The organism is Streptomyces sp. NPDC046925 (genome assembly GCF_040644915.1).
Taxonomy (GTDB): domain Bacteria; phylum Actinomycetota; class Actinomycetes; order Streptomycetales; family Streptomycetaceae; genus Streptomyces.
Genome location: NZ_JBEYWZ010000006.1, coordinates 394309 through 449542, shown reverse-complemented (window position 1 = coordinate 449542; position 55234 = coordinate 394309). Strand labels below are relative to the sequence as shown.

56 protein-coding genes (2 of these 56 running past the window's edge) are annotated in these 55234 nt (G+C 69.2%); 25 read left to right on the top strand and 31 right to left on the bottom strand.

Translation table 11 applies throughout. The features are described from left to right. Both ABZ906_RS26470 and ABZ906_RS26465 read left to right on the top strand, forming a co-directional pair. A protein-coding gene (locus ABZ906_RS26470) for a DNA cytosine methyltransferase (protein WP_361386589.1) crosses the window boundary here: on the top strand, positions 1-876 show its 3' portion. Its footprint begins 414 nt before the window's first position; the window shows 876 of its 1290 coding nt (coding positions 415-1290); its start codon lies beyond the left edge, outside the window; it ends in the stop codon at positions 874-876. 48 nt (positions 877-924) lie between these two features. Then, entirely contained in the window at positions 925-1791 is an 867-nt protein-coding gene (locus ABZ906_RS26465) for a hypothetical protein (protein ID WP_361386586.1), read from the top strand. A gap of 23 nt (positions 1792-1814) precedes the next feature. Here the strand turns inward: ABZ906_RS26465 and ABZ906_RS26460 are convergent, their stop codons facing one another. The 3 genes from ABZ906_RS26460 to ABZ906_RS26450 all read right to left on the bottom strand — a co-directional run bounded on the left by ABZ906_RS26460 (position 1815) and on the right by ABZ906_RS26450 (position 4704). Next, positions 1815-3179, bottom strand: coding sequence for a DUF1254 domain-containing protein (locus ABZ906_RS26460; protein WP_361386583.1), 1365 nt, complete (start codon positions 3177-3179; stop codon positions 1815-1817). Between the two features lie 151 nt (positions 3180-3330). Then, complete coding sequence (locus tag ABZ906_RS26455; RefSeq protein WP_361386580.1) at positions 3331-3603, bottom strand: type B 50S ribosomal protein L31; 273 nt, start codon at positions 3601-3603, stop codon at positions 3331-3333. Positions 3604-3711: 108 nt separating this feature from the next. Beyond that, entirely contained in the window at positions 3712-4704 is a 993-nt protein-coding gene (locus ABZ906_RS26450) for a Ku protein (protein WP_361386577.1), read from the bottom strand. 69 nt (positions 4705-4773) lie between these two features. Between ABZ906_RS26450 and ligD the strand changes: the two genes are divergently transcribed. The 3 genes from ligD to ABZ906_RS26435 all read left to right on the top strand — a co-directional run bounded on the left by ligD (position 4774) and on the right by ABZ906_RS26435 (position 7102). Next, complete coding sequence (gene ligD / locus ABZ906_RS26445; protein WP_361386574.1) at positions 4774-5670, top strand: non-homologous end-joining DNA ligase; 897 nt, start codon at positions 4774-4776, stop codon at positions 5668-5670. After that, positions 5667-6548 carry an ATP-dependent DNA ligase gene (locus tag ABZ906_RS26440; RefSeq protein WP_361386571.1) on the top strand — a complete coding sequence of 294 codons (882 nt, stop codon included), beginning with the start codon at positions 5667-5669 and terminating at the stop codon, positions 6546-6548. Before ligD ends, ABZ906_RS26440 begins: the two co-directional genes overlap by 4 nt. Positions 6549-6673: 125 nt before the next feature. Continuing rightward, positions 6674-7102: a nuclear transport factor 2 family protein gene (locus tag ABZ906_RS26435; RefSeq protein ID WP_361181467.1), complete on the top strand. Its 429-nt coding sequence runs from the start codon at positions 6674-6676 to the stop codon at positions 7100-7102. Positions 7103-7124: 22 nt separating this feature from the next. Here ABZ906_RS26435 and ABZ906_RS26430 read toward each other — a convergent pair whose 3' ends face one another. Then, the gene (locus tag ABZ906_RS26430; RefSeq protein WP_361386568.1) at positions 7125-7928 is read right to left on the bottom strand and encodes a nuclease-related domain-containing protein; all 804 of its coding nucleotides are present in this window, start codon (positions 7926-7928) and stop codon (positions 7125-7127) included. 269 nt (positions 7929-8197) lie between these two features. Between ABZ906_RS26430 and ABZ906_RS26425 the strand changes: the two genes are divergently transcribed. From ABZ906_RS26425 to ABZ906_RS26400, 6 genes are all read left to right on the top strand, one after another. After that, positions 8198-8785 carry a class F sortase gene (locus ABZ906_RS26425; RefSeq protein ID WP_361386811.1) on the top strand — a complete coding sequence of 196 codons (588 nt, stop codon included), beginning with the start codon at positions 8198-8200 and terminating at the stop codon, positions 8783-8785. Between the two features lie 100 nt (positions 8786-8885). Continuing rightward, on the top strand, positions 8886-9653 hold the full coding sequence (locus ABZ906_RS26420; RefSeq protein WP_361386565.1) for a hypothetical protein: 768 nt from the start codon (positions 8886-8888) through the stop codon (positions 9651-9653). Continuing rightward, on the top strand, positions 9650-10951 hold the full coding sequence (locus tag ABZ906_RS26415) for a HAMP domain-containing sensor histidine kinase (RefSeq protein ID WP_361386562.1): 1302 nt from the start codon (positions 9650-9652) through the stop codon (positions 10949-10951). The genes ABZ906_RS26420 and ABZ906_RS26415 overlap by 4 nt, the downstream gene beginning before the upstream one ends. 128 nt (positions 10952-11079) lie before the next feature. Continuing rightward, positions 11080-11439, top strand: a complete 360-nt coding sequence (locus ABZ906_RS26410) for an SH3 domain-containing protein (RefSeq protein ID WP_361181475.1) — start codon at positions 11080-11082, stop codon at positions 11437-11439. An 82-nt stretch (positions 11440-11521) separates the two neighbouring features. Next, a complete protein-coding gene (locus ABZ906_RS26405; RefSeq protein ID WP_361181477.1) occupies positions 11522-12895 on the top strand; it encodes an FtsW/RodA/SpoVE family cell cycle protein in 1374 nt (457 codons plus the stop codon). Then, a complete protein-coding gene (locus tag ABZ906_RS26400; RefSeq protein WP_361386559.1) occupies positions 12892-14352 on the top strand; it encodes a penicillin-binding transpeptidase domain-containing protein in 1461 nt (486 codons plus the stop codon). Before ABZ906_RS26405 ends, ABZ906_RS26400 begins: the two co-directional genes overlap by 4 nt. Before the next feature lie 21 nt (positions 14353-14373). Here ABZ906_RS26400 and ABZ906_RS26395 read toward each other — a convergent pair whose 3' ends face one another. Next, the gene (locus ABZ906_RS26395) at positions 14374-15486 is read right to left on the bottom strand and encodes a ferritin-like domain-containing protein (RefSeq protein ID WP_361181481.1); all 1113 of its coding nucleotides are present in this window, start codon (positions 15484-15486) and stop codon (positions 14374-14376) included. Between the two features lie 207 nt (positions 15487-15693). Between ABZ906_RS26395 and ABZ906_RS26390 the strand changes: the two genes are divergently transcribed. The 4 genes from ABZ906_RS26390 (at position 15694) to ABZ906_RS26375 (ending at position 19056) form a co-directional block, all read left to right on the top strand. Next, the gene (locus ABZ906_RS26390; RefSeq protein WP_361386556.1) at positions 15694-16632 is read left to right on the top strand and encodes a diiron oxygenase; all 939 of its coding nucleotides are present in this window, start codon (positions 15694-15696) and stop codon (positions 16630-16632) included. 59 nt (positions 16633-16691) lie between these two features. Beyond that, complete coding sequence (locus ABZ906_RS26385) at positions 16692-17420, top strand: TetR/AcrR family transcriptional regulator (protein ID WP_361181485.1); 729 nt, start codon at positions 16692-16694, stop codon at positions 17418-17420. Positions 17421-17444: 24 nt separating this feature from the next. After that, on the top strand, positions 17445-17726 hold the full coding sequence (locus ABZ906_RS26380) for a hypothetical protein (protein WP_361181487.1): 282 nt from the start codon (positions 17445-17447) through the stop codon (positions 17724-17726). Between the two features lie 154 nt (positions 17727-17880). After that, entirely contained in the window at positions 17881-19056 is a 1176-nt protein-coding gene (locus tag ABZ906_RS26375; protein ID WP_361386553.1) for an NlpC/P60 family protein, read from the top strand. A 189-nt stretch (positions 19057-19245) separates the two neighbouring features. On the opposite strand, the gene ABZ906_RS26370 is transcribed toward ABZ906_RS26375, so the two are convergent. The 6 genes from ABZ906_RS26370 to ABZ906_RS26345 form a co-directional block, all read right to left on the bottom strand. Continuing rightward, on the bottom strand, positions 19246-20484 hold the full coding sequence (locus tag ABZ906_RS26370) for a tyrosine-type recombinase/integrase (RefSeq protein ID WP_361386550.1): 1239 nt from the start codon (positions 20482-20484) through the stop codon (positions 19246-19248). A gap of 78 nt (positions 20485-20562) precedes the next feature. Further along, a complete protein-coding gene (locus tag ABZ906_RS26365) occupies positions 20563-20838 on the bottom strand; it encodes a helix-turn-helix domain-containing protein (RefSeq protein ID WP_361386547.1) in 276 nt (91 codons plus the stop codon). A gap of 260 nt (positions 20839-21098) precedes the next feature. Further along, entirely contained in the window at positions 21099-22646 is a 1548-nt protein-coding gene (locus ABZ906_RS26360) for a YfjI family protein (protein WP_361386544.1), read from the bottom strand. Further along, on the bottom strand, positions 22643-22915 hold the full coding sequence (locus ABZ906_RS26355; protein WP_361386541.1) for a hypothetical protein: 273 nt from the start codon (positions 22913-22915) through the stop codon (positions 22643-22645). Before ABZ906_RS26355 ends, ABZ906_RS26360 begins: the two co-directional genes overlap by 4 nt. An 83-nt stretch (positions 22916-22998) precedes the next feature. Next, the gene (locus ABZ906_RS26350) at positions 22999-23892 is read right to left on the bottom strand and encodes a bifunctional DNA primase/polymerase (protein WP_361386538.1); all 894 of its coding nucleotides are present in this window, start codon (positions 23890-23892) and stop codon (positions 22999-23001) included. Next, a complete protein-coding gene (locus ABZ906_RS26345) occupies positions 23889-24614 on the bottom strand; it encodes a DNA methylase (RefSeq protein WP_361386535.1) in 726 nt (241 codons plus the stop codon). The genes ABZ906_RS26350 and ABZ906_RS26345 overlap by 4 nt, the downstream gene beginning before the upstream one ends. Positions 24615-24712: 98 nt before the next feature. Here ABZ906_RS26345 and ABZ906_RS26340 point away from each other — a divergent pair, with 98 nt between their 5' ends. After that, complete coding sequence (locus ABZ906_RS26340) at positions 24713-25294, top strand: hypothetical protein (protein WP_361386533.1); 582 nt, start codon at positions 24713-24715, stop codon at positions 25292-25294. Between the two features lies 1 nt (position 25295). Here ABZ906_RS26340 and ABZ906_RS26335 read toward each other — a convergent pair whose 3' ends face one another. The 9 genes from ABZ906_RS26335 to ABZ906_RS26295 all read right to left on the bottom strand — a co-directional run bounded on the left by ABZ906_RS26335 (position 25296) and on the right by ABZ906_RS26295 (position 30866). Continuing rightward, positions 25296-25745: a hypothetical protein gene (locus ABZ906_RS26335; protein ID WP_361386530.1), complete on the bottom strand. Its 450-nt coding sequence runs from the start codon at positions 25743-25745 to the stop codon at positions 25296-25298. A 203-nt stretch (positions 25746-25948) separates the two neighbouring features. Continuing rightward, positions 25949-28069 carry an ATP-binding protein gene (locus tag ABZ906_RS26330; RefSeq protein WP_361386527.1) on the bottom strand — a complete coding sequence of 707 codons (2121 nt, stop codon included), beginning with the start codon at positions 28067-28069 and terminating at the stop codon, positions 25949-25951. 90 nt (positions 28070-28159) lie between these two features. Next, positions 28160-28327, bottom strand: coding sequence for a pRL2-8 (locus ABZ906_RS26325; protein ID WP_361386524.1), 168 nt, complete (start codon positions 28325-28327; stop codon positions 28160-28162). 2 nt (positions 28328-28329) lie between these two features. Beyond that, positions 28330-28647, bottom strand: a complete 318-nt coding sequence (locus tag ABZ906_RS26320) for a hypothetical protein (protein ID WP_361386521.1) — start codon at positions 28645-28647, stop codon at positions 28330-28332. Next, complete coding sequence (locus tag ABZ906_RS26315; RefSeq protein ID WP_361386518.1) at positions 28640-28996, bottom strand: RRQRL motif-containing zinc-binding protein; 357 nt, start codon at positions 28994-28996, stop codon at positions 28640-28642. The genes ABZ906_RS26320 and ABZ906_RS26315 overlap by 8 nt, the downstream gene beginning before the upstream one ends. Further along, positions 28996-29886 (bottom strand): DUF2637 domain-containing protein, encoded by an 891-nt coding sequence (locus ABZ906_RS26310; RefSeq protein WP_361386515.1) that lies wholly within the window; start codon positions 29884-29886, stop codon positions 28996-28998. The genes ABZ906_RS26315 and ABZ906_RS26310 overlap by 1 nt, the downstream gene beginning before the upstream one ends. Beyond that, positions 29883-30332: a Pycsar system effector family protein gene (locus ABZ906_RS26305; protein ID WP_361386512.1), complete on the bottom strand. Its 450-nt coding sequence runs from the start codon at positions 30330-30332 to the stop codon at positions 29883-29885. Before ABZ906_RS26305 ends, ABZ906_RS26310 begins: the two co-directional genes overlap by 4 nt. After that, complete coding sequence (locus ABZ906_RS26300) at positions 30329-30592, bottom strand: DUF6284 family protein (RefSeq protein ID WP_361386509.1); 264 nt, start codon at positions 30590-30592, stop codon at positions 30329-30331. Before ABZ906_RS26300 ends, ABZ906_RS26305 begins: the two co-directional genes overlap by 4 nt. Positions 30593-30716: 124 nt before the next feature. Continuing rightward, on the bottom strand, positions 30717-30866 hold the full coding sequence (locus ABZ906_RS26295) for a hypothetical protein (RefSeq protein WP_361386506.1): 150 nt from the start codon (positions 30864-30866) through the stop codon (positions 30717-30719). A 525-nt stretch (positions 30867-31391) separates the two neighbouring features. Here ABZ906_RS26295 and ABZ906_RS26290 point away from each other — a divergent pair. Next, complete coding sequence (locus ABZ906_RS26290; protein WP_361386503.1) at positions 31392-32774, top strand: hypothetical protein; 1383 nt, start codon at positions 31392-31394, stop codon at positions 32772-32774. On the opposite strand, the gene ABZ906_RS26285 is transcribed toward ABZ906_RS26290, so the two are convergent. From ABZ906_RS26285 to ABZ906_RS26275, 3 genes are all read right to left on the bottom strand, one after another. Continuing rightward, positions 32771-33673: an aminoglycoside phosphotransferase family protein gene (locus ABZ906_RS26285; protein WP_361386500.1), complete on the bottom strand. Its 903-nt coding sequence runs from the start codon at positions 33671-33673 to the stop codon at positions 32771-32773. The two genes, ABZ906_RS26290 and ABZ906_RS26285, sit on opposite strands and share 4 nt — an antisense overlap. Then, positions 33670-34122, bottom strand: coding sequence for a GntR family transcriptional regulator (locus ABZ906_RS26280; protein ID WP_361386497.1), 453 nt, complete (start codon positions 34120-34122; stop codon positions 33670-33672). Before ABZ906_RS26280 ends, ABZ906_RS26285 begins: the two co-directional genes overlap by 4 nt. Positions 34123-34241: 119 nt before the next feature. Then, positions 34242-34805, bottom strand: coding sequence for a hypothetical protein (locus ABZ906_RS26275; protein ID WP_361386494.1), 564 nt, complete (start codon positions 34803-34805; stop codon positions 34242-34244). Between the two features lie 366 nt (positions 34806-35171). Here ABZ906_RS26275 and ABZ906_RS26270 point away from each other — a divergent pair, with 366 nt between their 5' ends. Together ABZ906_RS26270 and ABZ906_RS26265 are read left to right on the top strand one after the other, a co-directional pair. Next, positions 35172-35792, top strand: a complete 621-nt coding sequence (locus ABZ906_RS26270; RefSeq protein WP_361386491.1) for a hypothetical protein — start codon at positions 35172-35174, stop codon at positions 35790-35792. 9 nt (positions 35793-35801) lie between these two features. Then, positions 35802-36818 carry a hypothetical protein gene (locus ABZ906_RS26265; RefSeq protein ID WP_361386488.1) on the top strand — a complete coding sequence of 339 codons (1017 nt, stop codon included), beginning with the start codon at positions 35802-35804 and terminating at the stop codon, positions 36816-36818. A 589-nt stretch (positions 36819-37407) separates the two neighbouring features. Here ABZ906_RS26265 and ABZ906_RS26260 read toward each other — a convergent pair. From ABZ906_RS26260 to ABZ906_RS26240, 5 genes are read right to left on the bottom strand one after another with little or no spacing between them, the layout of a single operon-like run. Next, positions 37408-38643: a styrene monooxygenase/indole monooxygenase family protein gene (locus ABZ906_RS26260; protein WP_361386485.1), complete on the bottom strand. Its 1236-nt coding sequence runs from the start codon at positions 38641-38643 to the stop codon at positions 37408-37410. Between the two features lie 32 nt (positions 38644-38675). Continuing rightward, positions 38676-39305 carry an ATP/GTP-binding protein gene (locus ABZ906_RS26255; RefSeq protein WP_361181493.1) on the bottom strand — a complete coding sequence of 210 codons (630 nt, stop codon included), beginning with the start codon at positions 39303-39305 and terminating at the stop codon, positions 38676-38678. After that, on the bottom strand, positions 39286-39690 hold the full coding sequence (locus ABZ906_RS26250) for a DUF742 domain-containing protein (RefSeq protein WP_361181495.1): 405 nt from the start codon (positions 39688-39690) through the stop codon (positions 39286-39288). Before ABZ906_RS26250 ends, ABZ906_RS26255 begins: the two co-directional genes overlap by 20 nt. Further along, positions 39687-40211 carry a roadblock/LC7 domain-containing protein gene (locus ABZ906_RS26245; protein WP_361181497.1) on the bottom strand — a complete coding sequence of 175 codons (525 nt, stop codon included), beginning with the start codon at positions 40209-40211 and terminating at the stop codon, positions 39687-39689. Before ABZ906_RS26245 ends, ABZ906_RS26250 begins: the two co-directional genes overlap by 4 nt. A gap of 8 nt (positions 40212-40219) precedes the next feature. After that, complete coding sequence (locus tag ABZ906_RS26240) at positions 40220-43183, bottom strand: nitrate- and nitrite sensing domain-containing protein (protein WP_361386482.1); 2964 nt, start codon at positions 43181-43183, stop codon at positions 40220-40222. 357 nt (positions 43184-43540) lie between these two features. On the opposite strand from ABZ906_RS26240, the gene ABZ906_RS26235 reads away from it, so the two are divergent. Continuing rightward, positions 43541-44386: a hypothetical protein gene (locus tag ABZ906_RS26235; protein ID WP_361386479.1), complete on the top strand. Its 846-nt coding sequence runs from the start codon at positions 43541-43543 to the stop codon at positions 44384-44386. Between the two features lie 93 nt (positions 44387-44479). On the opposite strand, the gene ABZ906_RS26230 is transcribed toward ABZ906_RS26235, so the two are convergent. Further along, on the bottom strand, positions 44480-44998 hold the full coding sequence (locus tag ABZ906_RS26230) for a MarR family transcriptional regulator (RefSeq protein WP_361181501.1): 519 nt from the start codon (positions 44996-44998) through the stop codon (positions 44480-44482). Positions 44999-45277: 279 nt separating this feature from the next. Between ABZ906_RS26230 and ABZ906_RS26225 the strand changes: the two genes are divergently transcribed. Then, entirely contained in the window at positions 45278-46120 is an 843-nt protein-coding gene (locus tag ABZ906_RS26225) for a lysozyme (protein WP_361386476.1), read from the top strand. Positions 46121-46201: 81 nt separating this feature from the next. Here ABZ906_RS26225 and lon read toward each other — a convergent pair whose 3' ends face one another. Then, positions 46202-48616: an endopeptidase La gene (lon, locus tag ABZ906_RS26220; RefSeq protein ID WP_361386473.1), complete on the bottom strand. Its 2415-nt coding sequence runs from the start codon at positions 48614-48616 to the stop codon at positions 46202-46204. Positions 48617-48709: 93 nt separating this feature from the next. Continuing rightward, positions 48710-49516, bottom strand: coding sequence for a rhomboid-like protein (locus tag ABZ906_RS26215; protein ID WP_361386470.1), 807 nt, complete (start codon positions 49514-49516; stop codon positions 48710-48712). A 179-nt stretch (positions 49517-49695) separates the two neighbouring features. Here ABZ906_RS26215 and ABZ906_RS26210 point away from each other — a divergent pair, with 179 nt between their 5' ends. The 4 genes from ABZ906_RS26210 to ABZ906_RS26195 form a co-directional block, all read left to right on the top strand. Then, entirely contained in the window at positions 49696-50400 is a 705-nt protein-coding gene (locus tag ABZ906_RS26210; protein ID WP_361181509.1) for a spermidine synthase, read from the top strand. Positions 50401-50465: 65 nt separating this feature from the next. After that, positions 50466-51206: a response regulator transcription factor gene (locus ABZ906_RS26205; RefSeq protein ID WP_190081978.1), complete on the top strand. Its 741-nt coding sequence runs from the start codon at positions 50466-50468 to the stop codon at positions 51204-51206. A gap of 13 nt (positions 51207-51219) precedes the next feature. Further along, on the top strand, positions 51220-52305 hold the full coding sequence (locus tag ABZ906_RS26200; RefSeq protein ID WP_361181511.1) for a HAMP domain-containing sensor histidine kinase: 1086 nt from the start codon (positions 51220-51222) through the stop codon (positions 52303-52305). 259 nt (positions 52306-52564) lie between these two features. Continuing rightward, a protein-coding gene (locus tag ABZ906_RS26195; RefSeq protein WP_361386466.1) for a multifunctional oxoglutarate decarboxylase/oxoglutarate dehydrogenase thiamine pyrophosphate-binding subunit/dihydrolipoyllysine-residue succinyltransferase subunit crosses the window boundary here: on the top strand, positions 52565-55234 show its 5' portion. The gene runs 1143 nt beyond the window's last position; 2670 of the gene's 3813 nt are visible here — the first part of the coding sequence; its start codon is at positions 52565-52567; its stop codon lies beyond the right edge, outside the window.

Here is a 55234-nt window from a genome sequence, read left to right as displayed (position 1 = left end):
GTCGACGCTTTCCAGCCCAAGATTCTTGTCATGGAGAATGCCCGGGAGCTTCTTCAGGGGCGCTGGGCCCATCATTTCGAGGTCCTCAAGGGGGATCTCGAAGCGCGGGGTTATACCGTCCACGCCCAGAATCACGTCCTCAACAAATTCGGGCTTCCGCAGGTGCGCGAGCGCGCGCTCGTCATCGCCGTCGCCCCCGGATACGACCTGCGGACACTCGAAGACGCGTGGGCCGGCCGGACCCTGGTGCCGGAAGCGACTACCGTACGGCGCGCCCTCGACGGGGTTCCCGCCATCGACGCCGGTGAAGCGCATCCCTCGGACGACGCGCACGCCTCCCCCAGCTTCCATTCCCCCGCCACGCTCGGGCGTCTCCAGAAGATCCCGCACGACGGGGGTTCCTGGCGGGACCTTCTCAATGTCCGGGGCGGGAGCGATTTCCTGACGCCCGCCATGGTCAAGTCCGTGGACAAGGGGGACTTCGGCAGCTTCCCCGACGTATACGGACGCATGGCCTGGGACCGGCCCGCTCCCACGATCAAGCGGGAGTGCGCGCACGTCGGCAACGGACGCTACTCCCACCCCACGGAAGACCGTCTGTGCTCCGTCCGGGAGCTCGGGATCCTCAATGGATTCCCGCGTGACTACAAGTTCGACGGAACCAGCCTCAGCAACAAGTACCGGCACATCGGTGACGCCGTCCCTCCCCTCGTCAGCTACCAGCTCGCCTCCGTGTGCCGCTGGATCCTGACCGGGGAACGCCCGACTGTCGGCGATCTCATCCTGCCGGGGACTCATCTGCGGCCCGACGACATCCGGGAGACCGGTGCGGCCGAATCGGCAGCCCCGCAGGTCCCGGAATTCGCCGCCGCCTGACCGCGAAGGAACTCGAAAGACGAGCGCGAAGGGCCTCTGAGGACCGCGATGAACAGTGCCGATCAGAATGAGTTGCTGGCGGGCATATCTCAGCTCGACGAGCACCAGGCGCATGTCGTGCGTGGTGTCGTCACGCAGGTTCGGGCTTCCGCCGACTCCGCGGACGCGTACGCCCTCCTCGGCAAGTGCGACGAGGCCCAGCTGAGGCAGATCCGGAATATCGTCGACTCGATGCTCCGGCCGATTGATTCGTTCGTCAATCCGCAGAGCAATCTCGTCTCCCATTCCTTCTCCGCCGAATTCAAAGCCCGCCTGCAGGCTCATCACGGGACCCACACCACGCCGCTGGACCGGCTGGCGTTCGAGAACGCGCTCGCGGCCTCCTGTGGCGTCGAAGGCATGGCCGTCGAACTGGCGCCGAGCAAGACGACCCGCTTCTGGGACCTTCGGGTGGACGGCAAGCAGGTCTCGGCCAAGAGCACGAGTGCCAAGGACATCAAGCTCCATGAGCTGCACACCTCGAAGCTCAGCGAGGGCGCCTGGATCCAGGACTGCCGGTCGGCACGGATGCGGTACGACGGCACGATGAAGCTGTTCGACGAATTCCTGGCGGCGGTCCAGCGCTGGATCATGCTGCGCACGTTCAAGCTCAGGAGTGCTCCCGGCACCCTCGTCTATGAGCTGGTCGAAGTGCCGATGTCGCTCGTCGCCGCCGTCAAGGATCTCGGTGTGCAGGACTTCGCGTCGGACTCGCCCCGCATAGACGTGCACGACGAACAGGGCATGGCGCTTCAGCTCGTCCTCGACCGCAGCGACTCGAAGATCACCATCAAGAAGATCCCCAAGCAGCGTTGCATCGTGCACGGGACCTGGAAACTCCAGGGCGAGTACGCGGGCCCGTTGATCGCGGGATGACGGGCCCGGCGCGTTCCTAGGCTCTAGGCTCGGTGGATCCGCGGGAGCTCGTACGTCCCGTTGAAGACTGCTGCCCGCGGTGTGTACATCCGCAGCAGCGGGCGGAAGCGGCCGCTCGGAGTGGGGAGCCAGTTGGCGGCCGTCTTGTCGTCCGTGGGGCGTTGCTGCCGCAGGTGGAGGGTCAGGGAGCCGTCGTCGGCGTACGTCAGGCCCGGGGTGCGGTCGCCGATGGAGTAACGGTCGACGGGGTTGGGGACCAGGCGGCGGTCCTGCGCGTCGTACATCGTCAGTGACCAGAACGCGTCCACCGGCGGGGGCTTCTCGAAGCGCAGGGTGTAGGCGTTCTCGCCTTCGAGGGGGTGGCCCTCCGCGTCGGTCCAGGTCATCGCGTACGCCGCTTCGTAGCCGTGTTGGCCCCAGAGCGCGGTGTGGGCCGTCGTGGCGCGCAGCAGGTGGGCCGTATCGCGGTCCTTGCAGATCCATTGGGGGTCTTTGAGGGTGCCCACCTCGAAGTGGTCCGCGTTGTAGTCGTGATCGTGATAGCTGAGTTTCCAGGCGCTCTGCTGTTCCTGGTCCCTGTCGCTCGACGTCGACGCGTGCTCGATCCTCGCCCTGGCTTCGGTGAATCCCGCGCGCAGCGCTTCGGCGAGCTCAGGTCCGGGGTGTGGGTACGGGCTCTGTGCGTCCAACAGGCCCAGTGGGGCGAAGCGTTGCTGGTACGCCGTCTCCGCCGGGGCCGGCGGGAAGGCCGCCATCCTGACCCGCAGCTTCTCGTAGAAGAGCAGCTCCGGTTCGTCGTCGGAGACGTACGTGTGGGTCGGCAGGCCCAGGGGCTCATCGGAGGCCGTCCAGTACGGCTCCAGGAGTGTGTCCTCCTGGAGCGCCCGCACCGCCGCCAGGTCATCCGGTCCCTCGCAGGCCCACCGGCCGACGATCATCGCCACCACGGTCGGCGCGGAGATCCGGGTGGCGCCCGGCGGGACCTCCTCGTCCCAGCCGGGCGGGGTGAGCAGGTAGCTGGCCTCGCCGGTGCCGGTCGCCCTGCGGCCCACGTACGCGAAGTTGTTGGTCCACGCGTCCGTGAACTGCAGGACGTAGTAGCGGCCGCCGGTGTCCGGCACGGTCAGGAGCAGGGCTCCGCCGGACAGGTCCAGGTGCGCGATCGAGTAGACGGTGTCGCGGTTGGCGTCCGCGGCGGAGTCGTCGGGGTCCGCGAGTTTGCTGCCGTGGCTGAACTCGTTGGACGGCGCGGGAGGCACCGAGCCCATGCCGTTGCGGGAGAAGCGGTCGACTTCGTCGAGGTTGCGCACCATCGGGTAGCCGTAGATGTACGCCTCGGCCGCCAGCGCCCGGAGATCGGTGGTGCCGTCGGTCATGCCGTCCGTCATGCGCGCCGCCTTCTCGTGATCAACGTCCTACGGACATCGTCGGGCCGCCGGGGCGCTCCTGCCACTCTTGACCGTCCGCGCGGCGTGGCGTGGCGTGGCGGTGGCCCGGCGGGGGCTCGGCGGGGGCCCTTCGGTGGCTCGGCGGGCTTCGTCACCCGGCGGAGGGCGGCGCGGGCGGGCTCTGGTCGCCGAAGCGGCGTTCGAACTTGGCGACCTGGCCTTCGGAGTCCACGACCCTGGCCCTGCCTGTGTAGAAGGGGTGGCTCTCGGAGGAGATCTCCACGTCCACCAGGGGGTACGTTTCGCCGTCGTCCCACTCGATGGTCTCGTTGCTCTCCGCGGTGGAGCGGGTGAGGAAGGCGTAGCCCGCGGAGCGGTCCCTGAAGACCACCGGGCGGTAGTTGTCGTTCTTGTCCTGGGTCATTTCTTCAGGTTGGCCGGGTGCGGGGGCCGGGGCGAGCCCTGGGGCGCCACGCGGGGTACCCGCCGATCGCCCCGCGGCCGCCTGTGCCGCCTGTGCCGCCTGTGCCGCCTATGCCGAGGACGTTCTCTTCTTCGCGGGCGTCGACTTCTTCGCCGTGGTCTTCTTCGCCGTTGCTTTCTTCGCCGTGGTCTTCTTCGCGGGCGCCGACTTCTTTGCCGCGGTCTTCTTTGCCGTGGTCTTCTTCGCCGTCGACTTCTTCGCCGTCGACTTCTTCGTTCTGCCCTCCAGTGACGTCACCTTCGCCACGCCTCCGTCCGGCCCGTCCTTCTTCGCCGCGCGGACGCTGCTCTCCAGTGCGGCCATCAGGTCGATCACCTTGCCGCCGTCCGCGTCCGAGGCGTCCGGTGCCGGTTCCGCGGGGCCCGTGCCCTCTGCCTTGGCGGTGACGAGCTCCTCCACCGCCGCGCGGTAGTCGTCGTGCAGGGAGGACATGTCGACCTCCCCCAGGGTGTCCATCAGGGCGTCCGCCAGGTCCAGTTCCGCGTCCCGCACCCTCACCCCGGACTCCGGGGCCACGCCCTCCGACGTACGGATCTCGTCCGGCCACAGCAGCCCGTGCATCGCGATCACGTCGTCCACCACCCGCAGCATCCCCAGGCGCTCGCGCCCCCGCAGCGCGAACCGGGCGACCGCCACCTTGCCGCTCCGCTTCAGCGCCTCCCGCAGCAGCGTGTACGGCTTCGTCGCGGGGACTCCGTTGGCCGACAGGTAGTACGCCGTGTCCATCTGCATCGGGTCGATCGTGTCCGCCGGCACGAAGGCGACGATCTCGATGGTCTTGGCCGTCGGAATCGGCAGCGCCGCCAGATCCTCGTCCGTGATCGGGATGATCGAGCCGTCCGCGTCCTCGTACCCCCTGCCTATCTCGGCGGACGTCACCTCCCGCTCCTCCAGCTCGCACACCTTGCGGTAGCGGACGCGGCCCCCGTCCTCCACATGGACCTGCCGGAAGGAGACCGAGTGGTTCTCGGTGGCGTTCATGAGCTTGATCGGGATGCTGACCAAACCGAAGGAGATCGCACCGTTCCATATCGATCGCACGTCAGGCACCTCTCAGCAGCCGAGCTCAGATTTACGGTGATTCGTCCGTATTCGTGGGATTCTCATCGTATGACGCCGATCACCGAGGTGGAGGGGCGGCGGCTGGCCCTCAGCAATCTCGACAAGGTCCTCTACAGCGCATCCGGCTTCACCAAGGGCGAGATGCTGCACTACTACGCCACTGCCGCCGAGGCCCTCCTCACCCATCTGCGCAACCGGCCCGTCTCCTTCCTCCGCTTCCCGGACGGGCCGGGCGGCCAGCAGTTCTTCGCCAAGAACGTGCCGCCCGGCACCCCCGACTGGGTGCACACCGCCGACGTACCGCGTTCGGAGGGGGACATGCGGCAGATCGTCGTGGACGACCTGGCCTCTCTGATGTGGGCGGCCAATCTCGTGACCGAGTTCCACACCCCGCAGTGGCAGGCGGACGCCCCCGCGATGGCCGACCGGCTGGTCCTTGATCTCGATCCGGGCGCACCCGCCACCGTCGTCGAGTGCTGCCGGGCAGGTCTCTGGCTGCGCGAGCGCCTCGAGGCGGACGGCCTCGACGTCTACGCGAAGACCTCCGGATCCAAAGGGCTGCATCTGCTCTGCCCCCTGGAGCCGACCCCCTCCGAGCAGGTCACCTCGTACGCGAAAGAGCTCGCCAAGGAGGCCGAGACCGAGCTGCCCGCCCTGGTCGTCCACCGGATGACGCGCAGCCTGCGCCCCGGCAAGGTCTTCGTCGACTTCAGCCAGAACGCCGCGTCGAAGACGACCGCCACCCCCTACACCCTCCGCGCCCGCGAGGAACCGACCGTCTCCGCGCCCGTGACCTGGGAGGAGGTCGAGGCGTGCGGCGCCCCGGCCGATCTCGTCTTCCTCGCCGGCGACATCGCGTCCCGCCTTGAGGAGTACGGGGATCTGCTGGCGCCGCTCACCGATCCGGACCGGGCCCGCCCGCTCCCCCGCAAGGCCGGCACATGATCACCCCGCCCCTCCGGGCCGCCCTCGCCGAGTCCGTCACCGCGCTGCCGCAGGGCGAAGGATGGGCGTACGAGCCGAAGTTCGACGGGCATCGTCTGATCGTCTTCGCCGACGGCCACCGCGTGCGGTTGCAGGCCCGCTCCGGTCGGCTTGTCACCACCGCGTTCCCCGATCTCGCCGACGCCGCGAAACAGTTGCCGGACGGGACCGTGCTCGACGGCGAGGTGGTCGTCTGGGCCGACGGCCGCATCGACTTCGCCGCCGTCCAGCGCCGCGCCGCCGGCACCCGCGCGCACGCCACACATCTCGCGCGTACGCTCCCCGCCTCGTACGCCGCCTTCGATCTGCTCGCCGACCGGGGCGAGGACTGCCGCGCCCTGCCCTACGAGGAGCGGCGAGCACGCCTCGTACGCATCCTCGAACCGCTCGGCCCGCCGCTCCAGGCCGTACCGATGACGACCGACCGCGCGCTGGCCCTGACCTGGTACGAGACCCTGCCCGCCACCGGCATCGAGGGACTGGTGATCAAACGTCTCGACGGGAGCTACCGCGGCGGCGCCCGGGCCTGGCTGAAGCTGCGGCACAGCGATACGCGGGACGCGGTGGTCGTCGGGTTCACCGGGAGCAGGGCCCGCCCGCAGGCGCTCGTGCTCGTCCTGCCGGGGGACGGTACGCCCGTGGTGTCGTCGCCGCTCGGCCCCGCGCTGCGGACGGCGGCCGGGGCGGCGCTGCCGGAGGCCAGGGGCGAAGGGACCGCGATCGCCGCCGGGATCGGCGAGGTCACGTACACCGCCCTGCCGACCGAACCGGCCGTCACGGTGGAGGTGCGGCAGAACACGACCCGGCATGCCACCGCGGTGGTCGTCCGGTTCCGCTGAGGTGCCGTGAAGCATCCCGGGGCATGGACGTGACCGGCATCACCTCTAATCAAGTTTGACTACGAGCCCGATCGAGCATACCTTTCTCTGCGCACCGCATTAGTCAAACTTGATTAGGAGCCTGCATGACCGTTCTGCCCGAGACCGGATACGTCCCGACCGACGAGGACCGCGCGAGCCTGGCCGCCTGGTTCGCCGAGTACGACGCCCACAGCGCACGGCGCGACGTGGAGCGCATGGCCGACCTGGCCGTCTTCCCCCTCAACCTGGTCAGCGACGACTCCGCGGGCGACGGACGCTCCGCGCAGTGGGACCGGGAACAGTTCGTCGCGACCATGACGCACGTGATGGGGGACGGGAGCGAGGACATCACCTTCGAGTCCACGCGCACGCCCGTCTTCCTCTCCCCCGCCATGGCCGTGGTCTTCACCGACTCGGTGATGACCGCGAACGGCGAGACGCAGCAGTTGCGCTACGCCGACATCCTGCTGAGGCGGGGCGGCGCCTGGGCGTTCCAGACCATGATCCAGGGCGGCTGGGGCGACAACCTGTGACAGGGGAACAGCCGGCGGAGAACTAGACCCGCAGCCACGTGTGCCGGTCGCGGGCCATCGCGTGCAGCGCCTCCACATCGGCCGGTTTCAGTACGCCGCCGGTGGCCGCGACGGCGGACACCTCGGCGTCGCGCACGATCCGCACGTCGCGCGGCGGCGCCGTGACGTCCAGGCCCGCCGCCCCGGAGAGGGCGAGGACCGGGCGGATCTCGGCCGTCAGCGCGAAGGACGCCCGGTCGGCGTCGGCGCGGATCTCCCTCAGAAGTGGACGCGGGTCCGCGCGGCCGACCGCGATCATCGGGTCGGCGACGCGGACCCGCTGCTTGCGGGCGGAGAGGGTGTGAACGCCGAACAGGCCGCCGGGGCCGATCAGGAGGTGATGCATGCGGGCGCCGCCCGGCAGGGGCACCGAGTGCAGGGTGTGCCAGCCCCCGCCTTCGAGGCCGTCAAGCACCTCGCCGATGGCCTGCTCGGCGGCGAGCGCGCGCTGGCGCGGATCGGCGCGTAACCGGCGGGCGGGGGCCGGGTCGCGGTCGAGGGCGATCAGAAGGGCCTCGCCGGGGCGGTTCGGGGCCAGGTCGTCATCCGGGTGGAGGGCGAGGCGGGCCAGCTCGGCGGGGGTGGGGACGGGCGGCGGGCCGACCGAGTAGCCGCCGGTCAGGAAGGGGGCGAGGGCGCGCAGGACGGCCTCCCTGTGCTCCTCGCTGAGGAGGTTCACGCGGGACGACTCCCTCTCGTACCACGCAAGGCTCCTGCCGTCCGCGAGGCAGACGTACAGCCGCTCCTGTCCGTGCCGCCAGGCCGGTATGACGCGCAGTCCGCTCATGCACCATCACCCCACGGACCATGGGAGCAGCAAGGACATGCCCGGGGCAAGAACCCGGGCGCCGGGGAGAGAAGTTGAGCCATCCGTGACGGCACCGCCCCCACAGTTATGGCCCGCTGTTACATAGCTGATGAATTGCCGCAATCACGGACATCTAGTGTCAGAGGTGCTTTGATCCCCCTTCCTCGCAGCGATCAGCCGCACGGCACCCCCTTCCAGGAGCCCCCGTGAGCACCTCCACCCCCACGAAGCGCCGCCGCCCCGCCCGTATGGCGGCCGCCGCCACTCTCACCGCCACCCTCGGCGTCGGCCTGATCGCCTGCGGCCAGGGTTCCGGTGACCCCGCGCCCGACATCAGGGTCGACCACGCCTCCGCCGCCCCGGCCGCCAAGCCCCACACCCCGCTGGAGAAGTCCCGGCCGACGGGCCTGCGGATACCGGCGGCCGGGGTCGACGCCACCTCGATGCTCGACCTCGGCGTGGGCGCGGACGGCGCCCTCGACGTGCCGCCCGTGGACAAGGCGGACCAGCCGGGCTGGTGGACCGGAGGTGTCACTCCGGGCGAGAAGGGAGCGGCCGTTCTGGTCGCCCACTACGACACCGCGAAGGGGCCCGCGCTGATGAAGAACGTGGCGGAGGTGAGAATGGGGGACGAGATCGAGGTGCCGCGGGCGGACGGGAGTACCGCGACGTTCAAGGTGCGCGAGATTCAACAGGTGGACAAAAAGAACTTCCCCACCCATAAGGTGTACGGGGCGACCGACCGCCCCGAGCTGCGCCTGCTGACCTGTGGCGGGCCGATCAAGGACGGTCACCGCACCGACAACATCATTCTCTACGCAGACCTCGCGCCGTAAGCCGGACGGGCCGGAAAGCCGGACCCCGCAGCGGCGCAACCGGACCAAGCGCCGCAGCCGAGCCGCCCCCGTGGCCGCTCCGCGGGCAGGCAGGAGTGCAGTGCACCGCAGCCGTTTCGCGCTCGCAGCGGGCCTCGTCCTGTCCGCGGCCCTGCTGGCCGGCGGCTGCGGCGACCCGGGCGATCTGCGCGGCGCGGGATCGACGCCCACCGCCGAGGCACCCACCCGTCTGTGGCCGAAGCTGCCGCCTCCGTCCGCGCCCGCCGAGGACTACGGAACGATAGAGAGCCTGCCGGTCAAAGGCGTGAGCGTGCCGGACGGTGATCTGCGCAAGGTCAATCCCGTCGCCGTCGCCAAGGCCGATTTCGACGAGAATCCGGGGATGTACGGCCGGTCCGACGCCGTCTACAAGGAGACCGCCCGGCAGCTGGACAAGTGCGGCACCGGCGAGACCGGCGGCGACGAGTGCCCCGTGCTCAACGCCTACTACCGCGATCTCACCGGCGACGGCGAGGACGACCTGATCGTCGGTATCCGGCTGGCGAAGGGGCACGCCGAGAACCTCGACATCCGCGCCTACGCGATGGAGAAGAAGCAGCTCACGCAGATCATGGAGATGGGGGACGCGGTGCTCGGCGTCGAGCTCGCCGGGCACGAGGTGATAGTCCGCGCCGTCTCCGGCATGGACGGGTACGAGTACCGCACCGTCTGGTCCTGGGACTCCCACCAGAAGACGATGCTGCCCACGACCGACGAGATCGTGCGTTCCGCGAACGCGCCCTCGGGCAAGCCGTCGCGCAAGCCATCCCGCAAGCCCGAGCCCGCGGGCAGTGTCCGGCCCGCTCCCTCCCCGAGCGCGAGATCATGAGTCACCGGATGCCGCGCGGGCCGCGGCTGCCCGCCTGGACGGCGACGCTGACCTGGAAGGCCGCCGTCTTCATCACCGTCATGTGCTGCGCGCTCGCCGCGCTGCTCGGCGCCCTCGTCCATGTCTCGGTGACCAACCAGACCGTGGGCCAGGCCCGCGAGCACGCCCTCACCCGGCTCGACGACGCCACCGAGGCGTACGAGGCGGGCGACGACCCCGGTCCCGGCGCGGGCATCGACCCCGCGGGGCTTCCCGGGCGGCTGCGGGAACTCGCGGTGGGCGGGGAGCGCGGCACGATGGTCGACACCCGGGACTCCCGGCCGACGATGTGGGCCGCGGGGCCGACCACGGACCGGCGCGCCATCGCCGTCCGGGTCGACTACGCCCAGGGCGCCCGCACCATCGACGGGCTCGACCGGGCCATCCTCGGCTCGTCCGTCCTCGCGATCGGGGCGACGCTCCTGGTCGGGGCGTTCGCCGTGACGCGCGTGACGCGCCGCCTGCACCAGACGGCGCGGGTGGCGCGCCGGATCAGCGCGGGAGACCTCGACGCCCGCGTGAACGATCCGCGTACCCGTGAGCCGTCCCGCACCCAGGACGAGGTGGCGGCGGTCTCCGGCGCCCTCGACACGATGGCGTCCTCGATGCAGGGCAAGCTCCAGAGCGAGCAGCGGTTCACGGCGGACGTGGCGCACGAGCTGCGCACGCCGCTGACCGGTCTGCACGCGGCGGCCGAGCTGCTGCCGCCGGGGCGCCCCACCGAGCTGGTGCGCGACCGGGTCGCCGCCCTGCGCACCCTCACCGAGGACCTGCTGGAGATCTCCCGGCTCGACGCGAAGAGCGAGCACGTGGACCTGGACGACCACCATCTCGCCCCACTGGCCGAGCGCGCGGCGCGGGGTTCGGGCGTCGGTGCCGAGCTGGTCGTCGTGCGCGATGCCTGCGTCCACACCGACCGGCGGCGCCTGGAGCGGGTGCTCGGGAATCTCATCGCCAACGCGGACAAGCACGGGCGGCTGCCCATCGTCCTGACCGTCGACGGGCCCGTGGTCTCGGTGCGCGACCACGGCGACGGCTACCCGGACTACCTGGTGGAGCACGGGCCGCAGCGGTTCCGCACGGAGGGGACCTCGCGGGGGCACGGGCTCGGTCTGACGATCGCGCTGGGCCAGACGGCGGTGCTCGGCGCACGACTCACGTTCACGAACGCACCGGACGGCGGAGCGGTGGCGACCCTGACGCTGCCGTACGAGGAGACGGCGGGGAACGGCGGCAGAGGCTCCGACGGGGCGGCTTGAGGGGCGGTTTGACGCCGCGTGACCTTTTGCGCGCTCAGCGTGCCGATTTTAGTGTGAATTGCGGCTTACGTCCCGCATTCCAGGGCCCGGAGCCGCATCGCATCCGCCCTTCCCCAGAGGAGGCCCTCATGTCCCTTCGGCCCACCGCGACCACCACCCGCCTCGGCATACTCGTCGCCGGCGGTGCGCTCGCCGCCCTCACCCTCACCAGCCCCTCCGCCGTCGCCGCCGACGACGCCAACAACAACCCGCGCATCTACAAGGGCCGCGTCACCGCCAAGGGCGGACTGCTCCTTCGCACCGCGCCGACCCGCGGCAGCCGCGTGGTCCGCAGCGTGCCGCACGGCAGGATCGTCTCCATCTACTGCAAGACGACCGGCAGCAACGTGAGCGGCAACAACCGCTGGTACCTGCTCACCAACGGCACCTGGGCGTGGGGCGCCGCGCACTACATCTCCAACATCGGGCCCGCGCCCCGCTGGTGCTGACGTCTCACCGGCACGGACGCCTCACCCAGCACACCGTGACATAAGCGGACATCAGTGGCTATCGCTTGCTACGTTCCGGAGCATGACCGGAACAGCAGCGGCGCCCCCTTCCGTACCCGCTGTCCGCGTACCCCGGCGCCGTGGCACCGAAGTCGCCCTGATCGTCGTGGCCGTACTCCTCTCGGTCTACGGCTACTGCGACGTCGGTCTCGCCAAGAACGGCACCGTCCCGCCCGGCGCCGCCGGTTACGGCGCCGGGCTCGGCGTGCTCGCGCTCCTCGCGCATCTCGCGGTCCGCTTCCGCGCGCCGTACGCCGATCCGCTGCTCCTGCCGATCGCCGTGCTCCTCAACGGCCTCGGCCTCGTCCTGATCTACCGGCTCGACCTGGAGACCCCCGGCGACGAGGCGGCGCCCACGCAACTCGTCTGGTCCACCGTCGGCGTGGCGCTCTTCATCGGCGTCGTGCTCCTCCTGCGCGACCACCGGGTCCTCCAGCGGTACGCGTACATCTGCGTCGTCACCGCCCTTGTCCTGATGATCGTGCCGATCTTCTTCCCGGCCGTGAACGGCGCCCGGATCTGGATCAGGATCGGCGGATTCTCCATCCAGCCCGGCGAGTTCGCGAAGGTCCTGCTCGCGATCTTCTTCGCCAGCTATCTCGCCGCCAACCGCAGCGCCCTCGCCTACACCGGCCGTACGGTCTGGAAGCTGACGAAGCTCCAGCTGCCGACCGGGCGCGTGCTCGGGCCGATCGTCGCGATCTGGCTGCTCAGCGTCGGCGTGCTCGTCCTGGAGCGCGATCTGGGCACCTCGCTGCTCTTCTTCGGGCTCTTCGTGGTCCTGCTGTACGTCGCCACCGGGCGCATCGGCTGGATCGCGGTCGGCCTGGTGCTCGCCGGGGTCGGGGCGTTCGCGGTGGGTTCGCTCGAACCCCATGTGCACAGCCGGGTCGAGGACTGGCTGCACCCCTTCGCCTCCATCGACGCGGGCGAGGGGCCCAACCAACTGGCGCAGTCGCTCTTCGCGTTCGCGGCCGGGGGGATGCTCGGCACCGGGCTCGGCCTCGGGCACTCCATCCTGATCGGCTTCGCCGCCAAGTCCGACTTCATCCTGGCGACGGCGGGCGAGGAGCTCGGCCTCGCGGGGCTCACGGCGATCTTCCTGCTCTACGCGCTGCTGGTGGAGCGGGGCTACCGGGCGGGGCTCGCCCTGCGGGACTCCTTCGGGCGGCTGCTCGCGGTCGGGCTCGCCTCGATCGTCGCCCTCCAGGTGTTCGTGATCGCGGGCGGGGTGACCGGGCTCATCCCGCTGACCGGCATGGCGATGCCCTTCCTCGCGCAGGGCGGCTCATCGGTCGTCACGAACTGGATCATCGTGGCGCTGCTCATCCGGGTCAGCGACTCGGCGCGCAGCCAGCCGGTGGGGCCCGCGGGACCGGCGGAGGGGGCCGCGTGACCAGGTACATCCGGCATGCCGCCGCCTTCTGCGCGCTGCTGCTCATCGCCCTGCTCGTGAACGCGACCCGCGTCCAGGTCGTGCAGTCGGGCACCTTCGACGACAACTCCGCCAACCGCCGCCAGGCCATCGCCCGCTTCGGCCAGCCGCGCGGCGACATCATGGTCGACGGCCGCCCGGTCACCGGCTCCAAGGACACCGGGGAGCAGCTGCGCTATGAACGCACGTACAAGAACGGTCCGTTGTACGCCCCGGTGACCGGCTACGCCTCGCAGGTCTACGGCACGGCGCTCCTGGAGAACGCCGAGGACGACATCCTCTCCGGCACCGACCCGATGCTCGCCCCGCTCCCCCTGTGGAACGACGTCAGCCGCACCCAGAACCCCGGCGGCCAGGTGCGGACCACGATCAGGGCCGCCGCTCAGCAGGCCGCGTACGCGGGGCTCGGCGGCAAGAAGGGCGCGGTCGCCGCGATCGAGCCGTCGACGGGGAAGATCCTCGCCCTGGTCAGCACCCCTTCGTACGATCCCGAGCGGCTCTCCGGCACCAGTGCGTCGGTGGCGCGGTCCTGGGCCTCGCTGAACGCGAGCGCCGACAAGCCGATGCTGAACCGGGCGATCCGCCAGACCTATCCGCCCGGTTCGACGTTCAAGGTGGTGACGGCCGCCGCGGCCCTCGACGCGGGCACGGTCACGGATCTGGACGCCGCCACGAAGTCCCCCGCCCCGTACACGCTGCCCGGCACGCGCACGCAGCTCACGAACGAGGTCGAGGGCTGCAAGAACGCGCCCCTCCGCTATGCCTTCGAGTGGTCCTGCAACACGGTCTTCGCCAAGCTGGGCGCGGACACCGGCCTGAGCGACATGCTGGGCACCGCGAAGAACTTCGGCTTCAACGACGACGGTCTGAAGATCCCGTCGTCGGTGGCGGCGAGCAACTTCGACACGTCCATGGACAGTGCGCAGCTGGCGCTCTCCTCGATCGGCCAGTACGACACGAGGGCGACGCCGCTGCAGATGGCGATGGTCTCGGCGGCGGTGGCCAACGGCGGCTCGGTCGAATCCCCGCACCTGGTGGACGAGACGACGACCGACGACGGCGACGTGGTGCGCAACACCGGCACCGGCACCCTGCACCGGGCGATGAACCCGGCCACGGCGATGCAGTTGCGGGAGCTGATGACCGACGTGGTCGAGGAGGGCACCGGCGGCAACGCGGCGATCCCCGGCGCCACGGTCGGCGGCAAGACGGGCACGGCCCAGCACGGCATCGACAACTCCGGCACGCCGTACGCCTGGTTCATCTCCTGGGCCCAGAAGTCCGACGAGGCGCAGCCATCGGTGGCGGTGGCCGTGGTGGTCGAGGACGCGGCGGCGGACCGGAGCGACATCAGCGGCGGCGGCAGCGCGGCGCCGGTCGCCAAGGCCGTGATGGAGGCGGTGCTCGGCGGGTCGTAGAGCGGTCCCCGGCACTCCGCGTCAGGGGTTGGGCGCGCCGCCCGAGGCGATCATGTCCTCGACCTCCGCCACCCGTGCGCCCTCCTCGGCCGCGAACCGCTCCGCGTCCAGTTTCTCGGCGATCTCCTCGTCCTGCGCCATCAGCTGGTCGAGGTTGGCGTTGCCCATCTCGAAGACGCCCATGTCGACGTACGCCTCCTGGAGCCGCTTGCCCCACAGGCCGATGTCCTTGACGCACGGCACGATGCGGCTGAAGAGCAGCTGCCGGAAGAGGGCGAGGAACTCGGAGTTCTCGCTGCACTCCTCGGCCTCGGCCTTGGGGATGCCGAAGTTCTCCAGGACCTCGACGCCGCGCAGCCGGTCGCGCATCAGATAGCAGCCCTCGATGACGAATTCCTCGCGCTCGCGCAGTTCCGCGTCGGAGAGCTGTTTGTAGTAGTCGCGCAGGGCCATGCGGCCGAAGGCCACGTGCCGGGCCTCGTCCTGCATGACGTAGGCGAGGATCTGTTTGGGCAGCGGTTTGTCGGTCGTGTCGCGGATCATGCCGAAGGCGGCGAGCGCGAGGCCTTCGATGAGGACCTGCATGCCGAGGTAGGGCATGTCCCAGCGGGAGTCGCGCAGGGTGTCGCCGAGCAGCGACTTGAGGTTGTCGTTGATCGGGTAGAGCATGCCGATCTTGTCGTGCAGGAAGCGGCCGTAGACCTCCGCGTGCCGCGCCTCGTCCATGGTCTGGGTCGCGGAGTAGAACTTAGCGTCGAGGTCGGGGACCGACTCCACGATGCGGGCCGCGCACACCATCGCGCCCTGCTCGCCGTGCAGGAACTGGCTGAACTGCCAGGAGGCGTAGTGCTTTCGCAGTTCGCCCTTGTCGCGGTCGGTCATCTTCGCCCAGTGCCGGGTGCCGTAGAGCGACATGGACTCGTCGGGGGTGCCCAGGGGGTCGTACGGGTCGACCTCGAGGTCCCAGGCGATGCGCTTGGCGCCGTCCCACTGCTTGTCCTTGCCCTTCTGGTAGAGGGCGAGAAGACGGTCACGGCCTTCGTCGTACTCCCAGCTGAAACGGGCCGCGCCGGTCGCCGGTATCTGCCAGGTGGTCTCGTCGGGGGCGTGTGTGTACAGCTCATGAGTGGACACTGACGGCTCCTAGGAATCGGCCTCGGGGTCTCCGTACTCGCCTCGTGCTGTTTTCGACTGCCGCGTACCAGTTGGTAGTTGGCAGGCTCACACGTTTGTAGATGCCGGGTCAACAAGTTCTGCGCGGGGGATTGACGGCCTTGCTGACAAGCAGTCTCATAATTTGTGACCGCCGGTAACTCTGACGACGAGGCAGGGGCAGAGGCAATGACGACCACCACGGAGGACGCGGCGATCGAAGGGCTGCGGGACGCGCTGGGAGCGCTCAAGGACCGCGAAAAGGTGGCCGAGCGGCTGCTCGACTCCTCCGCCAAGCACTCCTTCGACCCCGACAAGGAGCTGGACTGGGAGGCACCCTTCGAGGCGGGCAAATGGTTCTGGCCCCCGGAACTGGTCTCCCTCTACGGCACGCCGATGTGGCGGCGGATGAGCGAGGACCAGCGCATCGCCCTCTCCCAGCACGAAGCCGCGGCGCTCGCCTCGCTCGGCATCTGGTTCGAACTGATCCTCATGCAGCTGCTCGTCCGGCACATCTACGACAAGCCCGCCACGAGCGCGCACGTGCGGTACGCCCTGACCGAGATCGAGGACGAGTGCCGGCACTCGAAGATGTTCGCGCGCCTGATCACACGCGGGGACACGCCGTACTACCCGGTCAGCGCCGTGCACCGGAACCTCGGGCGGCTCTTCAAGACCATCTCGACGACGCCCGGTTCGTTCACGGCGACGCTGCTCGGCGAGGAGATCCTCGACTGGATGCAGCGCCTGACGTTCCCCGACGAGCGCGTCCAGACCCTCGTACGCGGTGTCACGCGCATCCACGTCGTGGAGGAGGCGCGCCATGTGCGGTACGCCCGTGAGGAGCTGCGCCGCCAGATGGTGACCGCGCCGCGCTGGTCCCAGGAGTTCACCCGCCTCACCTCCGGCGAGTTCGCCCGCGTCTTCTCCGTCGCCTTCATCAACCCCGAGGTCTACACGAACGTGGGCCTGGACAAACGCCAGGCCATGGCCCAGGTCAAGGCGAGCCCCCACCGCCGCGAAGTCATGCAGACAGGAGCCAAGCGCCTCACGGACTTCCTCGACGACATCGGGGTGCTGCGCGGTGCGGGGCGGCGGCTGTGGAGGAGCTCGGGACTTCTGGCGTAGCGAAGAGGGTACGCAGGGTTCCGGGGCGCTTGTTCGAAAGGCCCGATACGCTTCGAGGCATGACCTCGCCTGCTCCCACCCGCGCGTACCGGCGCCTCAGTGTCGAAGAGCGGCAGCGGCAGCTCAAGGAGGCTGCCCTGTCCCTTTTCGCGGTGCGCGCACCCGACGAGGTCTCCCTCGACGACGTCGCGGAGGCGGCCGGAGTCTCCCGGCCGCTCGTCTACCGCTACTTCCCCGGCGGCAAGCAGCAGTTGTACGAGGCCGCGCTGCGCTCCGCCGCCGACGAGCTGGAGCAGTGCTTCGCCGAGCCGCCCGAGGGGCCGCTCACCCAGCGCCTGGCCAACGCCCTCGACCGCTATCTCGCCTTCGTCGACCAGCACGACGCGGGGTTCAGCGCGCTCCTCCAGGGCGGCAGCGTCGTGGAGACCTCCCGGACGACCGCCATCGTGGACGAGGTGCGCAGGACGGCCGCCGACCACATCCTGGCCCACCTTGAGGTCGCGGGCGCCACGGGCCCGCGGCTGCGGATGACGGTGCGGATGTGGATCACTTCCGTCGAGGCGGCGTCCCTGATCTGGCTCGACGAGGAGAAGCAACCGCCGCTCGACGAGCTGCGGGACTGGCTGGTCGAGCAGTTCATGGCGGTCCTCGTGGCCTCCGCGGGCCGCGACCCGCAGACCGCGGAGGCGGTACGGGTGGCGCTGGCCCTGGAGACGTCCGAGGGGCCCGCCGGCTCGCTGGCCCGGCGCGTCCTGCCCGTGGTGAGCGACGCGGCGCACCTGCTGTGACGCCGGTGCTGTGACACTGGGCGGGTGAAGAGCGAAGACACCCCCTTCGTGGGCGGACCCCTGGACGGCCGCGTACTGCCCATCCTGCTCGGCCCGACCGGCCACCCCCCGAAGGTGTACCGGGTCCCGGTGCCGGACGACGCGGGCGGCCCGGCGACCGTGCTCGTGTACCGCAGGGTGGCCAAGGCCGCGGGCAAGCGGCTCGGGCTGCACCAGGGCTGGAAGTACGAGTACGACCCCGAGGGCGACAAGGCGGGGCCGGGCCTGAAGTGGCCGTGGTCGAAGCCGGGCGGCGGGGCGGCCTGAGTCCTTTTCCGGTGAGCAAGGGCGGCGCGCCGTGGGGCCCTGGACGAGTGATCGCATTGCGCCAACCCGCGCACCTTCCGGAGGCGGGCCGCGCCGGGGCGGCTGATGCTCGCGGTGCGGGGCGGACGTGCCGCCGCGCATCGGAGGTGATGGCATGTCAGGCAGGCTGCTGCGGTGGGTCGGTACGGGGGCGGCGGTCGGTGCGCTGCTTGCGACGGCCTCTCCGGCGTACGCCGTCCCGGAGCCCGACGACGTCACCGAGCGCCCGGTCTCCGAGCTCCTGACGGACCTTCAGGAGCTGTACCGGAAGGCCGAGGAGTCCACGGAGACGTACAACGCGACCGCGGAGAAGCTGAAGGAACAGCGCGCCGAGGTCACCCGCCTCAACCGCGGCCTGGCCCGCGCCAAGACCTCGGTGCGCGACGGCAAGGGCGCGGCGGGGCGCTTCGCACGCCAGCAGTACCAAGGCACCACGGACATCTCCCCGTACGTACACCTGCTGCTCGCGCGCAACCCGCAGCAGGCCGTCGACCAGGGGCATGTGCTCGGCCGGGTGGCGGCGGAGCGTGCCGCGACGCTGGATCGCCTCGTCGGGGGCGAGCAGACGGCGGCCACGCTCGCGGCCGACGCCAAGAGCGCCCTGGAGTCCCAAGTCGCCCTCGCCGCGGAGCAGAAGAAGGCGCGGGACTCGGTCAAGGGGCAGCTGAAGGAGGTCGAGGAACTGCTCGCCTCGCTGAGCACGGACCAGCTGGCGGAGCTCGCGCGGGCCGAGGAGGAGGGGATGGCCGCGGCGCAGCGGAAGTTCCTGGACTCGGGCTCGCTGAGCGGGGTTGGAGGGTCGGCGGGGGCTGCGGGCTCCCCGGCGACCCGGCCCCCGTCACGGAAGGGCGACTCGGCCCTCGACTACGCCGTGCGGCAGATCGGGAAGCCGTACAAGTGGGGCGCGGAGGGGCCCAAGTCCTTCGACTGCTCGGGGCTCACGTCGAAGGCGTGGGCGAAGGCGGGCAAGGAGATCCCGCGTACGTCGCAGGAGCAGTGGGCGCAGCTGCGGCGGGTCTCGCTGCGGAAGCTGCGTCCGGGCGACCTGATCGTCTACTTCCCCAAGGCCACGCATGTGGCGATGTACCTGGGCGACGGCATGGTCATCCAGGCGCCTCGCCCCGGCAGCCGGGTCAAGGTCTCCCCCATCGCCTCGAACCCCCTCCTCGGCGCGGTACGCCCGGACCCCTCGGCCAAGCCGATGAAGAACTACGTCCCCCCAAAGCTCCCACGCGGGGCACGCAAGGGGGAGGACGCGGGGTACGACCGGTCGAAGGCTCCGCGGACCTAGAGGAACTGGCGCCGGGCGGCACCTGAGCCGCCCGGCGCACTGGTTACAGCGGCTAGCCCGAGAGACCTGTGAGGTACGCGTTCGTCTTCTCCGGCTCAGAGAAGCAAGCCCGCAGCCGGGCAGGCTCCCCACCAGGGGTTTCACCCCACCCGGCGGTCCCGTCACGGGCCGTGGGCCGTCTGTGGGCCGTCAATGCGATCGTTGGGCCCCGCCGTAAAGAGTCGCGATCGCAGTCCGTGTGCGCTCTCGGCTGCTCGGCATGAGATGGGCGTAGATTCTCAGCGTCAAGGCCGCGTTGCTGTGCCCAAGGTACTCGCTGACGGCCTTGATGCTCTCCCCCGCGTCCAGGAGCGCGGACGCGTAGAAGTGCCTGAGCGCGTGCATGCCGTGCTCCCGAGCTGCCGCGTGCGCGTCGCCCTTCGTCTCCGGCTCGGGGATAACTCCGGCTGCTACGAGTGCGGGCTTCCACGAGTCCTCGTTCAGGGTCGTGCGCCACACGTGGTTGCCACGGGGCGCCGTGAAGACGATTCGACGGGTCACCAGCGGCCCGTCAGCCTTCCGCCACGGCAAGGTGATCTCGACCGGCGGGTACCGCTTCATGTGGGCCCGGAGTGCGTCGGCCACCGGGCCCGGTAGAGGTACGTCCCGCGTCTTGCCGCCCTTGGGCAGGGCGAACACGGGCCTGCTTTGGCTGAGCTTGAGCTGCTGAACCACGTGGAGCGTGTCCGACTCGAAATCGAGCGCGTTCACGGCGATACCTAGGATCTCCCCTTGCCGCATGCCGCATCCGGCGCCGAGGTCGATCATCGCCTGGTACCGCTCCGGCAGCGCGTCTCGTACAGCGAACACGCGCTCGGGCGTCCAGGGCACGATGCGCTTCGAGTCAACCGCCGGTGGCTTCACTGAGCGAGCGGAAACGGGGTTGCGGCTCAGGTAGCCGTCATCAACGGCGGCGTTCAGGGCGGACCGTACGTTGGCGTAGATGATGCGGCCGTACGAGCCCGGCACGCTCGCTTCGAGCACGGCCACCCACTCTCGGATGTGCTCCGGCTTGAACGATCCGAGCGGCCGAGACCCGATGTGCGGGAAGGCGTGCAGCCCGAGTTGGGATCTCATGGACTCCAGGGTGTTCGGGTCCGACCCGAGCGTGCTCAGCCAGTTCTCCGTGTACTGCTGAAACGTCTTCTTGGCTGCGCGCGGGTCGACGTACTGCCCGCTACCCATGTCAGCCTCAGTGTTGCTCAGCCACTTCTCTGCGAGACGCTTCTGTCCGTCGCGGAAGCTCTTGGACTTCTCGGTGCCGTCGGGCCCCACATAGCGGGCTCGGTAGCGCATGCCGATGCCGTGGCGTTCGGTCTTCACGCGCCGGGTCTTGTCTTCGGCGTCCTTTTCCGTCTTGAACCAGCGGTCTTGGATGTGGCCTGCCATGGGGCGGGGTCCTCTCAACACGCAGCAGGGAGAGCCGCTGGGTAGCGGCTCTCCCTGCTGTCTGCGGTCTGTGTTGGGCTAAGCGGCGTCCTGGTCGGCGCTCTTGCGCTGGGTGACGTAGGCCCGAACGTCGGCGGGGTCGTAGCGGATGTGCTTGCCGACGCGGAAACCGGGCGGGCCGATGCGCTTCTTACGCCACTGGTAGACGGTCTCCTTGGGCACCTCGAAGATCTCGGCGATGTCGTCGGGGGTGAGGTACCGGTCTGGGAGGCCGCCCCGGAGGGTGGCGCGGGGGTCTTGTCTGGCGGGGGCGGGTGCACTCACGGGGTCTCCGAACGGATGGCAGGGCCGCATTCCGCTGACAGAACTGACAGAACCTCGCCGGTAGGTCGTTGACCTGCGGTTTCGAGGTGTTCTGGATCTTTGACAAAATTGAATTAAAACCTGACAGAACCTCTCGGAGGGAGGTTCTGTCACAGGACACCCGACGGCGGGGCCGGGGGTTCTGTCGAGTTTTAATTCAGTTCTGTCAAAACCGTGATCGCGGCCGTTCATGCAGGTCAGCGGCTTGCGGGGGGAGTTCTGTCAGTTCTGTCAGCGGTCCGGGGGTTGTGTCAGGCTCCGCGCGCGATGCGCGGATGGGTCTCGTAGCGGGGCGAGGGCGGCCGGCCGCCGCGACCGGTGCGCGGGGGCGGCGGCTGCTGGCGAATCCAGCCGTGTTCTTCAAGCAGGGCCAGGGCGGGGTCCAGGTCGCCGATGGCGGGGAAGTCGGCCCGGCGCAGCATCCGGAACAGTTCCCGCTTGGTGAACTGCGCGGGGTTGCCGGCGACGAGCTGGGCGAGGACGGTCACCGCGGATTCGTGGGCGGGGTCGGCGCTCATGACGCTGAAGACGTCCAGGGCGTGCGCGGTGAAGTAGACGCCCAGCTCGGTTGCGGCGGCCATGGTGGAGGCGTCGATGGGCTTGTGCCACCCGTCCTCGGGGTGAGTTGCGAGGTGCAGGAGTCCGGCGATGCGGGCCACGGCGCCGTCCCTCTTGGACGCCCATTTCACGATCGGAGCGAAACTCCCGTCCGGACCCAGACGCGACTCGGTGACCTTCTGAAAGGCCAGCAGGACCGCGTCGGCTTCCGGGGTGAGCTGGATGAGGGCGGGGTCGGTCCAGTCCGCCAGGGCGAGGGTGAGGCCCGTCAGGTGCTTGGCGTAGGTGGCGGCCACCTGCTCGTCCAGCAGATCGGGGGTCAGGCTGCGGGAGCCGACCAGGGACAGGGGCTTGGAGTAGAGGAACCGGGCGAGGAGCCCGCGCCCGTCGGCCCCGTCGATGCGACTGAGCGCGTCCAGAACTTCCGGCTGCACCGCCAGACCGATCGTCACCGCCGGGGAGTCGACGTGCTGGGCACTGCGCCCCTGCCGGTTGACGCGCAGCATGTCCCCGGCGTGGCCCTTGAGGAACATGCCCATGTTGGGCTTGCCCGTGTAGCGACCGGCGATGATGTCGAACAGCTCCCCCTCGGCACTCAGGCAGGAGATGCGTCCGCCCTGCTCGTCCAGGAGCGTGCCGACGTTCTCCGGTGTCACGTCGTCCGCGACAAGCTGAGGTTCGGCCGGGACACGCATCTTGTCGGCGTCCTGGGCCAGTTGGACGGCTTCGGCGGTCAGGGAGTCGCGGTGCTCGGGCTCCGCGCCGGCGGCCTTGCCCGCGGCCTTCTCGGCGGCGGACTTGGCCAGCCTCGCCAGGGTTTCCGCTTCCGCCCTCACGGGTCCGGAGAGTTCGATCAGGGCCTTCTCCGCATCGAGCAGCGGTTTGACCATGAGGTCGAATACGGCGGACTTGCGGTTGCCAGGGGGCAGGGCGATGGCGGTGTAGAGGTTCACCGGCTCGCGCCAGTGCCCCCGTACGCACACCTTGACCCGCCCACCGGCGGCGGTGGCCAGGACCGCCAAAGCCAGGCAACCGGCGAGGTCCGCCGGTGTCTGGGTCTCCTCGGCCACACCCCGCACCATGGCGCCCAGCCATGCCGGGAGGGCGTCCACGGGGAAGTCCGGAAGAGGCGGGCGGGCCCTCAGAGGGACGGGTTCGTCCCAGGCGGGGCCAGTGATCTGCTCGGGTTCGATGTGCTCGAACCCTTCCCACAGATCCGCGTTGGCGTCGTTGGTCGTCATGCGGCGGCCCTGCCTTCCGTGGTCGGGCCCAACAGCGGGCATGCAGTGCGGTGTTCGTTGTGAGCGGCGACCAGTTGCAGAACGGCGGCACGGCCGAGGGCCTGTCGCTCGTATCCGCAGGTGCACCAGGAACGAGCGGAGGGGGTCACGCTCCAGGACGGCGGCGCGACGATGTGCAGCCAGGCCACGGGACGGCGCCCGTCGCCCGTGTGGGGGTCAGGGCGAACAGCAGTGGGGACGCCTTCGGCGACGCCCTTCGGCTCGCCCACGGCCGGATCGTCCACAGGCTGTGCAGCGGCCTGGGGGCCGTTCGGGGTGGTGATGCTCTTCAGTGGGGAATGCCGGCGGGTGCTCATGCCGCGTCCCGGCGGTTCTGGTTGTGGGCGATGGACCAGTTCAGGGCGCTGCGCAGGGTGGAGCGGCACTCGGACGCGGTCAGTCCGGCCGCCTCGCCCCCCTCCTGAAGAGCCTGTTCAACCACGTGCCGGGGAAGGTCGCCCCACGCGACGAAGCGCCCCAACGCGCGTGCGGCCCTGAACAACTTCGCTTCCCGTTCGCCGACTTGAGCCGCCGCGACGTTTCGCGTCTCGGCAGCGAGCGCTACGTCTGCGTATCGACGGGATTGCCCCGCTACGGCCATAGAAGGGGCCGCAGGGGCTTTGGGGGCGGGTTGCAGGATGCTTTGGAGCCAGGAGGGCAGAGGGGCGGTCTGGGGGCTGCTCAGCGGCTCGTAGGCTCCGGTGGGGGTGGTGCTGCCGGCGGCGACGACGTAGCCGCCCCATCCCCGAGTGTCGATCTTCGGGGCGAGGCGTCCTTTGGTGGAGTGCAGCCGCGCGCCGGGGGGTTGGGTGAAGTACAGATGCTCCCCACCGCGCGCGGTCCGCACCCGGTAGGTGTCCGGCGCCGTTTCGCGGGCGCGCTCGCAGAGCGCTGCAAAGGAAGTCGCGCCGTCAGGCGTTCCTTTCAGATCTTCGGGCTTGAGCGTGTCCAGGTCGACGACCAGCAGCCCGGAGGGGCCGGTGGCGATGCCGACGTTGTAGGGCCCGGTGGACCAGGTGGCGCGGATGCGGTCGGCGTCGGTCGTGGCGCGCTGCTCCCACTTGCGGTGCCCGCTCGCGCACGCCCCGGTGCCGGTGCACGTCCGCTCCCCGTGCAGGGCAGGGAACTTGACGCCCGGACGCAGCGGGAAGACGTACCAGCCGCGTGCGGCGGCACCCAGGGCCGCGTTCAGAAGGATCTCGCTCACGCCGCCACCCCCAGCGTGCGGGAGGCGAGGAACGCGCGGCCGATGTGCTCGCTGTAGGCGGGCGGGATGGCTTCGGTCAGTTCCTCGCGGACGTCCGTCCACGTGATGCCCATCGCGGCCTGAAGCTCAGGGATGGACGGCTTGCCCCCGCCGTTGCCGTAAGCGGCGACGTAGGGGCCGTCGAAGTAGCGGCCGTGCCGGTAGCCGCGCACCCGCCCGCGGTGCGGGATGTGCGCCGGCTGCTCGATGCTCCAGCCGCCCAACTCGAAGTTGCGGTGTCGGATGACCCCGAGCCCGAACATCTCCCCGCACAGAGTGAGGTCTTTGCGGATGGCGGCGCGGCCGTTGGGCTGCTCGATCACGTACGGCAGGCCCGTGCGCTCCAGCAGCTCACGCGTGGGTGCCACCAGGTCGACGTGCGCGCCGCCCCACCCCTGGGACCGGTTGGTGCCCACGGTCAGCGCGCATCCGGCCTGGCACGGGCAGGAAGCGTGCACGAACGAATACCGCTCGATCTCGCCCGACGCGATGAGATGGGCGAGGTGGGCGAGGGCGTCGCCCCGGTGGTAGGGGAAGGGGTAGTTGGGCCGGTCGGCGATGTCGCAGCCGTGGACACGGAAGCCGGCGCGGGCGTAGCCGGTGGCGGCGCCGCCAGCACAGGAGAACAGGTCCAGCAGTAACGGCCGGTGGCCGTCTCGCCGGATGTGGGTGGGTTGGGTCATGCTGGATTCCTCCGGTTCGATGTCGAGGAACTGGCGAAGGGGCAGCCGCGGACTTTGGCGAGACGGCGGCTGCCCCGGCCCGTAGGAGTGGGGGATGCGTGAGTGGTGAGGTCGTTGCCCTCGTTGCTGCGGTATTTGGCGTGACAGGAACCCTGTTCGCGCCGGTGCTTGCTCAGCGGTCACAAGCGAAGGCGCTGAAAGCGGACTTCGAGCGGCAGCAGGAGGCGGCCCGTATCCAGTGGGAGCGAGAGCAGGAGCAGGCGGAGCTTGCGCAGCGCCGCGCCTGCTACATAGCGACGAATGCCGCCTACCGCCGCTACCGAATACAGCTGATGCAATACGTCTGGTACGTGCATCGTGGTGTTGCTGGTGATGCCGAGCGGCAGGAGGTCGAGGCGGCCCGTCACGCGCATCACGCTGCTTTTGCGGAGGCCCAGATGGTTGCTTCCGGCGTGGTTCTGGGGCAGTTGGACGAGATGGCCCAGGCACTCTCCGACACTTATCGCAAGATCATGTGTCTCCAAGAAGGAAACCCTGCACCGGATGGCTCTTTCGACGAGATCACAGCGTCGCTGGAGTTGCTCTGGGAGAGATGGAAGCGGATGCGTCTCGTGATGCGTGTTGACCTGGGGGCCAACACCTCCCCTGTGGGTCCACCACATACAAGTTGGAGTGTGTAGCTCAGCTGCGGAAGTGGTTGCGCTTGAAGACGGCTTTGCGGATGTTGACCGAGGTGCCGCCGCGCGAGCCGCTCAAGACTTGTACGCCGATGAAGCCGCCGAAGATGACAGCGGCCAGGATGATGAGCTGCTGCACCAGGGCGGTGAGTGCGGCGATGAACGAGGTGAGCAGGAGCAGGCCCCCGCAGACGGCGGCGAACCCGACACCTCCGAGGGCGACGTTCACCGCCATGCGGGAGACGACGGGCTTGGCGGTGGGTTCGGGCTTGGCGGGCTCGACGGCGTAGCCGGTGACGACGCGGCCGTCGGGCAGCACGATGGACTGCACCACCGCGACCGTGGCCGGCTGCCCCGGCATCAGATGATCGGCCTGAACGACCTTGACGGGGGCGGGATGGTGAATCTCCGGGGGGCGTTCGAGGGGCGCGTGGGTGGGATGTTCGGGGTGCATGCGGAATCCCTTCATGGCGTGGTCCGGGGAGGCGGGGGCACCCCCTGCGGGAGGCCCCTGGGAGGGGGTGGGGGCGTTGACCTTGCGGTGCCTCCCCGCCTCCCCCCAGGGCTGTTTTTGCTGATCAGTGCGGGGGATGCGGTCCGGGGAGGGGGTCGGGGAGTTCTCCCCGCCTCCCCGGACCGGGCGGTCTTGGCTCCCCGCTATCCGGCGGTGGAAGCGGAACCGTTGTCGTCGCGGTTGGCGAGGGCCCGCAGGACGTGATCGCGGTGGATGACCATGACCCCGTGGGACTTCTTCGGCTCCTCGCCGTTCTTCTCCAGCAGCTGCTTGAGGCGGTCGTTGGTCCACTGGGCCCCATAGACCGTGGAGTCCAGCGCGTGCAGCCGCTTGAGTACCTCGTTGGTACGCAGCCGGGGCGCGTCACCCAGGACGGTGGCCACGTCGGCGAGGGCGTCGCGCTGCTCGCCCCGGTCGATGCTGTGCACGGTGGCCACCCCGTCACGCAGCAGTTTGGCCCGCTCCGCAATCGCGGTGGCGTCCTCGGTGCTGATGTAGTGCGTGCGCACGGTGATGGACGACTGACCGGCGGGGATGTCGATGCCGTCGGAGGCGATGACCAGGGTGCCCTTGTCCAGCCCCTGCCGCAGCAGATGCGGGGCGGCCCCACCGTCGACGGCCTTATCGCCCAGTGCCATCCGGGCCTGCGACTCGGTGCCCAGCGCGAGCGAGGCACGCGTGTGGGCACCCTCGCGGACCAGCTTGGGCAGGTTCTGGTCGGTGGGGTCCTGGGTGCCCTGCCACAGCAGCACGTTGACCGCACGGCCCTGGTTGTGGACCTTGCGGCAGCCCATGAAGTACCGCGAGGTGGCCTTGGAGCCGCCGTAGGGCCGCTTGTCCTCATCGACCAGCGGGCACATGAACGCGACCTGCGCCTCATCGACCACGAGCAGCAGCAGCGGGAAGGCCGTGCCGGGCGGGGCCTGAAGGCGGCGGTTCATCTCCTCCACCCCGGACTCCACCATCTCGGTCGCCTCGATCACGTGCTCATCGGTCGGCCCCTGGATCAGGACGGTGGCCAGGCCCTCGAACATGGCCCAGTCCCCCGCCCCCTTCAGATCGGCGATGCGGAACTCCACCGACCGGCACAGGGCGAGCCACAGCACCAGCGCCCGCAGCGCGGCCGTCTTGCCCTGGTTCGAGAGACCCGTGATCAACAGCATCCGCTGGAACAGACTCAGCAGGGCCGCGTCCCCGCGCAGGTCCTGCCCCCAGGGGGCGCGGCCCTTGGCGTAGTCGGCGGTCAACGATTCATCGGTGACCAGCGGGGACGGTCCGATCGGCTCATCCAGCGCCCCCGAGTCGGCGATCCACAACCGCACCGTGCGGGCCGCCTGGGGAAGGGTGATGAACACTTCGTGCTCGTGCCGGGTCAGGTTCTCCGCCAGCTTCCGGCGCTTGTTCTGCACCTCGACCGTGGACACCCCGGACGGCAGGGTGACGTCGACTTCGACCCCGCATCCGGCGATCCGGATGGGGCCCAGCATCGCGGCCCCGGCATCCCCCATCTCCTTGATGGCGTTCTTCAGGGCGGGCACCCCCAGATCCCGCAGCGCCTTGACCACGATCGACGGGGTGATCGGCTCCCCCTCGCCGTTGCGGACGTTGGCGGGCAGCGCCCACGCGGGGGCGGCCTGCTGCTTGCGGCCCACGCTCCACAGGGCGAGCAGGGCGAGGAACGGGCCGATGGTGAGGGCGGGGCCCCAGACGACCTGCACGATCCGGATGAGCAGGCCGATGAACTCGATCGTGGCGGCGAGCGGGGTGATGACGTCCTTCACCTCGCCGTTGTTGACGGCCATCACGATGCCGAGCGCCACCAGGGCGCCGATGCCCACGCCCGTGCCGACGGCCAGACCCTTGGCCGCGTCCACGGGCGAGTGGAGCAGGTCCATGCGGCGGCGGTGGCGCCCGTCGCGGAAGCGCTGAAGACGCTCCTCCCACTCCTGGGCCACCTCGTAGTTGCCGGCCGCTTCGGCGGCCCGCAGCATGCGTTCGTAGCGGGAGCCGGTGCGGCCGTCCCAGGTGCGGCGGGCCACGATCCGGCCCCCGCCCAGCACGTACATGCTGTGGCGGGCCACCGCACGCGCGGTGGCCGTGGTGCGCTCGTCGGTGGCGAGGCGGCGCACCGTGCGCCCGGAGCGCACCCACAGCGGCACGACCGGCGCGGCGGCGGGCTCGGGGACCACGGTCAGCGTGGTCACGGTCGCGGTCTCGGCGGGCGGGTCGGGGTTCTTGTGCAGGTGAACGACGTTGTCACCCATGGCGGACAGACTCCTGACTACCCCTTCCGGGGCGGGAAGTTGAGGGGCCGCCGGGGCGCCCGTACAAGGGCGGCCCCGACAGGGGAGCGCTCAGAACCAGCGGGACTTCTTGGGCACGCGGTCGGGGCAGCCGTTGACCATGTGGTCGATGCACGGCGTGCAGTCCTCGCGCGGCTTGAGGCGGCGGTGGATGCTCTTGTCGTAGGCGTGCTGCCAGCACTGCGGGCACTCACCGGGCGGCACCGGTTTGGCGGCCATGCTCAGAACCAGCCCGAGGACTTCTTGGCGGCCTTGGCCTTGGCGTTCTCGTTGACGATGCGCTGCCGCTCCACCTGCAACGCAAGGATCTCGGCGTTCAGCCGGGTCTCGGCCGCACCCCAGGCGGTATCGGCCTTGGCCTTGGCGCGCTCAGGGCTCTTGTGCCGTACGACCTTGACGGAGGTGCTGACGATGGCGGAGGCGACGGCGCGCCGCTCGCGGCCCTCCAGCGGCCACATCTCCCGGTTCTGAACGGCGGTCAGCTTCCGCTGCGCCGCCTGGATCTCACGGTCCAGGCGGCGGGTGTCGGGCTTACCCATGGCAAGCACTCCTTGGGGAGTCGGGAGGTTCGGGGTAGGCGCAGGGCACGCAGGTGCCGAGCGAGGCGGGGATGACGTAGCCCGCATCGCGTCGGCAGGCGGGGCACAGACGGCGGGCGGCGTTGGCCCTGTCCAGGGCCGCCCATCGGGCCGGGGTCATCGGCCGGACCGGTCGGGCGAGGTCGACGCGGTAGAGGTAGGCGACCTGCGGCCCGCGGCGGCGGCGCGGTCGTTCGAGCTGCGCGGCCACGCACTGACCACCGGGCCGCAGACCGCGCGCCCGCAGTTGGCGGCGGGTGGCGTAACCGTCCGGAGCCAGATGCCACCGGAAGACCGGCAGCGTGGCCATCACGCGGCCTTGGCCGCAGCGGCGCGCTCGGCCAGCAGCGTGTCGCGCAGGCTGCGGGCGTTGGCCGGCGAGGTGCGGATGGCGCGGCGGATGCCCTCGCCGGTCACCCTCGCGTCCGGCCAACCGGCCGTGGCGGTGCGCGCCTCGTCGAGCAGCTGCTCGGGGGTGCGCTTGGGCCGGGGCGACTTCGCCACGTCCGGGACACGACCGGTGGCGCGGCGCGGCCGGGTGGATTCTGCGGCCACCGCACGCGGCTCGATCGGCACGGCCGGCGCCGCAGCGATCGAGACGAGCGGCTTGGCCGCAAGGGTCGACTTCAGGAAGCCGACCGGTACCGGGCGCGGCAGTGCTGCCGGATGCGCGGTGATCGGGGGCGGGGTCGATACCGGCAGGTCAGCCATAGACCGATTGCTCACGGTCTCGGTAGATTTCTCCGCATTCACGGTCGGCGCGGGAATCGGGGCCGGGCGGTGGTGCAGGACCTTGGCGACCAGATCGGAGCCGAAGTAGATCGACCCGACCGGCAGCGAGGTGGCGAGCAGCACGAGGGCCCAGTTGGCGGGGTCCCAGTCGGCGAGGCGCCCCCAGTCGACCGTGCGGCCGTGCAGTTCGGGGACGAGTCCGTGCACGTAGTTGAGGACCAGTGAGGCGAGGGTGTAGGTGCCCAGCACGCGCAGTGCGAACGTCCGGTCGCGCCCGGCGAGCACGAGCGTGGCGACCAGGGCGAGGGCCATCAGGCCGTCGACCACGAACGGGTAGAGCGTCGCGGCCGTCGCATCCGCGCCCACCGCGTTCGCGATGTCGCGCAGCGCGTTCCAGGAGACGCGAAAGGCCATGGCGACGACCGCGACCAGTGCGGCCACCAGGAGGACTTTTCCCTTGCGGTTCATGCCAGCGCACCCCCCGCTGCGATCAGGGCGGCCAGGACGAGCAGCGCGCCGCCCGCGCAGGTCAGGTCGACTGCACGCTTCAGGCCGGTGAACTTGGCGACGGCGAGCCGGGACAGGCCCGCGATGTCCGCGCTCAGGTCCGTAGCCAGGGTGGCGGTGATCTCCTCGGCGGTGAGCGTGGCCCACAGCGGGAAGCCGTGGCGGCCTCCCAGGTTGGGGCGGACCGAGCGCAGCAGCAGAGCAGCCGCAGCGAGCAGCAGTACCGTGCCGAGTCCGCCGACCGCGTAGGCGGGGGCGGTCAGGGGCGCATCCTTGGCGACGGTCCAGGTCCCGGCGAGCAGCGCGCCGACGAAGGCGAGCAGCAGGCTGGTCTTGGTGTCGGTCCGGGCGATCTCGGCCTTCACCTCGGCGTGCGCGGCCGTCAGCTTCGAGTCGATGGCACTCACGCGCCCACCCCCGGCAGCACAGCGGCGGCGTTGGCGAGCGTCACCCGGGCGGCCAGTGCCTTGCGGCGGGCCCGACGCAGGCGCCGCGCGTCCAGCTCGCTCGGCGTGCGGTCAAGCGTGATGATCTGCGCGTCCAGCAGCTCGACGTCCGCCAGGATGACGGGCATCTCGTGCTCGATGGCGTCCAGCTCGGCGGCCGTGGGCTCCCTCCACGGCTCGAAGGCGGTAACAGCGTCCTGAACAGTGACGATGTGATCCATGGGTCGTGTTCTCCCTAGCAGGTGGCAACGGCCCGAACAGCGCCCCCGGAGCGGCAACTCCGGGGGCGCGCGCCGTTGTGATGAAAGGCCGCGCGATCGGCGACCGAAACCCCAGGGGGGCGGGTTAGCGGTTGGCGTTCTTGTGCTGCTGAGCGATGTTGGCGGCGGTGAGGCTGTGCCGTCCCGCGTACTTGTGGAACCCGCAACGGCACTTGACGACCCACGTGCCGTCGCCCGCGATCGAGTGGCGGATGGAAGTGATGTGCTTCGCCATAACTGGCCTCTCGCAAAGGGCTCGGGGCTCTCCCGGCTCCCCTCGGCGCTGCTCGTGCGAGACGAGCAGCGGAGGCAACCGGCCGCAGCCCGATGAGCTGCGGAAAGGGTGAGGTAGTGCGTTGTCTCCTTCAGGAACACGAGCTCCCGTTTCAGGCGTATGGAGACGTGACCTTTCGGTCTAAGCCCTCCGGACTGCCAAGGGGTCCGGGTCCCTCGCCCCCATCGAGATGGGGCCTCATGGCTCCCTCACGAGAGCCCTTCACACCCCGCAATGCGTGGTGTGTATTACCTACCACTCACGTTGGCAGAAGGTTTCCGCGTCGTCAAGCGCTCCGGCTTTTTGATCTGGAACCCGCCTGCCTTGCGGCGGTGACTCAAATATCGCCAAGGGGAAGGGACTTCAGGAGGGTGTACTCGGGGGTGCAGTCGTGCACCCCCGTGGGCGAAGCCTCCGCACTCATGCCTTGACCTGCGTAGAGTGACGGTGCGTCAAGCTGAGACTTCTGCCGATCCTGGGGGACCCGTGGCAGACCGGAACGCCAGACTGGCCGCGTTGATGAATGAGGGCGGCTTCTCACACAAGTCGCTTGCCCGCGCGGTGATCCTCGCGGCGACACGATCCGGCGTGGATATCAGTTGTGACCACACCTACGTGAGTCGGTGGCTCAAGGGCTCCATACCGCGCGGGGACATGCCGCGCTTCATCGTCGATGCCATCGGGCGCAAGCTTGGGCGCCAACTCTGCATCGACGATGTCGGGATGGGCGACGCGGCCGTGAATGCCGTACGGCCTGAGCTGGGTCTCGACTTCGCGGACCGCCCGGAGACCACCACATCCACCGTGGCAGACCTCTGGCGCGCCGACCTCGCCGAAGCCGAGCCGCTGGTTCATGCCCTACCGGACTCGGCCGCGTGGAACGAAGCGTCTGTGCGATGGCTTGTAGCGCCGCCGGACGGCGAACTGACGCGATCGGGCAACCGCTCGGTCGGAGCGGTCGACGTCGACATGGTGCGCTCGACTGCCGACGCGTTCAGCATGCTCGACGGCAAGTTCGGTGGCGGCCATGCCCGGCGTGCACTGATCCAGTATCTCCACACGGATGTACGCCCCATGCTCGACGGCAAGTACTCCACCGGCGTCGGCCAGCAGCTCCACTCGGCCGTAGCCGAAGCGCTCATGCTCGCCGGATGGATGTCGTACGACAGCGGCTTGCACGGCATCGCTCAGCGCTACTTCATCCAAGCCCTGCGCATGGCTCAGGCCGCCGGTGACCGACTGCTCGGGGGAAGCATCCTCTCCGCGATGAGTCACCAAGCAACCTTCGTCGGTCGGTATCGCGAAGCCGCGACGCTCGCACGTGCGGCATTCACGGGGCCAGCCGGAAGCCTCACACCACAGATGTCCGCGCAGTTCCACGCGATGGAAGCACGGGCACTCGCGCGCCTCGGTGACGACCGGAACTGTGACCTCGCCCTCGCCGAAGCCGAACGCCAACTCGCTAAGCGCACCCCGGACAGCGATCCGGCGTACATCGCCTACTTCGACGAGGTGGAGTTGGCGGCAGAGTTCGGGCACTGCTTCCGCGACCTTGGCCGATCCGTTCAGGCGACGGAACGCGGGGCAAGCGGCATCTTCGGCGACGGCCTGAACAACCGCAGCGACTTCTTCGTGACCTTGGTACAGGCAGAGGCGTACATCAACCAGGGCGAAGCCAGCCGCGGATTCGAAATCGCGTTGAGCGGGCTGCAACTCGGTGAGGGGCTGAAGTCGGCACGCTGCGTGCAATACGTGCGGGAGTTCCAAGGCCGCATCACGGGCAGCATGCAGCGGGCCGCAGAGTTCCGCGACTTCGCCGAACAAGCCCGTGGCTTCCGCCTCTGGCAACAGGTTGGTGACCAGTCCTAGAAGGGCGCCCAATCACGGCGCGAGCCGTTAGAACGCAGTGTCTCCACGCGCTTCTCGACTTCCTCGGCAGCACGGGGATTCGTACCAGCGTTCTGCGAGAGCCACGTGACCATGAGCAGCTCGCGGATACTGCGGAGCACGGCGTACCCGGACCACTCCCGCACGTCGAAGCCGTAGCCTGCGACGAAGTCGGCGTACTCGGTTTCGGTGTGCCATCCGAAGCTGTCGTAATACATCGCCGTCTGCATCAGGTCCCACTCGCGCGGGCCCGTGACGAAGCCGTCCAGGTCGATAACCTTCGGTCGGCCGGCCGCGTCACGCAGGACGTTCCCGACGTTGAAGTCACCGTGCAGAGGCCCCGTCGGGAGGGCAAAGGGCAGACGATCGTACTCAGCCGTCAACTCCCCAGCCATTGCGCTCAGATACGCACGCGTGCTGTCAGAGATAACCGCTCGCTCCAGACGCTCCGTAACCTTGTCGAAGGGGCGCAACGGTGGCAAAGAAAAGGGCGGCGGCTCCAGTTCGTGGAGCCGCCGCAGCAGCGCGCCCATTTCCCCCGTACTCGCGTACGTGTCTCCGTCTGAGAGACCTTCCCAAAAGGTCACCGGGTGGCCCTGAATGACGACCGGCTGTTTGGCTGCCGTAACGAGTCGCGCCGCCGGATACCCCTCGGCCGCGAGCCATTCCGCCACGGCCACTTCCCTCTGCACAGAGGTGCGCCGATCGGGACTCCGGCCGACCCGGGAAACGATACGGCCGCCGTCCAGACGGAACACCACGTGGTCGCCGAACCGCACCATCTCGATTCCGTCCGGGTCCACGTCCGCGACCTCGCACGCCTTGCGCAGGATGGCGCCCGCCGCGTCAGCGTCAAACTCGGTTCGTTCAGTCGTCGTCATGCCGTCTGTGTCCCCCGTCCGACCGGCAACGCACGTACTTCCCGCCCTCGCGCGACACCCTTGCCGATGAGTCCTTGCCCCTCCATCTGCGCGATGGCAGAACGCACAGCCGTCCGCGACGCTCTGAACCTCTCGCACAGTTCCTTCTCGGTCGGGAAGCGGTCACCCACCTTGACCTCGTCGGCCCGCAACAGGTCAGTCACCCTTTCGACCAACGGCCGACGGTCACCGGTCCCCGCCACGAACCACCCGGCACCCTGTACCGACTCGATGACGCCCTCCGCCTTGAGCGCGGCAAGCGCCCGCTCGATGGTGCTGCGGCTCACGGTGTACTCGCTGACGAGTGCCGACTGAGATGGCAGTGCCTCAGCGATCTCGCCCTTCCTGATCTTCTCGCGAAGAGATTCCGAGACCTCCAGGTACGTACCTCGCGGACTACCCTGCGGCACGTGGCCTCCCCTTTCTCTGCTTCGCCGGCGCCCTGGTGGGCGCCTCACGGATTCAAGTTTTCCACGTACGCCGCGACTGACTGACGGTCTCGTATGCGGTGCCACTCTTCGATGCGCGGCTAGCGGTGCGGCCGACCAGCGTCGGCACGGTTATCGTCGTTCCAGATGTAGACGCCGAAGGTGCCTGATCCGTACCAACTCTCGGGCCCGACCTCGGCCGTGAGAGACGGGTACTCGCTGATGAGCTCCCAAATGTCGGCCGAGTCCACTTGCTCGTACGGCTGGTTGAAGACCAGAGCGGGCCTACCGGTGGTGCGGGAAAGCCACGTAGTCGTGTGGTCGTAAAACCCCGGCCTGCCGTGGCACTCCCTCTTAGCGCAGCGACCCTTGTCGAGCCAGTGGAGCCCCGATTCACACCCCGTGTTACCGCTCTTGACGTCGTGTTGGTCCGCCCAGCTCAGCAAGTCCGCGCGCATGTGAACGTAGACGTTCGGGCCGTACGGCCACTCCACGCCGTCTGCGTGACGGTCGAGGACGCCCTGGGCACGGTCATCCAGAGAGCTAAGCAGTTCCTTCTGGGCGGTGCTCTGGCATCGCCAGCACCACCACTTCGCATCACTCATCCCAGAGCCGAAGAACAGTCCCTCCCCGGACGACCGTCCACATCCTTCGCAGTCGTACATGTCTTCACACCTTCGCTTCTCGTCGAGCCCGGCTCACAACCACGCGCATAAACCGGGTATGAGCTGGGCCTTTGCCTGAACTCCTCCCAGTCACGAGCTTTAGCATCGCGCGTGGCGCGCTTCTGCGGACCCAAAACCACGTAACTGATCGCATTCCATGGCACGACCGGCTTTCTTGCGCTGCTCGTTGCCACCTTTGCCCAACGCCCGGACGGCACCGCCGTCGGTTACCCCAGCGCACACACCCTATGTGCGTCAAACCTTACAAATGTCACATATAGAATAAATAGATCATGCGCTCCCTAGCGAGTCACCAGACCATACGCTGCAATCTCCGACTCTGAACGAGCAAGGCAGGAGATGGCTATGCATACGTGGGAAACGCGCCTTGTTGTACGCATCGCGGAGAACCCGACCCACTACCCAACCGCAGCCTTCACTATGGAGATGGGGGAGAATGCGTTCGGAGGGGATGAAATTCTTGAGCAGTTGCACAAAATTGCGTCTCTCGACGGCAAGCTAGAGTTTCCGGAAATGCACCAACTCTCCGGACGTGAGAGTCAAACAAACTGGGGCGCGTCAGGATCTTTCGCTGAATACGTCATCGAAATTTCAGCCAACATCCTTTCTACCGCAGGAGCAGCAGGAGTGGGCCTTCTTGTGCACAAGGCATTCTCAAAAATTCGAGCCAGAAATGACTACCACCCTGAACCTTTAACCCTAGAGGCAGCTCAGAATCTCCTGAAGGCGCACATCTCACTCCACTATGACATCCCCCATGAGGAGTTGACGGAAAAAGAGTCTACGTCATCCCTGACCGATGGGGCTTTCACGATTGTTTTCTTCTCTCCCGACGGGGCTGAATATGGAGGAAGCGTGGGCGGAGAGGATCCCCTACAGTGCACCAAGGTGTGGCGTAAAAACTCAGGCCCAGCAATTCGACCCGAGTATCGCTACATCACAGATGATACCGGCGACATCGCTTAAAGGAGCACGATGAATTTCAACGAATTCCCCTACTGGCACGAGCGCGATTTAGCCACAGAGGTCGATAGATGCTTCCTATGTGGCTGCTACTTGAACACAGAAAACAAGTCCCTTGAACATGTTTTCCCCAAGTGGCTGCTCGACCGATACGGCATACGGAAGACTAAGGTTCAGCTACTGAACGGCTCGGTAATCACTTACGACAAGCTCCTTATTCCTTGCTGCAAGCAATGCAATAATCAACATCTCTCTAAAATTGAGGTCGACGTCTCCGCAGCTTTCAAGTACGGAAGGGCCGGCGTACAGACCTTGTCAAAAGACGCACTGTTCATCTGGGTGGGTAAAATTTACTACGGCCTAATGTATCGCGAACTGACGCTCAGATCGGACATTCGCAACCCAGGTTCGGAGAGCATCATGGATCCGGAGTTTCTTCGAATGTTCTCCAGTCACCACTTGCTCCTCCAGCACGCTCGCGGATTAGTCAATTGGCGGACGGGTTATTCACCCGCATCATTCCTCCTCTATGACTGCCAGGAGTCAACAGGCAATGCGCGCCTGAATTTTGACTATTTCGATGTTGTGACCCTCCCCTTCCTTGCCTTGCGGATTGGCAAGGTCGGCGTTATCTGCTGCCTACAAGATTGGGGGAGGCTAGAGAATTACCAGGATGACGAGCTTCTCGTGCGGGCGCAGGCAGCCGAACTACATCCTCAACAATTCCGAGAGATTGCAGCGAGAGCCGCATACGCCATTTCGCTTCTCGGCACAAAGGTCTCTCATATACCGGTGTACGGTCCATCATCTGTAACTGTCCTCGATCCAAAACTTACCGACTACTTCGGAGAAGCACCAAAGCCCGAAGATGACCCTGCTTCATATGCCGCATTGCTCGCTACAGCTCTGCGGCAGCCCATTGAGGATGTCCACGACGGCATAACCACCCTATCCCTTCTGGATGATCAGGAAGGCGGCATCTTACGGCTGCCTTGGTCAGTTGACGAATGGAAGCGCGTCCATCTTTAGATACGGCGGTTCTTCACGCGACACTAAATCTATTGGTGGCTAGAATTCCAAGACCTTTGCGCCTGGTCGTCTACGCTCCTTTCTGAGCCAAGCCTGCGGGAGCTAGAGACCGGACCAGAAGAGCCAGCTGGCCGCGACCTGTCGCTGTCTCTGCCATCTACGCCAGCGTCAGGGCATTCACCTCGCCCTCGGGAGGTAGCGGATTCGCGAGCTGCACGTGTCGGCCCCGCGCCCGTGCCGTACCGGCCTAGCCCCGCCTAGAGGACACATCGAGGGCACAACAGTTTCAGGCGGGTTCAACGGCAGCCAACGCCAGCAAACGCTGTTTGACCTGGTCAGCGGCTTCCCTTGACAGTCTCCGCAGAGAATGCGCGAAGGGGCAGCTCCCCGCACAGGGTGCTGCCCCTTCTTGGTGAACCGGTCCCGACACCGCATCGTTGCCCGCCAACCCACAGCCGGAATCCCGAACAGGGGGCAGGAGCCGCAGCTCAGCCGAGCGAAAGTCGGGCCGTCTCTGGGCCGTCAAAGGGCGGCCCACGATGGCCAACGACGACCAAGGACGACGACTACACCGCAGGTCAGAAGACCGTCAGGCGCCGGAGATAGAGGCCAGGTACGCCCCCGTCTTCTCCGGCTCATAGAAGAAGTTCTCGAAGTCCGCCGGGTCGTTGAAGCCGTTCGCGAAGCGGTCCGCCGCCGGCTGGAGCTGGCCCGCCGCGCCGATCAGGTTCAGGACGTGCTCCGGCGGCGGCGACAGCATCGCGTTCGTCCACTTGGTGACGTGCTGCGCCGTCTCCCAGTACCGGTCGAACGTGGACTGCATCCACTCCTCGTCGAACGGCTTGTCGCCGTGGGAGACGATCGAGGAGAGGTACGCGGCGGCGCACTTGGACGCCGAGTTGGAGCCCTGCCCCGTGATCGGGTCGTTCGCGACGACCACGTCGGCGACGCCGAGGACGGCCCCGCCGCCCGGCAGCCGCCCGATCGGATTACGCACGGTCGGGGCGTAACGCCCGGCCAGCGTGCCGCCCGCGTCCGTCAGCTCGACCTTGGTCGCCCGCGCGTACTCCCACGGCGTGTACTTCTCCATGAGCTCCAGCGTCAGCGACAGGTGCTCGGAGGGGTCCTTGACCCCCTTGAAGACGTCGAGCGGGCCGCCGGGCACACCCTCCCAGAAGAGGATGTCCGCACGTCCGGACGTGGTCAGCGTCGGCATGACGAAGAGCTCGCCCACACCCGGCACGAGGTTGCACCGCACGGCGTCGAACTCGGGGTGCTCGGGCCGTACTCCCATCCCGTGGACGTACGCGACGGCGAGCGCACGCTGCGGCGCGTCGTACGGGGAGCGCGAGGCGTCCCGCTCGAACATCGAGACGAGCTCGCCCTTGCCCGCGGAGACGAGCACCAGGTCGTAGGTGCGGGAGAAGTAGTCGAGGTCCGAGACCGCCGCGCCGTGGATGACCAGCTGGCCGCCCCGCTGCGCGAACGTCTCCATCCAGCCCGCCATCTTCACGCGCTGGTCGACGGACTGGGCGAACCCGTCCAGCTTGCCGACCCAGTCGACGACGCGGGAGGAATCGGGGCCCGCGACCGAGACGCCGAGGCCCTCGATCTTCGGCGCCTGCGACTCCCAGAAGTTCAGCTGGAGGTCGCGCTCGTGCTGCAGTGCGGTGTGGAACATGCACTGCGTGGACATCACACGGCCGGACCTGACCTCGTCCGCCGTGCGGTTGGACATCAGGGTGACCTCGTACCCCTGCGACTGGAGTCCGAGAGCTATCTGGAGCCCGGCCTGACCGGCTCCGACGACGAGTATCTTCCGCATGCGGCAACTTCTCCTACTGCTCAAGCAAAAAACTATTCGGGGGATGCTTCAAGGGCGTGGCCCACCAGCGAGAGCAGCGACTCGATCACCGAGATCCGCTGCCGCGCGTCCATGATCAGCACCGGTATGTGCGGCGGGATCGTCAGTGCCTCGCGGACGTCCGCGGGCTCGAACTCCTCGGTCCCGTCGAAGTGGTTGACGGCCACGATGTACGGAAGACCGCAGCTCTCGAAGTAGTCGAGCGCGGGGAAGCAGTCGGGCAGCCTGCGGGTGTCGGCGAGGACGACGGCGCCGATCGCGCCGCGCACCAGGTCGTCCCACATGAACCAGAAGCGCTGCTGCCCGGGCGTACCGAAGAGGTAGAGCACCAGGTCGTCGTCGAGCGTGATCCGGCCGAAGTCCATGGCGACCGTGGTCGTGGTCTTGTCCGGGGTCGACGTGAGGTCGTCCGTGTCCTCGCTCGCCTGCGTCATCAGCGCCTCCGTCTGGAGGGGCGTGATCTCGGAGACGGCCGTGACCAGGGTCGTCTTGCCGACGCCGAACCCGCCCGCGACCACGATCTTCGTCGCGATCGGGGCCCGGGTACGGTCCGTCTGCCAGGCTTGGAGGTTCTCGTCCGGGTCGGGGCCCGGGTGACGCAGGTCAGAGACGGCGGAGGCCACTGAGCACCCTTTCCAGCAGCGCGCGGTCCGGCTGTCCCGGGCCGTGGCCCGTTCCGTACACGCGGATCTTTCCCTGGTCTGCGAGGTCGCTGAGCAGTACGCGGACCACGCCGAGCGGCATCTTCAAAAGCGCGGCGATCTCCGCGACCGTACGCATACGGCGGCAGATCTCGACGATGGCCCGCATCTCCGGCATGACGCGGGCGATGGCATTGCCCTGCGGCAGTTCGCGGCGCTCCTCGGGAGCTTCGAGGGCGGCCACGAACGTCTCGACGAGCAGGACGTGACCGAAGCGGGTGCGGCCGCCGGTGAGCGAGTACGGGCGTACTCGGGCGGGTTTGCGGTCGCCGCCCCGCTGGGGCAGCTTGCCGGGCTTACTGCTCATCGGACGCTCTCCATCGACTGGCGCAGCTCACTGCGGAGTTCGGGGGTGAGGACATGCCCGGCGCGGCCGACGAAGAGCGCCATGTGGTACGCGACGACGCTCATGTCGCAGTCCGGGGTGGCGTGCACGCCGAGCAGCGAACCGTCACTGATCGACATCACGAAGAGGCTGCCCTCCTCCATGGCGACGACGGTCTGCTTGACCGGTCCGGAGTCCATCAGCTTGGAGGCGCCGATACACAGGGAGCCGAGGCCGGACACGATGGTGGCGAGGTCCGCGCTCGAACCTCTGGGGCCCGAACTGTTGTCGACCGCCTCTTCGTTGTTCCGAGCGGGGTCGGAGGAGAGCAGGAGCAGTCCGTCGGAGGAGACCACCGCGACCGAAAGCAGGCCCGGCACCTCCTCGACGAGGTTCGTGAGCAGCCAGTGCAGGTTGCGTGCTTCGCTGCTCAGTCCGAACCCGACGGATCTCTCACCGGCGGTGGAAGTACTGCTTCCGGTGGAAGAACCGGGTGAGCGCATGGGCGCAGTCAACTACTTGCCTCCTCGACTGTGTCCCCCATGTTGTTTTCGGTCCCTGCGGTCTCTGCGGATTCAGCGGTGTGTTCGCCGCGTTCGTTCAGCTCGGCCTCGACGTCACGGCGGCCGCTGATGGCTCCCTGGTGGAAGCCGCCGAGGCGCTTGCGCAGCGCTTCGGCGTCGACGGAGCCGCCGCGCGCCTTGGGCACGGCGGGCTCGGGCGCGGTGATCTTGGGCGTGCGCTTGGGAAGTCCCTTGTCGGTCACGCGCTCCCACTTGGGGGCGGGGGCCGGCTCTTCCCCGGGGGCGGGTTCTTCCTCTTGGGCGGGCGCGGGCTCTTCTTCCCGCTGCGCGCCGGGTGCCGGGGCCTCGGGGACTGCCGGAGGGGTCAGCTCCATGGTCGTTTCGGGCGAGGCCTCGGGCTCGGGCTCGGGCTCGGGGACAGAATCCGGCTCGGGGCCGGTCTCAGGTTCCGGCTCCGGCTCCGCGTCGGCTTCCCGTACCGCGTGCTCCGCGGCCGCGATCAGCGGATCCTCACCGGCCGCCACGGCGACCGTGCCCGACGCGCGCCCCGGCAGCACATTGGAGTTCGCCTCGGCCTCGGAGCCCGGCAGATGCATCGCGGGCGCCGCTCCGGCGACCGGAACACCCACCGGCGGCGTCCCCACCGCGGGCGCGGCGGCCAGGATCGACTTCGGCAGGACCACGACGGCCGCGATGCCGCCCTGCTTCTGCTCGCGCAGCCGCACCCGCGCCCCGTGCCGCGCGGCGAGCCGGGCCACGACGTAGAGGCCGAGCCCGAGCCCGTCCCCGCTCTCCTGGTCGTACGCGTCGTCCGGACGGAAGTCCGCGAGGCGGGAGTTGAGCTCCTCCATGCGGTCCGGCGTGACACCTATGCCCTCGTCCTGCACGGAGAGCATGACCTCGCCGCCCTCCAGGAGCCAGCCGGAGACCTCGACGGAGGCGTCCGGCGGCGAGAACGAGGTCGCGTTCTCCAGGAGCTCGGCGACCAGGTGGCTGATGTCGTCCGCGGCGAAGCCCGCGACGTGCGCGTGCGGCGGCAGGGTGGCGATGCGTACCCGCTCGTACCGCTCGATCTCGCTGACGGCGGCGCGTACGACGTCGACCAGCGGGACCGGGCCGGGGTGCTGGTGGCCGTGCTCGGCACCGGCGAGGACCAGGAGGTTCTCGCTGTGGCGGCGCATGACCGTGGCGAAGTGGTCGAGCTTGAAGAGCGTGGCGAGGCGGTCGGGGTCCTGCTCGCGCTCCTCCAGGTTCTCGATGACGGCGAGCTGCCGTTCCACCAGGCCGAGGGTGCGCAGGGCGAGGTTCACGAACGTGCCGTGGATGGACTGGCGCACCTGCTCCAGGTGGGCGGCCGCCTCGGCGAGTTCGGCGCGCAGCTTCTCGCGCTCGTCTGCCATGGCCTGGCGCTTGCCGATGAGGTGCTTGCGGTCGGCTTCGAGCGTGGTCAGGCGCTCGGTGAGGGCGGCCGCGTGCTCGTGCAGGGCGTTGACGGACCGTACGACCTGGGCGAACTCGTCGTCGCGGCCGGTGAAGCGGATGGGCTCCTGCGGCGCGGGCTCGGTGGCGAGGCGGGCCGAGCCGATGCGCAGGACGGCGAGCGGCCGGGTCAGGCTGCGGGCCATCGCCATGGAGACGCCGACCGCCACGAGCAGCGTGACGCCGACGAGCGCTATGCGGATCTCGAGGGCCGTGACGTCCTCGTCGCGCAGGTCGGCGAGGTCCTTGGTGCGCTGCACGATGAGCGCGGACTCGGCGCCGCGCATCATCTCGATGCGGGCGGAGAGCGCGGTGTCGATCTTCTTGCGGTCGTAGCCGCGCTCGGCGGTGGAGAGCGTGGGCTGGTCGGTGAGGCGGGAGAGGTACTTCTCGGCCGTCGTCACCTCGCTGCCCGTGACCGTCGAGTCGTACGTGCCGCGGGCGCCGTCCGTGGCCGCGTCCCGGAAGTCGGCGACGGCGGCCTGTCCGCGGATGTGGGCCTGCTGGCCCGCGGCGCTGAGGGCGTCACGGGCCCGCGCCGCGGCGGGCGACTCGTCGACCACTGTGGTGGGCAGGCCGGTGACGGGGTCGACGGAGGTGCTCGTCTCCGTGGAGCGCGGTACGGAGAGGGCGGCCAGGAGCAGGCCGCGGGCGCTCGCCGCCTGTTCGACGGCGTGGTCGAGGTCGGAGAGGGCGTAGCCGCCGGAGCCCGCGCGGGGCGGGGTCTGCTCGGCGAGTTCGCGGGTGAGGCCGTGCAGTTCGGTGATGACGGCCGAGTACGCGGTGTGGGCTTCCAGAGCACTGCTCTTGCCGGTGAGCGCCGCTCGGCGTACGGCACCGATGTCGGCGAGGTCCTTGCGCAGGGCCGCCGGGGCGTCGGCCGTGCGCAGCTCGTCGATCTGGCGGTCGACGCGGGCGCTGCGGCTCTCGGAGAGCCCCTGGCCCTGCGGGCGGCCCGCCGCGATGAAGGAGGTGACCTCGTCGCGTTCGTCGGCCAGCGAGTGGCCGAGGGACACGGCGTCCCGCGTGTGCTCGGCGAGGGTCACCAGACGCTGCGCGTCGCTCAGCTGCCCGGAGGCGGCGACGATGGCGGGCGCTCCGGCACCGGCTATCGCGGCGGCCACGACGGCGACGGCGACGATCAGCCGATTGCGTACGCGCGCGGTGGGCTTGGAGTTGACGGACTTCGCGGGAGCCGGGGGCTTCGAGGGGCCTTTGCCGGCGGGGTTCGCCGCGGGCTTCGGTCCGTCAGGAGCCGTCACGCCGGGGGCGTTCGGCTCTCCCGCCGTGTTCTCGGGCGTCGGGTTTCCCGGCGTCGGGCTGCCCGGCGTCGGGTTCCCTTGCGTCGGGTTCTCTCCCGCCGTGTGCTCGGGCGTGCGCTCTGTAGGAGTGGTCGCGCCCGGCGTGGCTCCTTCGGGAGTCGTCTGCTTGCCCTTGCGCCCAGGCCGCATCTTCTGCACCGGTGCTCGCATTCTTGTTTTTCGTCTGCCCATGGGCCCGGGTGACGATTCGTCAACGCACGAGCCCCCCGGTACGGCTCCAGACCCTTCCAGTGCCGATGGGTGGCAGTCGTGCATCACATGCCTGGCCACCCGAAGGAGTGAACATCGGCGGGGAGTTGGCGAGCAAGTCCCGGCCGGGGCCGAAAGTCTCCGCCGCGGAGCGCCGGTTGGACGTCGACCGCAGGCTTTGGCAGGATGCGCCGCCACACGCGGCTGGAAGCGATCATTCCGACTGAAATCCGGCGTCTGACCTGCTGGTCCGGGTCAACCCCCGGCTTTTTTGCGGCTCTCGGAGGACCTTGTGAAGGCCTCGTGCAGACTGGCTGAATGCGCATCGAACTGGCCACCGAGCCCGGAGACCCCGCACGCCCCAACGAGGACTATGCGGCGGTCATGCTTCCCGCATCCGGACAGGGCGGATCGCTCGTCCTTCTGGACGGAGTGACTCCGCCCGCCGGGGACGTCGGCTGTCTGCATTCCGTCCCGTGGTTCACCGCGCGACTCGGGGGCGCACTGGGGGAACTGTCCGTTTCACGACGGGATATGACGCTCTCCGGGATTCTCGCGGCGGCAATCTCGCGCACCGCCGACGCCCACCGCCAGACCTGTGACCTTTCTCACCCGCGCACCCCTCAGGCAACCGTGGTTCTGGTGCGTTGGGACGACGAGCAGGTCGAGCACCTGGTCCTGTCCGACTCCGCGCTCCTCCTCGCAGGCCCGGACGGCCAGGTCACCCCGGTGCTCGACGAGCGCCTCGCGGAGCTGCCGCCGAGGATCGGTGAGCTGCGCGCCGCGGTCCGCGCACTGCCACTGGGTTCCGCCGAACGCGCGGAGGCGGGCCGGGGGTACGGCGCCGCGGTCGAGGCGCTGCGGAACGCCGAGGACGGTTTCCACACCGCCGCCGCGGATCCGTCGGCGGCGGCGCGGGCGATCACCGGTATGTCTCCGCGTACCGAGGTTGCCGCGGTGGCCGCCCTGACGGACGGGGTCGGCCGCTGGGTCGAGGTATTCCGCCAGGGCGACTGGGCGGAGTGCTTGGCGCTCCTGCGCAAGGAGGGGCCGCAGCGCATGGTGGACCGGGTAAGGGAACTGGAACGAGCGGACCCCGAGGGCACGGCGCACCCTCGCGGGAAGCGACACGACGACGCGGCTGTCGTTTACGCGGAGTTGTGACTCCGAGCAGCGCCGGGCCCTCACGACGTTGCCTGCGGGTCCCTCGTGGCTGAGCGCGCAGTTCCCCGCGCCCCTTCGGGGCCCGGCGGCCCCTCAAGACTCCGGGGACTCGTTCAGCTGCCGCAGCAGGCGGGCCAGTTCCGCCACCTCCGCCCGGTCCCACCCGGCGAGCTTGCGCACGTACTGCTCCCGCCGGCCCGCCCGCACCGTACGGAACCGGGTCGCGCCCTCCGCCGTGAGGTGGACCAGCCAGGCGCGCCCGTCCGCGGGATCGGGCTCGCGGGCGACGAGCCCGAGCTCTTCCAGGGCCCGCAGCTGACGGCTCATCGTCGCCTTGCCGACGCCGATGTACGCGGCGAGATCCGTGGCCCGCTGCGGGCCCGAGTCGTCGAGGCAGACCAGGAGTCCGTACGCGGCGGGCTCCAGGTCGGGGTGGACCTGGCGCGCCATCTCGCCGGACGAGGCCCGCGCCCGGCGCAGGAGCAGCGTCAACTCCCGCTCCAGGGAGAGGAACTCGCGGTCGACAAGGCGTTCCACGCCCTCTCCCCGCACACCCTCCCTGTTCACGTCGGATCCACCGTGGTTCTCGCCCTCGTGCACTTCAGCACCCATGGCACGCTTTCTTTTCCGGATCAGGCAATTTTTCCGCCCCGCACGGCGGCAGAGGCCCGCGTCGGCCCATCGCCGCAGCTCGACCAGTATTTCGTAACGCCCTGTGCTCCCACTCCGCGGACGCCGCCGCAGGAGTAGACCAACGGCAGGCACCGGACCCTCTTCCCGGGCGCGGGTCTACGTGCGTAGCGTCGTGCGTGACATGTTCACACCACAACATGTCGGCAGGTCCCCCCACGAGCTCCATCGAGCTCAACCGAGGCCTACGGAGGCACGCTCATGCCCGTGCACAGACCCGGAACGCCCCGCCGCTCCCGCTGGTCAGCGGCCGCAGTCCTGCTCTCAGTCCTCTCCGCCCTCTCCCTCCTGCTCACGCTGCCGGGTGCCGCACAGGCCGCCGGCGGCGACGACGTACCGGTCCGCGGCACGGCCCGCATGGGCCAGGGCGTCATCGAGCACGACGGGCAGGGCAGTCTGCCGCCCGGCGGTGACGCCGTACAGACCGAAGGCGTCGACGTCAGCAGCCACCAGGGCAACGTCGCCTGGTCGACGCTCTGGAACAGCGGCGTGAAGTGGTCCTACGTGAAGGCCACCGAGGGCACGTACTACAAGAACCCCTACTTCGCCCAGCAGTACAACGGCTCGTACAACGTGGGCATGATCCGCGGCGCCTACCACTTCGCGACGCCCGACACGACGAGCGGCGCCACGCAGGCCAACTACTTCGTGGACAACGGCGGCGGCTGGTCGCGCGACGGCAGGACGCTGCCCGGCGCGCTCGACATCGAGTGGAACCCGTACGGGGCGGCCTGCTTCGGCAAGTCCCAGTCCGCGATGGTCACCTGGATCCGTGACTTCCTGAACCAGTACAAGGCGCGCACCGGACGCGACGCGGTGATCTACACGGCCACCAGCTGGTGGAAGCAGTGCACCGGCAACTACGGCGGCTTCGCGGCCAACAACCCGCTCTGGATCGCCCGCTACAACACCTCTCCGGGCGAGCTGCCCGCCGGATGGGGCTTCCACACGATGTGGCAGTACACCTCCACGGGCCCGACGGTCGGGGACCACAACAAGTTCAACGGCGCGCTCGACCGGGTGAAGGCGCTCGCCAACGGCTGAGCACCCCCTCGCCGCCCCGGTGCGCACGAGGGCCCGGAACCCTTCCCGGGGTCCCGGGCCCTCACGCACCGGCCGCCTCCGTCACGCGGCGGCCGGAATCCTCACCTCGGCCTCGGTCAGCGCCAGGTCGAGCACCTGACGGACATCCGTCACCGGGTGCACGTCCAGCTTCTCCAGGATCTCCGCCGGGACGTCGTCCAGGTCCGCCTCGTTCCGCTTCGGGATGATCACCGTGGTGATCCCGGCGCGGTGCGCGGCGAGCAGCTTCTGCTTGACGCCGCCGATCGGCAGGACGCGCCCGGTCAGCGAGACCTCACCGGTCATGGCCACGTCCGTCCGGACGAGACGGCCGCTGAGCAGCGACGCGAGGGCGGTCGTCAGCGTGACGCCCGCGCTCGGCCCGTCCTTGGGGACGGCGCCCGCCGGGAAGTGGACGTGGACGCCCCGCTCCTTCAGGTCACCCACCGGAAGCTCCAGTTCGGCGCCGTGCGAGCGCAGGAAGCTCAGCGCGATCTGCGCCGACTCCTTCATGACGTCGCCGAGCTGGCCGGTGAGGGTGAGCCCGGAGGCTCCCGTCTCCGGGTCGGCGAGCGACGCCTCCACGAACAGGACGTCACCTCCCGCGCCGGTGACCGCGAGGCCGGTGGCCACGCCCGGCACCGCCGTGCGCCGCTCGGCCGGGTCCTGCGCCGACTCGGGCACGTGGTGCGGGCGCCCGATCAGGCCGCGCAGATCGTCCTCGCCGACGGTGTACGGCAGCTCCTGCTCGCCCAGTTCGTGCTTGGCCGCGACCTTGCGGAGCAGCCGTGCCACGGACCGCTCCAGGTTCCGTACGCCCGCTTCCCGGGTGTACTCCCCCGCGAGCTTGCGCAGCGCGCTCTCGTCCAGGGTCACCTCGTCCGTCTCCAGACCGGCCCGCTCCAGCTGGCGCGGGAGCAGGTGGTCGCGGGCGATGACGACCTTCTCGTCCTCGGTGTATCCGTCGAGGCGCACCAGCTCCATGCGGTCGAGCAGCGCCTCGGGGATGGATTCCAGGACGTTCGCCGTGGCCAGGAAGACCACGTCGCTCAGGTCGAGCTCGACCTCCAGGTAGTGGTCGCGGAAGGTGTGGTTCTGCGCCGGGTCGAGGACTTCGAGCAGGGCCGCGGCCGGGTCGCCGCGGAAGTCGGAGCCCACCTTGTCGATCTCGTCCAGGAGCACCACCGGGTTCATGGACCCGGCCTCCTTGATGGCCCGCACGATGCGTCCGGGCAGCGCACCCACGTACGTACGACGGTGTCCGCGGATCTCCGCCTCGTCGCGTACGCCGCCGAGCGCGACCCGCACGAACTTGCGGCCCATGGCGTGCGCGACGCTCTCGCCGAGGCTCGTCTTACCGACGCCCGGAGGGCCCACCAGGGCGAGGACCGCGCCGCCGCGACGGCCGCCGACGACCCCGAGGCCGCGGTCGGCGCGCCGCTTGCGCACCGCGAGGTACTCGGTGATGCGCTCCTTCACGTCCTCCAAGCCCGCGTGTTCGGCGTCGAGGACGTTCTGGGCGCCCTTGATGTCGTACGCGTCCTCGGTCCGCTCGTTCCAGGGCAGTTCGAGGACGGTGTCCAGCCAGGTCCTGATCCAGGAGCCCTCGGGCGACTGGTCGCTGGAGCGCTCCAGCTTGTCGACTTCCTTGAGGGCGGCCTCGCGCACGTTCTCCGGGAGGTCGGCGGCTTCGACGCGGGTGCGGTAGTCGTCGGACTCCTCACCGTCCTGCTCGCCGTTGATCTCGCGCAGTTCCTTGCGCACGGCGTCGAGCTGGCGCCGCAGCAGGAACTCGCGCTGCTGCTTGTCGACGCCTTCCTGTACGTCCTTGGCGATGGACTCGGCGACGTCCTGCTCGGCAAGGTGCTCGCGCAGCTGTTCGGTGGCGAGCTTCAGGCGGGCCGCCGGGTCGTCGGTCTCCAGGAGCGCGATCTTCTGCTCGGTGGAGAGGAAGGGCGAGTAACCGGAATTGTCGGCAAGGGCGGAGACGTCGTCGATCTGCGTGACGCGGTCGACGACCTGCCAGGCCCCGCGCTTCTTCAGCCAGCTGGTGGCGAGGGCCTTGTACTCCTTGACCAGCTCGGTGACAGCGCCGGGCAGAGGGTCGGGCACGGTCTCGTCGACCTTGGTGCCCTCCACCCAGAGCGCGGCACCGGGGCCGGTCGTCCCGGCGCCGATGCGCACCCGGGAACGGCCGCGGATGAGGGCGCCGGGGTCTCCGTCGGAGAGACGGCCGACCTGCTCGACGGTGCCGAGGACGCCGGTCGCGGCGTACGTACCGTCGATGCGCGGAACAAGAAGGACCTGCGGCTTGCTGCTCCCACGGGAGCGTGCGTCCGCCTGGGCTGCCTCCACGGCGGCACGCACATCGGCGTCGGACAGGTCGAACGGAACCACCATGCCGGGCAGGACAACCTCGTCGTCGAGCGGCAGCACGGGCAGCGTGAGTGGTGTGGACGCTGTGGACTCAGAAGCCATGATCTCCCCTTCGGCATTCAAGTTGAGCTATGTGGACTCAATGCTCGTGAGTCCATGAATGTTCCCCGGGGGATGTTCGCTGTGAGCGATCGCTTAAATCTGCGGGTCGGACGCGTACGAGCGACGCCGCAGGAGCGGCCACGTGGCGACACCGATCGACAGGGCGAGCAGATGGCCCCAGTTCGTCATCGGGTCCGTGAAGGCGATCAGGTCGTCGATGAGCATGCCGCCGAAGCCCGCGAGAACCAGCCACCGCAGCCACGGCCTGAAGAGCCCGGCCAGGGCGCCGACGCTCGCCGCGACACCGAAGCTGATCCCGTAGTCGAGGCGGTGCAGGGAGCTGTCGGGCAGATGACCCGCGAGCACCGAGAGGCCGACGGGGACCTCGGTCGCGAGGGTGGCCACGACATGGCCGAGCAGGAAGACACCGGCCGTGCGCAGCGGACCTATGCGGCGCTCCAGGGCCGTGAGGACAAGGAGGAAGCCGATCGCGTACGGCGACGCGATGCCGCCCGCGATCCACAGCGCACTGGCCACCAGGACGAGGAACGGCTCCTGCGTCAGATGCGCCACGTCCGTGCTGGAGTGCCGGTGCAGGGCCGAGACGAGCGCCGGGTCCGCGTACTGCGCCAGGAGCGAGGTCAGGGCGAGGACCGCGGCGTAGCCGAACGTGAAGGGCGTACCCACGGGAGTGGGCAGCAGGCGCCAGGGGCGCAGCCGGCTCAGACGGCCCATCCGGCCCGGACGGCCGAGACGGACGCCCTCGACCGCGGTAGCCGCGCACTCCGCCCCGGCGGGGGCGGCCGGCTCTCCGGGCTTCCGCTGGCGCGGGATGCCGTCGAGGCCGGGCGGGGCGGTCTCCTCGGGTGCCGCGGGGGCAGCCGACGCACTCCGGTTCACGCTGAGGCGCTCCTTCTGTCCACTCCACCCTCGGGCGACTTTTCGGGCGTTGTCTATGACCGGAGCCACGTGAGACGCGAATCACATCAACCTCACAGGTCACACGCGCGTCCGGGGTCGCGGAGCGCGCATCCGGAGTCTTCCCCCGCCCCTCGCCGCGCACCCATACGCTGTCGACCATGCACACCCAGACCACCGCCCCCGTCGTCATCGACCGGCGCGAGGGGCCGTACGGCGAAGTCGTACTGCGGCGCCACGGTGCGCTGCTGCAGATCATCGCCAACGGCTGTTTCCTCATGGACACCTCGGACGGCCGCTCGGAACGACTGCTCGTCGACGCGGCGTACGACGCCCTGGACGGCCGTCCGGAGCCCGCGCTGCTGATCGGCGGGCTCGGGGTCGGCTTCTCGCTTGCCCACGCGGCCGCCGACCCGCGCTGGGGCCGTATCGCCGTCGTGGAGCGGGAGCAGGCCATCATCGACTGGCACCGGGCGGGCGCGGACGCCCCGCTCGCCGGACTGTCGGGCCCCGCGCTCGCCGATCCCCGTACGGAGATCCTGCACACAGATCTTCTGGTCCATCTGTCCGGCCCCGGGTCCGGCGTCGGCACCACGGAAACCTACGACGCGCTCTGCCTGGACATCGACAACGGCCCGGACTGGACGGTGACGGAGGACAACAACTCCCTCTATTCTCCCGCCGGTCTGGCGGCCTGTCAGGCTCACCTCAACCCCGGCGGAGTGCTCGCCGTATGGTCCGCCCAGCCCTCGTCCGCTTTCGACGACGCTCTACGGAATGCCGGATTCCAGGCGGTACGGACGGAAGAGATCGCCGTTGCCCGAGGCGTACCGGACGTGGTTCATCTCGGCGTAAGGGCTGCGTAGCCGAGGTGCCTTCGCGACCCGTACTCTGCTGCACGAACACAAGCGATCAGTGTCAGGGGCGGGCGATGGAGCAGACACACACCTCCCACAACGGTGCGACGGCGGCGATGCCAGGCGCCCAGCGCCGGGTTCTGGTGGTCGAGGACGACCCGACGATCGTCGACGCCATCGCCGCCCGGCTACGCGCCGAGGGTTTCGTAGTGCAAACGGCGATGGACGGTCCTTCGGCGGTCGACACCGCACAGGCTTGGCAGCCCGACCTGCTGATCCTGGACATCATGCTGCCGGGCTTCGACGGGCTTGAAGTGTGCCGTCGGGTACAGGCCCAGCGTCCGGTTCCCGTCCTCATGCTGACGGCCCGCGACGACGAGACGGACATGCTGGTCGGGCTCGGCGTCGGCGCCGACGACTACATGACCAAGCCGTTCTCTATGCGGGAGCTCGCGGCCCGCGTGCACGTCCTGCTGCGCCGGGTCGAGCGGGCCGCGCTCGCCGCGACCACGCCGCGCAGCGGGATCCTGCGGCTCGGCGAGCTGGAGATCGACCACGCCCAGCGGCGCGTCAGGGTCCGCAGCGAGGACGTGCACCTGACGCCGACGGAGTTCGACCTCCTGGTCTGCCTGGCCAACACGCCGCGTGCGGTCCTCTCCCGCGAGCAGCTGCTCGCCGAGGTCTGGGACTGGGCGGACGCGTCGGGCACCCGGACCGTCGACAGCCACATCAAGGCACTGCGCCGGAAGATCGGCGCCGAGCGGATCCGTACGGTGCACGGCGTCGGGTACGCCCTGGAGACCCCGACCCCGTGAGGCGGGCCGTCCGATGAGTGGTCCCTTCGGCGGCCTGCGGCCGTTCTCCATCAAGACCAAGCTCGGCATGCTGGTCGTCGTCTCGGTCTTCATCACCACCGGCCTGCTGATGGTGGCCATGAAGACACAGACCGAGCTGCGGTTCATCACGGTCTTCTCGGTGATCGCCACACTGCTGATCACGCAGTTCGTGGCGCACAGCCTCACCGCGCCGCTCGACGAGATGAACTCCGTCGCGCGCGCCGTCTCGCACGGCGACTACACGCGCCGGGTGCGCGGCGCCGACCGGCGCGACGAGCTGGGCGACGTGGCCACCACGATCAACCGCATGGCGGACGATCTGGAGGCCCAGGACCAGCAGCGCAAGGAGCTGGTCGCCAACGTCTCGCACGAGCTGCGCACCCCCATCGCGGGCCTGCGCGCGGTCCTGGAGAACGTCGTCGACGGAGTCTCCGCCGCCGACCCGGAGACCATGCGCACGGCCCTGAAGCAGACGGAGCGCCTGGGGCGGCTCGTGGAGACCCTGCTCGACCTCTCCCGCCTGGACAACGGCGTCGTGCCGCTGAAGGCCCGCCGCTTCGAGGTGTGGCCCTACCTGTCGGGCGTCCTGAAGGAGGCCAACATGGTCTCCTCCGCCCGCGCGGGCATCGCGTCGGGCTCCGGCAGCCACACGCGCACGGACGTGCACCTGCACCTGGACGTCACGCCGCCCGAGCTGACCGCGCACGCGGACGCCGAGCGGCTCCACCAGGTCGTGGCCAATCTCATCGACAACGCGGTCAAGCACAGCCCGCCACACGGCCGCGTCACCGTACGCGCCCGGCGCGGCCTGTACCCCGAGTCCCTGGACCTGGAGGTCCTTGACGAGGGCCCCGGCATCCCGGAGTCGGAGTGGCACCGGGTCTTCGAGCGCTTCAACCGCGGCAGCCACACGAACAGCCCCCCGCAGGGCCCCGGCAGCGACGGCGGAACCGGGCTCGGGCTCGCCATCGCGCGCTGGGCGGTCGATCTGCACGGCGGGCACATCGGCGTGGCCGAATCCCCTCGCGGCTGCCGCATCCAGGTCACTCTTCCGGGCCTGCCCGACGTACGAGGTTGACGTAGGGTTCGAAACGGAAGCGATTCGCGGGCGCATCGGAAGCGCGCTCGGGTGAAGCCGCCGCGCAGGGCAGGGCCCGCGCGGCCATCTCGCGTTGCGGAACCTCGCTTGTTTCCCGCCAATTCTGCCGCCGAAACCTTCCGTCCGATGTGACTTACGCGACGGATGACGGGGCCGGTCTGCACCTGGCGGCAATGGAGGCGTAGCCTTAATTCCCGCTGTCCATCACCTTGTGAAGCGGAAGAGGGCGGTTACCGCCGTGTCGTCACAGTCCCCCAGTAGCTCGAGCATCTCGACCGACCAAGACGGTCAGGGCAAGGACCCTGCTGCTGCCTTCGGTCCCAATGAGTGGCTCGTCGACGAGATCTATCAGCAGTACCTCCAGGACCCGAATTCGGTCGACCGAGCCTGGTGGGACTTCTTCGCCGACTACAAGCCAGGAGCAGCGGGCGCATCACCTGCCGCTGCCCCGGCCAAGCCGGCGGGTGACGCAGCCGCGGGGGCTGCGGCCACCACGTCCCCCGCAGCTCCTGCCGCACCCGCGGCCGCTCCGGCGGCCCCCGCGAAGCCCGCCGCGTCCGCCGCGCCCGCAGCCCCTGCTGCGAAGCCCGCGGCTGCCGCACCGGCCCCCGCCGCGAAGCCCGCGGCCGCGAAGCCCGCCGCCAAGGCGGAGCCCGCGGCCCCCGCCGACACGGCCCCGGCAGGACCCGAGTACGTGACGCTGCGCGGCCCCGCCGCCGCGGTCGCGAAGAACATGAACGCCTCGGTGGAGGTCCCGACGGCCACGTCGGTCCGCGCCGTCCCGGTGAAGCTGCTCTTCGACAACCGCATCGTCATCAACAACCACCTCAAGCGCGCCCGCGGCGGGAAGATCTCCTTCACGCACCTCATCGGGTACGCGATGGTGCAGGCCATCAAGGCCATGCCGTCGATGAACTACTCCTTCGTGCAGAAGGACGGCAAGCCGACGCTGGTCAAGCCGGAGCACGTGAACTTCGGCCTCGCCATCGACCTCGTGAAGCCCAACGGCGACCGCCAGCTGGTCGTCGCGGGCATCAAGAAGGCCGAGACGCTGAACTTCTTCGAGTTCTGGCAGGCCTACGAGGACATCGTCCGCCGCGCTCGCGACGGCAAGCTCGGCATGGACGACTTCACGGGTGTGACGGTCTCGCTGACCAACCCCGGCGGCCTCGGCACGGTCCACTCGGTCCCCCGCCTGATGCCCGGACAGTCGGTCATCATGGGCGTCGGCTCGATGGACTACCCCGCGGAGTTCCAGGGCACCTCGCAGGACACCCTGAACAAGCTCGGCATCTCGAAGGTCATGACGCTCACGTCGACCTACGACCACCGGGTCATCCAGGGCGCCGCCTCCGGCGAGTTCCTGCGGATCGTCGCGAACCTCCTCCTCGGCGAGCAGGACTTCTACGACGAGATCTTCAAGGCGCTGCGCATCCCGTACGAGCCGGTCCGCTGGCTCAAGGACATCGACGCCTCGCACGACGACGACGTCACGAAGGCCGCCCGCGTCTTCGAGCTGATCCACTCCTACCGCGTCCGCGGCCACGTCATGGCCGACACGGACCCGCTGGAGTACAAGCAGCGCAAGCACCCCGACCTCGACATCACCGAGCACGGCCTCACCCTGTGGGACCTGGAGCGCGAGTTCGCGGTCGGCGGCTTCGCCGGCAAGTCGATGATGAAGCTGCGCGACGTCCTGGGCGTCCTGCGCGACTCGTACTGCCGCACCACCGGCATCGAGTTCATGCACATCCAGGACCCGAAGCAGCGCAAGTGGCTCCAGGACCGCATCGAGCGCACCCACGCCACGAAGCCCGAGCGCGAGGAGCAGCTGCGCATCCTGCGCCGGCTGAACGCCGCCGAGGCCTTCGAGACGTTCCTCCAGACGAAGTACGTCGGGCAGAAGCGCTTCTCCCTGGAGGGCGGCGAGTCCGTCATCCCGCTGCTCGACGCCGTCATCGACAGCGCCGCCGAGTCGCGCCTGGACGAGGTCGTCATCGGCATGGCTCACCGCGGCCGCCTGAACGTCCTGGCGAACATCGTCGGCAAGTCGTACGCCCAGATCTTCCGCGAGTTCGAGGGCAACATGGACCCCAAGTCCATGCACGGCTCCGGCGACGTGAAGTACCACCTGGGCGCCGAGGGCACCTTCACCGGCCTGGACGGCGAGCAGATCAAGGTCTCGCTCGCCGCGAACCCGTCCCACCTGGAGACGGTCGACCCGGTCATCGAGGGCATCACCCGCGCCAAGCAGGACATCATCAACAAGGGCGGCACGGACTTCACGGTCCTGCCCGTCGCCCTGCACGGTGACGCGGCCTTCGCGGGCCAGGGTGTGGTCGCCGAGACGCTGAACATGTCGCAGCTGAGGGGCTACCGCACCGGCGGCACGGTCCACATCGTCATCAACAACCAGGTCGGCTTCACCGCCGCCCCGGAGTCGTCGCGCTCCTCCATGTACGCCACCGACGTGGCCCGCATGATCGAGGCGCCGATCTTCCACGTGAACGGCGACGACCCCGAGGCCGTCGTCCGCATCGCGCGGCTCGCGTTCGAGTTCCGTCAGGCGTTCAACAAGGACGTCGTGATCGACCTCATCTGCTACCGCCGCCGCGGTCACAACGAGTCGGACAACCCGGCGTTCACGCAGCCGCTGATGTACGACCTGATCGACAAGAAGCGCTCGGTGCGCAAGCTCTACACCGAGTCCCTCATCGGTCGCGGCGACATCACCCTGGAAGAGGCCGAGCAGGCCCTCCAGGACTTCCAGGGACAGCTGGAGAAGGTCTTCACGGAGGTCCGCGAGGCCATCTCGCAGCCCGCCGAGGCCGAGGTCCCGGCGCCCGAGGCCGAGTTCCCGGTGAACGTCGACACGTCGATCACCCAGGAAGTCGTCAAGCGGATCGCC

Coding starts and splice junctions, on each gene's coding strand:
- ABZ906_RS26465 (WP_361386586.1), top strand. CDS start 925: ATGAACAGTGCCGATCAGAATGAGTTGCTGGCGGGCATATCTCAGCTC.
- ABZ906_RS26460 (WP_361386583.1), bottom strand. CDS start 3,179: ATGACGGACGGCATGACCGACGGCACCACCGATCTCCGGGCGCTGGCG.
- ABZ906_RS26455 (WP_361386580.1), bottom strand. CDS start 3,603: ATGACCCAGGACAAGAACGACAACTACCGCCCGGTGGTCTTCAGGGAC.
- ligD (WP_361386574.1), top strand. CDS start 4,774: ATGACGCCGATCACCGAGGTGGAGGGGCGGCGGCTGGCCCTCAGCAAT.
- ABZ906_RS26440 (WP_361386571.1), top strand. CDS start 5,667: ATGATCACCCCGCCCCTCCGGGCCGCCCTCGCCGAGTCCGTCACCGCG.
- ABZ906_RS26435 (WP_361181467.1), top strand. CDS start 6,674: ATGACCGTTCTGCCCGAGACCGGATACGTCCCGACCGACGAGGACCGC.
- ABZ906_RS26430 (WP_361386568.1), bottom strand. CDS start 7,928: ATGAGCGGACTGCGCGTCATACCGGCCTGGCGGCACGGACAGGAGCGG.
- ABZ906_RS26425 (WP_361386811.1), top strand. CDS start 8,198: ATGGCGGCCGCCGCCACTCTCACCGCCACCCTCGGCGTCGGCCTGATC.
- ABZ906_RS26415 (WP_361386562.1), top strand. CDS start 9,650: ATGAGTCACCGGATGCCGCGCGGGCCGCGGCTGCCCGCCTGGACGGCG.
- ABZ906_RS26410 (WP_361181475.1), top strand. CDS start 11,080: ATGTCCCTTCGGCCCACCGCGACCACCACCCGCCTCGGCATACTCGTC.
- ABZ906_RS26405 (WP_361181477.1), top strand. CDS start 11,522: ATGACCGGAACAGCAGCGGCGCCCCCTTCCGTACCCGCTGTCCGCGTA.
- ABZ906_RS26390 (WP_361386556.1), top strand. CDS start 15,694: ATGACGACCACCACGGAGGACGCGGCGATCGAAGGGCTGCGGGACGCG.
- ABZ906_RS26385 (WP_361181485.1), top strand. CDS start 16,692: ATGACCTCGCCTGCTCCCACCCGCGCGTACCGGCGCCTCAGTGTCGAA.
- ABZ906_RS26375 (WP_361386553.1), top strand. CDS start 17,881: ATGTCAGGCAGGCTGCTGCGGTGGGTCGGTACGGGGGCGGCGGTCGGT.
- ABZ906_RS26370 (WP_361386550.1), bottom strand. CDS start 20,484: ATGGCAGGCCACATCCAAGACCGCTGGTTCAAGACGGAAAAGGACGCC.
- ABZ906_RS26365 (WP_361386547.1), bottom strand. CDS start 20,838: ATGCGGCCCTGCCATCCGTTCGGAGACCCCGTGAGTGCACCCGCCCCC.
- ABZ906_RS26360 (WP_361386544.1), bottom strand. CDS start 22,646: ATGACGACCAACGACGCCAACGCGGATCTGTGGGAAGGGTTCGAGCAC.
- ABZ906_RS26345 (WP_361386535.1), bottom strand. CDS start 24,614: ATGACCCAACCCACCCACATCCGGCGAGACGGCCACCGGCCGTTACTG.
- ABZ906_RS26335 (WP_361386530.1), bottom strand. CDS start 25,745: ATGCACCCCGAACATCCCACCCACGCGCCCCTCGAACGCCCCCCGGAG.
- ABZ906_RS26330 (WP_361386527.1), bottom strand. CDS start 28,069: ATGGGTGACAACGTCGTTCACCTGCACAAGAACCCCGACCCGCCCGCC.
- ABZ906_RS26325 (WP_361386524.1), bottom strand. CDS start 28,327: ATGGCCGCCAAACCGGTGCCGCCCGGTGAGTGCCCGCAGTGCTGGCAG.
- ABZ906_RS26320 (WP_361386521.1), bottom strand. CDS start 28,647: ATGGGTAAGCCCGACACCCGCCGCCTGGACCGTGAGATCCAGGCGGCG.
- ABZ906_RS26315 (WP_361386518.1), bottom strand. CDS start 28,996: ATGGCCACGCTGCCGGTCTTCCGGTGGCATCTGGCTCCGGACGGTTAC.
- ABZ906_RS26310 (WP_361386515.1), bottom strand. CDS start 29,886: ATGAACCGCAAGGGAAAAGTCCTCCTGGTGGCCGCACTGGTCGCGGTC.
- ABZ906_RS26300 (WP_361386509.1), bottom strand. CDS start 30,592: ATGGATCACATCGTCACTGTTCAGGACGCTGTTACCGCCTTCGAGCCG.
- ABZ906_RS26295 (WP_361386506.1), bottom strand. CDS start 30,866: ATGGCGAAGCACATCACTTCCATCCGCCACTCGATCGCGGGCGACGGC.
- ABZ906_RS26285 (WP_361386500.1), bottom strand. CDS start 33,673: ATGACGACGACTGAACGAACCGAGTTTGACGCTGACGCGGCGGGCGCC.
- ABZ906_RS26275 (WP_361386494.1), bottom strand. CDS start 34,805: ATGTACGACTGCGAAGGATGTGGACGGTCGTCCGGGGAGGGACTGTTC.
- ABZ906_RS26270 (WP_361386491.1), top strand. CDS start 35,172: ATGCATACGTGGGAAACGCGCCTTGTTGTACGCATCGCGGAGAACCCG.
- ABZ906_RS26265 (WP_361386488.1), top strand. CDS start 35,802: ATGAATTTCAACGAATTCCCCTACTGGCACGAGCGCGATTTAGCCACA.
- ABZ906_RS26260 (WP_361386485.1), bottom strand. CDS start 38,643: ATGCGGAAGATACTCGTCGTCGGAGCCGGTCAGGCCGGGCTCCAGATA.
- ABZ906_RS26250 (WP_361181495.1), bottom strand. CDS start 39,690: ATGAGCAGTAAGCCCGGCAAGCTGCCCCAGCGGGGCGGCGACCGCAAA.
- ABZ906_RS26245 (WP_361181497.1), bottom strand. CDS start 40,211: ATGCGCTCACCCGGTTCTTCCACCGGAAGCAGTACTTCCACCGCCGGT.
- ABZ906_RS26240 (WP_361386482.1), bottom strand. CDS start 43,183: ATGCGAGCACCGGTGCAGAAGATGCGGCCTGGGCGCAAGGGCAAGCAG.
- ABZ906_RS26235 (WP_361386479.1), top strand. CDS start 43,541: ATGCGCATCGAACTGGCCACCGAGCCCGGAGACCCCGCACGCCCCAAC.
- ABZ906_RS26230 (WP_361181501.1), bottom strand. CDS start 44,998: ATGGGTGCTGAAGTGCACGAGGGCGAGAACCACGGTGGATCCGACGTG.
- ABZ906_RS26225 (WP_361386476.1), top strand. CDS start 45,278: ATGCCCGTGCACAGACCCGGAACGCCCCGCCGCTCCCGCTGGTCAGCG.
- lon (WP_361386473.1), bottom strand. CDS start 48,616: ATGGCTTCTGAGTCCACAGCGTCCACACCACTCACGCTGCCCGTGCTG.
- ABZ906_RS26210 (WP_361181509.1), top strand. CDS start 49,696: ATGCACACCCAGACCACCGCCCCCGTCGTCATCGACCGGCGCGAGGGG.
- ABZ906_RS26205 (WP_190081978.1), top strand. CDS start 50,466: ATGGAGCAGACACACACCTCCCACAACGGTGCGACGGCGGCGATGCCA.
- ABZ906_RS26200 (WP_361181511.1), top strand. CDS start 51,220: ATGAGTGGTCCCTTCGGCGGCCTGCGGCCGTTCTCCATCAAGACCAAG.